54 protein-coding genes and 1 tRNA gene are annotated in these 55,224 nt (G+C 63.2%); 29 read left to right on the top strand and 26 right to left on the bottom strand.

Annotated features, from left to right (window positions below):
- Positions 1-104: 104 nt before the first annotated feature.
- Complete coding sequence (locus NDB2M4_RS06370) at positions 105-1,148, bottom strand: linear amide C-N hydrolase (RefSeq protein ID WP_083555949.1); 1,044 nt, start codon at positions 1,146-1,148, stop codon at positions 105-107.
- Positions 1,149-1,291: 143 nt separating this feature from the next.
- Positions 1,292-2,320 (bottom strand): hypothetical protein, encoded by a 1,029-nt coding sequence (locus NDB2M4_RS06365; RefSeq protein ID WP_139247122.1) that lies wholly within the window; start codon positions 2,318-2,320, stop codon positions 1,292-1,294.
- 178 nt (positions 2,321-2,498) lie between these two features.
- Here NDB2M4_RS06365 and NDB2M4_RS06355 point away from each other — a divergent pair, with 178 nt between their 5' ends.
- Together NDB2M4_RS06355 and NDB2M4_RS06350 are read left to right on the top strand one after the other, a co-directional pair.
- Positions 2,499-4,199 carry an MFS transporter gene (locus NDB2M4_RS06355; protein WP_244536071.1) on the top strand — a complete coding sequence of 567 codons (1,701 nt, stop codon included), beginning with the start codon at positions 2,499-2,501 and terminating at the stop codon, positions 4,197-4,199.
- A 134-nt stretch (positions 4,200-4,333) separates the two neighbouring features.
- Positions 4,334-4,645, top strand: coding sequence for a hypothetical protein (locus tag NDB2M4_RS06350; RefSeq protein WP_072372095.1), 312 nt, complete (start codon positions 4,334-4,336; stop codon positions 4,643-4,645).
- A gap of 24 nt (positions 4,646-4,669) precedes the next feature.
- Here the strand turns inward: NDB2M4_RS06350 and NDB2M4_RS06345 are convergent, their stop codons facing one another.
- The 4 genes from NDB2M4_RS06345 to NDB2M4_RS06330 all read right to left on the bottom strand — a co-directional run bounded on the left by NDB2M4_RS06345 (position 4,670) and on the right by NDB2M4_RS06330 (position 7,611).
- A complete protein-coding gene (locus tag NDB2M4_RS06345) occupies positions 4,670-5,092 on the bottom strand; it encodes an HIT family protein (protein WP_072372092.1) in 423 nt (140 codons plus the stop codon).
- A gap of 69 nt (positions 5,093-5,161) precedes the next feature.
- Complete coding sequence (locus NDB2M4_RS06340) at positions 5,162-6,352, bottom strand: GNAT family N-acetyltransferase (RefSeq protein WP_072372089.1); 1,191 nt, start codon at positions 6,350-6,352, stop codon at positions 5,162-5,164.
- A 33-nt stretch (positions 6,353-6,385) separates the two neighbouring features.
- Complete coding sequence (locus tag NDB2M4_RS06335; protein WP_072372087.1) at positions 6,386-7,135, bottom strand: glycerophosphodiester phosphodiesterase family protein; 750 nt, start codon at positions 7,133-7,135, stop codon at positions 6,386-6,388.
- A gap of 8 nt (positions 7,136-7,143) precedes the next feature.
- Positions 7,144-7,611, bottom strand: coding sequence for a RidA family protein (locus NDB2M4_RS06330; protein WP_072372084.1), 468 nt, complete (start codon positions 7,609-7,611; stop codon positions 7,144-7,146).
- Positions 7,612-7,762: 151 nt separating this feature from the next.
- On the opposite strand from NDB2M4_RS06330, the gene NDB2M4_RS06325 reads away from it, so the two are divergent.
- The gene (locus NDB2M4_RS06325) at positions 7,763-8,665 is read left to right on the top strand and encodes a cell envelope integrity EipB family protein (protein ID WP_072372081.1); all 903 of its coding nucleotides are present in this window, start codon (positions 7,763-7,765) and stop codon (positions 8,663-8,665) included.
- On the opposite strand, the gene NDB2M4_RS06320 is transcribed toward NDB2M4_RS06325, so the two are convergent.
- The gene (locus tag NDB2M4_RS06320; RefSeq protein ID WP_072372078.1) at positions 8,655-8,948 is read right to left on the bottom strand and encodes a DUF3572 domain-containing protein; all 294 of its coding nucleotides are present in this window, start codon (positions 8,946-8,948) and stop codon (positions 8,655-8,657) included. The genes NDB2M4_RS06325 and NDB2M4_RS06320 overlap by 11 nt on opposite strands.
- A gap of 171 nt (positions 8,949-9,119) precedes the next feature.
- On the opposite strand from NDB2M4_RS06320, the gene NDB2M4_RS06315 reads away from it, so the two are divergent.
- Both NDB2M4_RS06315 and NDB2M4_RS06310 read left to right on the top strand, forming a co-directional pair.
- Positions 9,120-9,551: a response regulator gene (locus tag NDB2M4_RS06315; RefSeq protein ID WP_072372075.1), complete on the top strand. Its 432-nt coding sequence runs from the start codon at positions 9,120-9,122 to the stop codon at positions 9,549-9,551.
- Positions 9,552-9,581: 30 nt separating this feature from the next.
- A complete protein-coding gene (locus tag NDB2M4_RS06310) occupies positions 9,582-10,952 on the top strand; it encodes a PleD family two-component system response regulator (RefSeq protein ID WP_072372072.1) in 1,371 nt (456 codons plus the stop codon).
- A gap of 573 nt (positions 10,953-11,525) precedes the next feature.
- Here the strand turns inward: NDB2M4_RS06310 and rpmG are convergent.
- From rpmG to topA, 4 genes are all read right to left on the bottom strand, one after another.
- Positions 11,526-11,693, bottom strand: coding sequence for a 50S ribosomal protein L33 (rpmG, locus tag NDB2M4_RS06305; protein ID WP_072372069.1), 168 nt, complete (start codon positions 11,691-11,693; stop codon positions 11,526-11,528).
- A gap of 115 nt (positions 11,694-11,808) precedes the next feature.
- Complete coding sequence (locus NDB2M4_RS06300; protein WP_072372066.1) at positions 11,809-12,264, bottom strand: DUF983 domain-containing protein; 456 nt, start codon at positions 12,262-12,264, stop codon at positions 11,809-11,811.
- A gap of 99 nt (positions 12,265-12,363) precedes the next feature.
- Complete coding sequence (gene rnr, locus NDB2M4_RS06295) at positions 12,364-14,664, bottom strand: ribonuclease R (RefSeq protein WP_072372063.1); 2,301 nt, start codon at positions 14,662-14,664, stop codon at positions 12,364-12,366.
- A gap of 32 nt (positions 14,665-14,696) precedes the next feature.
- Entirely contained in the window at positions 14,697-17,462 is a 2,766-nt protein-coding gene (gene topA, locus NDB2M4_RS06290; protein WP_072372060.1) for a type I DNA topoisomerase, read from the bottom strand.
- A gap of 281 nt (positions 17,463-17,743) precedes the next feature.
- Between topA and NDB2M4_RS20170 the strand changes: the two genes are divergently transcribed.
- Positions 17,744-17,902, top strand: a complete 159-nt coding sequence (locus NDB2M4_RS20170) for a hypothetical protein (RefSeq protein WP_171988042.1) — start codon at positions 17,744-17,746, stop codon at positions 17,900-17,902.
- Here the strand turns inward: NDB2M4_RS20170 and dprA are convergent.
- The 4 genes from dprA to NDB2M4_RS06265 form a co-directional block, all read right to left on the bottom strand.
- Positions 17,899-19,056 (bottom strand): DNA-processing protein DprA, encoded by a 1,158-nt coding sequence (gene dprA, locus NDB2M4_RS06280; protein WP_072372054.1) that lies wholly within the window; start codon positions 19,054-19,056, stop codon positions 17,899-17,901. The two genes, NDB2M4_RS20170 and dprA, sit on opposite strands and share 4 nt — an antisense overlap.
- Positions 19,043-19,660 (bottom strand): glycerol-3-phosphate 1-O-acyltransferase PlsY, encoded by a 618-nt coding sequence (gene plsY / locus NDB2M4_RS06275; RefSeq protein ID WP_072372049.1) that lies wholly within the window; start codon positions 19,658-19,660, stop codon positions 19,043-19,045. Before plsY ends, dprA begins: the two co-directional genes overlap by 14 nt.
- A gap of 108 nt (positions 19,661-19,768) precedes the next feature.
- The gene (locus tag NDB2M4_RS06270) at positions 19,769-21,109 is read right to left on the bottom strand and encodes a dihydroorotase (RefSeq protein ID WP_072372046.1); all 1,341 of its coding nucleotides are present in this window, start codon (positions 21,107-21,109) and stop codon (positions 19,769-19,771) included.
- Positions 21,106-22,065 (bottom strand): aspartate carbamoyltransferase catalytic subunit, encoded by a 960-nt coding sequence (locus NDB2M4_RS06265; RefSeq protein ID WP_072372043.1) that lies wholly within the window; start codon positions 22,063-22,065, stop codon positions 21,106-21,108. The genes NDB2M4_RS06270 and NDB2M4_RS06265 overlap by 4 nt, the downstream gene beginning before the upstream one ends.
- Positions 22,066-22,193: 128 nt before the next feature.
- Here NDB2M4_RS06265 and NDB2M4_RS06260 point away from each other — a divergent pair, with 128 nt between their 5' ends.
- Positions 22,194-23,867, top strand: a complete 1,674-nt coding sequence (locus tag NDB2M4_RS06260) for an isovaleryl-CoA dehydrogenase (protein WP_072372040.1) — start codon at positions 22,194-22,196, stop codon at positions 23,865-23,867.
- An 18-nt stretch (positions 23,868-23,885) separates the two neighbouring features.
- Here the strand turns inward: NDB2M4_RS06260 and NDB2M4_RS06255 are convergent, their stop codons facing one another.
- The gene (locus NDB2M4_RS06255; protein ID WP_072372037.1) at positions 23,886-25,094 is read right to left on the bottom strand and encodes a PcfJ domain-containing protein; all 1,209 of its coding nucleotides are present in this window, start codon (positions 25,092-25,094) and stop codon (positions 23,886-23,888) included.
- 123 nt (positions 25,095-25,217) lie between these two features.
- Positions 25,218-25,730 carry a Holliday junction resolvase RuvX gene (gene ruvX, locus NDB2M4_RS06250; protein ID WP_072372034.1) on the bottom strand — a complete coding sequence of 171 codons (513 nt, stop codon included), beginning with the start codon at positions 25,728-25,730 and terminating at the stop codon, positions 25,218-25,220.
- A gap of 168 nt (positions 25,731-25,898) precedes the next feature.
- Between ruvX and NDB2M4_RS06245 the strand changes: the two genes are divergently transcribed.
- The 7 genes from NDB2M4_RS06245 to gatB all read left to right on the top strand — a co-directional run bounded on the left by NDB2M4_RS06245 (position 25,899) and on the right by gatB (position 32,831).
- On the top strand, positions 25,899-28,223 hold the full coding sequence (locus NDB2M4_RS06245; RefSeq protein WP_072372032.1) for a fused MFS/spermidine synthase: 2,325 nt from the start codon (positions 25,899-25,901) through the stop codon (positions 28,221-28,223).
- Positions 28,224-28,304: 81 nt separating this feature from the next.
- Positions 28,305-28,592, top strand: a complete 288-nt coding sequence (gene gatC, locus NDB2M4_RS06240; protein WP_072372029.1) for an Asp-tRNA(Asn)/Glu-tRNA(Gln) amidotransferase subunit GatC — start codon at positions 28,305-28,307, stop codon at positions 28,590-28,592.
- A 5-nt stretch (positions 28,593-28,597) separates the two neighbouring features.
- A complete protein-coding gene (gatA, locus tag NDB2M4_RS06235) occupies positions 28,598-30,136 on the top strand; it encodes an Asp-tRNA(Asn)/Glu-tRNA(Gln) amidotransferase subunit GatA (RefSeq protein WP_072372026.1) in 1,539 nt (512 codons plus the stop codon).
- Complete coding sequence (locus tag NDB2M4_RS06230) at positions 30,133-30,462, top strand: chorismate mutase (protein ID WP_072372023.1); 330 nt, start codon at positions 30,133-30,135, stop codon at positions 30,460-30,462. Before gatA ends, NDB2M4_RS06230 begins: the two co-directional genes overlap by 4 nt.
- 2 nt (positions 30,463-30,464) lie before the next feature.
- Positions 30,465-30,755: a hypothetical protein gene (locus NDB2M4_RS06225; protein WP_083555948.1), complete on the top strand. Its 291-nt coding sequence runs from the start codon at positions 30,465-30,467 to the stop codon at positions 30,753-30,755.
- A 123-nt stretch (positions 30,756-30,878) separates the two neighbouring features.
- The gene (locus NDB2M4_RS06220) at positions 30,879-31,283 is read left to right on the top strand and encodes a bactofilin family protein (protein WP_072372021.1); all 405 of its coding nucleotides are present in this window, start codon (positions 30,879-30,881) and stop codon (positions 31,281-31,283) included.
- 72 nt (positions 31,284-31,355) lie between these two features.
- Positions 31,356-32,831: an Asp-tRNA(Asn)/Glu-tRNA(Gln) amidotransferase subunit GatB gene (gene gatB, locus NDB2M4_RS06215; RefSeq protein WP_072372019.1), complete on the top strand. Its 1,476-nt coding sequence runs from the start codon at positions 31,356-31,358 to the stop codon at positions 32,829-32,831.
- A 19-nt stretch (positions 32,832-32,850) separates the two neighbouring features.
- Here the strand turns inward: gatB and NDB2M4_RS06210 are convergent, their stop codons facing one another.
- Complete coding sequence (locus NDB2M4_RS06210) at positions 32,851-34,011, bottom strand: patatin-like phospholipase family protein (protein ID WP_171988041.1); 1,161 nt, start codon at positions 34,009-34,011, stop codon at positions 32,851-32,853.
- 227 nt (positions 34,012-34,238) lie between these two features.
- Between NDB2M4_RS06210 and NDB2M4_RS06205 the strand changes: the two genes are divergently transcribed.
- From NDB2M4_RS06205 to NDB2M4_RS06195, 3 genes are read left to right on the top strand one after another with little or no spacing between them, the layout of a single operon-like run.
- A complete protein-coding gene (locus NDB2M4_RS06205; RefSeq protein ID WP_072372016.1) occupies positions 34,239-34,847 on the top strand; it encodes a DUF938 domain-containing protein in 609 nt (202 codons plus the stop codon).
- Between the two features lie 59 nt (positions 34,848-34,906).
- The gene (locus tag NDB2M4_RS06200; RefSeq protein WP_072372013.1) at positions 34,907-35,275 is read left to right on the top strand and encodes an ArsR/SmtB family transcription factor; all 369 of its coding nucleotides are present in this window, start codon (positions 34,907-34,909) and stop codon (positions 35,273-35,275) included.
- Positions 35,272-35,805 (top strand): SRPBCC family protein, encoded by a 534-nt coding sequence (locus NDB2M4_RS06195; protein WP_072372010.1) that lies wholly within the window; start codon positions 35,272-35,274, stop codon positions 35,803-35,805. The genes NDB2M4_RS06200 and NDB2M4_RS06195 overlap by 4 nt, the downstream gene beginning before the upstream one ends.
- Before the next feature lie 47 nt (positions 35,806-35,852).
- Here the strand turns inward: NDB2M4_RS06195 and NDB2M4_RS06190 are convergent, their stop codons facing one another.
- Together NDB2M4_RS06190 and ilvA are read right to left on the bottom strand one after the other, a co-directional pair.
- Positions 35,853-36,215 carry a hypothetical protein gene (locus tag NDB2M4_RS06190; protein ID WP_072372007.1) on the bottom strand — a complete coding sequence of 121 codons (363 nt, stop codon included), beginning with the start codon at positions 36,213-36,215 and terminating at the stop codon, positions 35,853-35,855.
- Positions 36,212-37,750, bottom strand: coding sequence for a threonine ammonia-lyase, biosynthetic (gene ilvA, locus NDB2M4_RS06185; RefSeq protein ID WP_072372004.1), 1,539 nt, complete (start codon positions 37,748-37,750; stop codon positions 36,212-36,214). The genes NDB2M4_RS06190 and ilvA overlap by 4 nt, the downstream gene beginning before the upstream one ends.
- 216 nt (positions 37,751-37,966) lie before the next feature.
- On the opposite strand from ilvA, the gene NDB2M4_RS06180 reads away from it, so the two are divergent.
- The 5 genes from NDB2M4_RS06180 to NDB2M4_RS06160 all read left to right on the top strand — a co-directional run bounded on the left by NDB2M4_RS06180 (position 37,967) and on the right by NDB2M4_RS06160 (position 44,997).
- Positions 37,967-38,737, top strand: coding sequence for an alpha/beta hydrolase (locus NDB2M4_RS06180; RefSeq protein WP_072373226.1), 771 nt, complete (start codon positions 37,967-37,969; stop codon positions 38,735-38,737).
- A 36-nt stretch (positions 38,738-38,773) separates the two neighbouring features.
- Positions 38,774-40,996: a CHASE2 domain-containing protein gene (locus NDB2M4_RS06175; RefSeq protein WP_072372001.1), complete on the top strand. Its 2,223-nt coding sequence runs from the start codon at positions 38,774-38,776 to the stop codon at positions 40,994-40,996.
- A 143-nt stretch (positions 40,997-41,139) separates the two neighbouring features.
- Entirely contained in the window at positions 41,140-41,691 is a 552-nt protein-coding gene (locus NDB2M4_RS06170; protein WP_072373223.1) for a cytochrome b, read from the top strand.
- Between the two features lie 27 nt (positions 41,692-41,718).
- On the top strand, positions 41,719-42,291 hold the full coding sequence (locus tag NDB2M4_RS06165; RefSeq protein WP_072371998.1) for a YceI family protein: 573 nt from the start codon (positions 41,719-41,721) through the stop codon (positions 42,289-42,291).
- A 210-nt stretch (positions 42,292-42,501) separates the two neighbouring features.
- The gene (locus NDB2M4_RS06160) at positions 42,502-44,997 is read left to right on the top strand and encodes a putative bifunctional diguanylate cyclase/phosphodiesterase (RefSeq protein WP_171988040.1); all 2,496 of its coding nucleotides are present in this window, start codon (positions 42,502-42,504) and stop codon (positions 44,995-44,997) included.
- A gap of 3 nt (positions 44,998-45,000) precedes the next feature.
- Here NDB2M4_RS06160 and NDB2M4_RS06155 read toward each other — a convergent pair whose 3' ends face one another.
- The gene (locus NDB2M4_RS06155) at positions 45,001-45,228 is read right to left on the bottom strand and encodes a hypothetical protein (RefSeq protein WP_072371992.1); all 228 of its coding nucleotides are present in this window, start codon (positions 45,226-45,228) and stop codon (positions 45,001-45,003) included.
- 175 nt (positions 45,229-45,403) lie between these two features.
- Between NDB2M4_RS06155 and NDB2M4_RS06150 the strand changes: the two genes are divergently transcribed.
- Both NDB2M4_RS06150 and NDB2M4_RS06145 read left to right on the top strand, forming a co-directional pair.
- Complete coding sequence (locus NDB2M4_RS06150) at positions 45,404-46,537, top strand: calcium:cation antiporter (protein ID WP_072371989.1); 1,134 nt, start codon at positions 45,404-45,406, stop codon at positions 46,535-46,537.
- Between the two features lie 71 nt (positions 46,538-46,608).
- Positions 46,609-47,343: a class I SAM-dependent methyltransferase gene (locus NDB2M4_RS06145; RefSeq protein ID WP_072371986.1), complete on the top strand. Its 735-nt coding sequence runs from the start codon at positions 46,609-46,611 to the stop codon at positions 47,341-47,343.
- Between the two features lie 7 nt (positions 47,344-47,350).
- Here NDB2M4_RS06145 and NDB2M4_RS06140 read toward each other — a convergent pair whose 3' ends face one another.
- Together NDB2M4_RS06140 and NDB2M4_RS20165 are read right to left on the bottom strand one after the other, a co-directional pair.
- Positions 47,351-48,151 carry a class I SAM-dependent methyltransferase gene (locus NDB2M4_RS06140; RefSeq protein ID WP_072371983.1) on the bottom strand — a complete coding sequence of 267 codons (801 nt, stop codon included), beginning with the start codon at positions 48,149-48,151 and terminating at the stop codon, positions 47,351-47,353.
- A gap of 144 nt (positions 48,152-48,295) precedes the next feature.
- Complete coding sequence (locus tag NDB2M4_RS20165) at positions 48,296-48,463, bottom strand: hypothetical protein (protein WP_171988039.1); 168 nt, start codon at positions 48,461-48,463, stop codon at positions 48,296-48,298.
- A 210-nt stretch (positions 48,464-48,673) separates the two neighbouring features.
- Between NDB2M4_RS20165 and NDB2M4_RS06135 the strand changes: the two genes are divergently transcribed.
- Together NDB2M4_RS06135 and NDB2M4_RS06130 are read left to right on the top strand one after the other, a co-directional pair.
- Positions 48,674-49,936 (top strand): BtaA family protein, encoded by a 1,263-nt coding sequence (locus NDB2M4_RS06135; RefSeq protein WP_072371981.1) that lies wholly within the window; start codon positions 48,674-48,676, stop codon positions 49,934-49,936.
- An 11-nt stretch (positions 49,937-49,947) separates the two neighbouring features.
- Positions 49,948-50,607, top strand: coding sequence for a class I SAM-dependent methyltransferase (locus NDB2M4_RS06130; protein ID WP_348533032.1), 660 nt, complete (start codon positions 49,948-49,950; stop codon positions 50,605-50,607).
- Positions 50,608-50,614: 7 nt separating this feature from the next.
- Here NDB2M4_RS06130 and NDB2M4_RS20160 read toward each other — a convergent pair whose 3' ends face one another.
- Positions 50,615-51,631 (bottom strand): DedA family protein, encoded by a 1,017-nt coding sequence (locus NDB2M4_RS20160; protein WP_072371975.1) that lies wholly within the window; start codon positions 51,629-51,631, stop codon positions 50,615-50,617.
- A gap of 58 nt (positions 51,632-51,689) precedes the next feature.
- On the bottom strand, positions 51,690-52,130 hold the full coding sequence (locus NDB2M4_RS06120) for a hypothetical protein (protein WP_139247120.1): 441 nt from the start codon (positions 52,128-52,130) through the stop codon (positions 51,690-51,692).
- Between the two features lie 95 nt (positions 52,131-52,225).
- On the opposite strand from NDB2M4_RS06120, the gene NDB2M4_RS06115 reads away from it, so the two are divergent.
- Positions 52,226-53,200, top strand: a complete 975-nt coding sequence (locus tag NDB2M4_RS06115; RefSeq protein WP_072371972.1) for a quinone oxidoreductase family protein — start codon at positions 52,226-52,228, stop codon at positions 53,198-53,200.
- A 231-nt stretch (positions 53,201-53,431) separates the two neighbouring features.
- Positions 53,432-53,701 (top strand): SEL1-like repeat protein, encoded by a 270-nt coding sequence (locus NDB2M4_RS06110; protein WP_072371969.1) that lies wholly within the window; start codon positions 53,432-53,434, stop codon positions 53,699-53,701.
- Positions 53,702-53,778: 77 nt separating this feature from the next.
- Here the strand turns inward: NDB2M4_RS06110 and NDB2M4_RS06105 are convergent, their stop codons facing one another.
- Positions 53,779-54,372, bottom strand: a complete 594-nt coding sequence (locus tag NDB2M4_RS06105; RefSeq protein ID WP_072371966.1) for a hypothetical protein — start codon at positions 54,370-54,372, stop codon at positions 53,779-53,781.
- Between the two features lie 156 nt (positions 54,373-54,528).
- Here NDB2M4_RS06105 and NDB2M4_RS06100 point away from each other — a divergent pair.
- A tRNA-Ser gene (locus NDB2M4_RS06100) sits at positions 54,529-54,622 on the top strand.
- The last annotated feature ends 602 nt before the right edge of the window (positions 54,623-55,224 follow it).

Raw genomic sequence — 55,224 nt, 5'->3', positions numbered from 1 at the left:
ACTGGCCAGTGGATCTGGCACCGGCGCATATGTATTTCTTGTGACAATTCAACATGTTATTGGTATGTCGGTGGTCGCTCCGAGCAGCAGATTGACCTGAGCGCCTAGACCGAGGGTTTGCCCTCTTTGAATGCGCCGCTGGCTTCGCCCATCAGCTTTTCGTCGAAGATGGGCATGCGCAGTGCGAGCGCGCCGGGCTTCAGGTCGAGCTTCTTCATGTCGACCCAGAAGGTGTTCGGCGTGATCGTCGTCTGCACGTAGTAGACGAGGGAATCGGGATCGATGATCGAGCGGTACCAAGTCGGGTAGGTGCCGGAGACGCCGGAGTACGGGCTGCCGAAGGGCACCGACACGTTGTTGACGAGGCTCATCATATTGGCGACGGCCTGGGGAACGTCGCTGGTCTTCGGCAAGTATTTCAGCGTGTAGGCGGCGCGCACGAAGCGATCGGTCGCCTGGATGCCGCCGGGCAGTTCGGCGATGGTGCCGCCGAAGGGCTTGTATTTGAGCAAGTTGGCGATCTGCTCGTCGTAGGTGGGCTCGTTTGTCATCACCTGGTAATGCCGGCCCATGTGAACCGTAGGCTCGCCCTTGATGAACTCAATAATCGCCGAGTTCCCGGCAGCGTCGGCAATCGCGACGTGCAGCGGCAGGCCTTCGGGGTATTCCTCGCCGAGGGCAGTGTTGACCACCTGCACCTGGTCGAGGTTGCCGATCACCTCATTCACGGTGGCGTAGTTGTCGAGGTAGTACTGTGGCCACTGGAAGAAGGCGATGCCGGGGCGCTTGGAGTTGCGCGGCTCGTACTTGGTGCCGTCGAGGAAGAGCAGATTTACAGCGAGCCCCTTCTCGTTGACGCCTTCCTCGGTGCAAACGTCGAGGCCGGCAATGATGAGGCTTGCGTAGCGCGAGGTCCATTTGGCCGGATTTTCCGCTACGCGCCCTTCGCGCTCCATTCCGGCGGGGAGGGCCCACAGGACCTCATCGAAATTGCGGCTCCAGTCGAGCGTGCGCCCGATGAGCTTCACAGGATTGTCGTTCCAAAAGATGCGGCTGCAAGCCTGCGCGGCGGCGGTGGGAAGCGCGGCGGCGGCGCCGAGCCCGGTGAGGGCGGCAAGTGCCTGCCGGCGGGAAACGCGATTGCTCATCGGGAAAAATCTCCAAGCGACGGCGGGCAATCTAGCAAAGAGCGATTGGAACGCCGTTTCGAGCAAAGCTAAAATTGCTCGCAATCGGTCGGCGATGTGAGAGCGCAGGAATGTGCCTTCGGGGACTTGGGGTGACCCTCGAGCTACCGGTGCGTGGGGTCTACCAAGGAAGAGCGCCAGTCGCGCCGCATGCGGCCTTGCCTGAAGGCATGCTCGAAGAGCGTGCGCATAAAAGTAGGGTCGCACTCTGACGTCGCCGGCTGGATGTTGAGGCTCGGGCGCAGCGATGCGATCGCGATGCGCGCATGGTGCAATTCAGCGGTCGCAAACAACTCCTGAGCGGGCAGCAGCCACATGGCAGGTTGTGCCGGGGTGTCGTGCTGTGCCTGCTCGGCGGCGAAGGCTTCTCCTTCATCCGCAAACAGCACGCCGTTGTGGATGAGGTAGTTGGCGGCCGGTGACGTTCGGAACGTCGGCGGTGCAAGGAACGGTTCACCGGCGCCGAGGCGGCGAAGAACAGGATTGCGCACGGCAACGAGGCCCGCCTTCACGGGTGCTGTGTCGGGATCGACATAGGCGATCATATCGACGGAGGCGCGCAGGATCGACGCGATCAGGCTCTTTGCGGCACGATGTCCGCTCGCAGCGATAGCGCCGATGTCCCAGATGGTTTCCTTGCGCGCGGCTGAACCAGGAAGCGCGATCAGCAACCTTGCGCCCGCCGCATGGCGACGGGCGATAGCGTCGAGCACCGCCGGTGTCATGCGAGAGGCAGCGCGCTCGGCCATGTCGTGCAGAGTGCCTGCGGCGCAAGCGAAGATGTCGATGACGGCCTCGTCGCCTGTGTGTCCGACAAATACGAATGGCGCGATCAGCGCACTCATGCCGACAGCGGTGACGACGGCGAAATCGGGGCGGGCGCCGGTCTGGCCCCAGCCGACGAGAAGCCCGGCGCCGTATGCGGCTCGCTGCCGCCCGTCGGAGAGGGCCAGCATGGCCATGGACTGATCGGCAGAAGAAGTGCCGGGCTGTGGGGTGTTCTGGGCGACGAGAACCGTCTCTTCGACGGTGCGTGGCTGCGGAGGTGTCCAGCAGGTGCCGGCTGCGGACTGGCAATGGCTGAACGGCAAGAACGCAAGCGCCAAGAGCGCGCTTTTCGCCTTTAGGTTCAACGGCTGTTCCTCCCAAGCTTCCCCGTTGGCCGAGCTAGCGATGCAAAGCGGCGCCTTGATGTCTGGAAGGGCGGCGCGGGCGTGGGTCGCGATCGGTGAATTCGAAACTATCGATTTCCAGATGGCTTAAGTGCTGAGTAGATTGGGGCAGAACAAAAAGCCGATCGGGGGGATGGGCGTGGCATATGCAGGGGTGGAATCCGTCGCGAAGACGGACAGGGGCATAACCTCGGGCGAGCGGCGGGTTATCTTTGCCTCCTCGCTCGGCACCGTCTTCGAGTGGTACGACTTTTACCTCTACGCGACGCTGGCACCGTTTTTTGCGGCGCTGTTCTTCCCGCCCGGCAACGATACCGCCGCATTGCTGTCGGCATTCGCGACGTATGCGGCGGGCTTCATTGTGCGTCCGTTCGGGGCGCTGGTGTTCGGACGCATCGGCGATCTCGTTGGGCGCAAGTATACGTTCCTTGTCACCATCGTGGTGATGGGCATCTCGACGTTCGCGGTCGGCTTGCTGCCGACGTTCTCCGATTCAACCATCCTCGGTTACACGGTGCCGGGCATCGGCTGGGCGGCGCCGGTGCTGCTGGTGACATTGCGGCTGCTGCAGGGGCTGGCGCTGGGCGGCGAATACGGCGGCGCGGCGACGTATGTCGCGGAACATGCGCGGCCGGGCAAGCGCGGCTTTGCAACGTCGTGGATCCAGACCACGGCGACGATTGGGTTCTTCCTGGCGCTGGTGGTGATCGGCGCGTGCCGGTTCTATTTCTTCGACGCGGAGACGTTTGCAGAGTGGGGCTGGCGCGTTGCGTTTCTGGTGTCGCTGCTGCTGTTGCTGTTCTCCGTCTACATCCGGCTGAAGCTGGAGGAGAGCCCGGTGTTCATGCGCATGAAGGAGGAAGGCAAAGGCTCCACTTCGCCGATCACCGACAGCTTCCTGCGCTATCCGAATAACAAATACGTGCTGCTGGCGCTGCTCGGCGCCACGGCAGGACAGGGCGTCGTGTGGTACACGGGGCAGTTCTATGCACTGTTCTTCCTCACCATCACGGCAAAGGTCGATCCGCTTTATGCCTATGCGTTGATCGGGGCTTCGCTCGTCATCGGTACGCCGTTCTTTATTTTCTTCGGATGGCTGAGCGACAGGATCGGGCGCCTGAAAATCATTCTCGCGGGGTGCCTCATCGCGGCGCTCACGTATTTCCCGCTGTTCGCGCTGATGGCCAACGCGGCCAACCCCGATCTCGTAGCGTTCCAGCAGAAGACGCAACTCACCCTCAGCGTCGATGCGGCGCAATGCAACTTCCACATCTTCGTCGGGCCGTGGTCGACATTCACCGAATGCGACAAGGCGAAGGATCACATCAGCAAGCTCGGGCTGTCGTTCAAAACGAAGGATGCGGGCGCGGGGGCGCCGGTGGTTCTCAACATCAACGGGACGGACGTTTCGCCATTCACGCCCGAGGCGTACAACTCCGCGCTGGTGGCGGCAGGCTATCCGAACCTGAAGCGGGTCGAGAAAGATGGGGCGGTGTCGTTCGCGCCTGTGCAGGCCGATCCGGCGAAGATCAACTGGCCGGTGCTGCTCGGTGTCCTCGTCACCTTCCTGATCTACGTGGCGATGGTGTACGGGCCGATCGCGGCGTTTCTGGTCGAGCTGTTTCCGACCAACATTCGATATACGTCGATGTCGCTGCCGTATCACATCGGCAACGGCTGGTTCGGGGGCATGCTTCCGTTGCTGGCGACGGCGATCGTCGCGTGGTCGGGCAACATCTACGCAGGGCTTTGGTATCCGGTCGTCGTGGCGCTGGGCACGTTCGTCATCGGCGCGCTGTTCCTGCGCGAGACCAAGGACCGGGACATCACGGCTGTCTAGGCAACCCACGCGCCGGCGCGCTCTGTTCACGCGGCGGTTGCGGGTTCCTTTACCAAGTCGTTGGATACTCGCGGCTTTTCAGCAGCCGCCACGCTCCCGCTCGGGCAGGTGGCGGCAGCATCGGGAGCCTTTCCATGCGGCACTCACTCGCCATTTGCGGCTTAGCGGCGTTTGCCGCCAGCGTCGCGACCCTTGCTCCAGCAACCGTCACGCCCGCCGAAGCAGGTGGATGGTACCGATGGGACGGATATGCGGCACCGCGCGCTCCGCGCCGGCGCTACTATCGCATCACCCCGCGCGGCAATGGCGACAACCTGCGCTACTACAGCAGCCCGCGTGCCTATCGCTCGGCCTGCTCGTATGGCGACTGCGGGTGCCTGCGCACGATGGCTGTGCGCACCGGCAATCCGCATTGGTGGGACAAGTATCAGGCCTGCAGCGGCTGATCGTAGGATCGCGGCGCTCTGCCCTCAGCTCTTGAACGCTGCGCGGATCTTTTCTGCGTGGGCGGCGAGCACGTCGGGCTTTTCCATCTCACGCGCATGCGGCATCAGCGGAACGCCTTCGTGGCGCGGGATGACGTGGAAGTGCAGGTGGTAGACCGTCTGACCGCTGGCAGGCTCATTGAACTGGACCACCGTCACGCCGTCGGCGGCGAATGCTTCCTTCACCGCGCGCGCGGTGCGCTGCACGATGGGGATCACCTTCGCGAGAACGGCCGGGTCGGCATCCAAAATATTGCGGGACGGGGCCTTAGGCACGATCAGTGTGTGCCCGGGCGCCTGGGGCATGACGTCCATGAATACGAGCGCGTCGGCATCCTCGTAGACTTTGTGCGAGGGGATCTCGCCGCGCAGGATTTTGGCGAACACGTTGCTGTCATCGTAGGACATGCGGGCCTCCCGTTTGCTCGGGGCTGTTAAACGGATCGCCGCGGGCGGCGTCAAGCAATCGTCGCACAGTTATTGCTGCTGGCCTTTGCGATAGGGGGCGAAGGCGGAAAGGTCGGCGATGTTCTCGGCGATGGCAGCACGCTCGCCCTCGAGGTAGCGGGCCACGGCCTGACGAAAACCCGGATCGACGATGTAGTGCGCGGAATACGTCGGCGTCGGCATGTAGCCACGGGCGAGCTTGTGCTCTCCCTGGGCGCCGGCTTCGACGCGCGCCAACTTGTGCGCGATGGCGTAGTCGATCGCCTGATAGTAGCAGAGCTCGAAGTGCAAAAACGGGTGATGCTCGATGGCGCCCCAGTAGCGCCCGTAGAGGCAATCGCCGCCGATGAGGTTGAGCGCGCCGGCGACGTAGCGTTCACCGCGGCGGGCCATGACGAGCAGGCAGCGGTCGGCCATCGTTTCGCCGAGCAGTGAGAAGAAGCGACGATTGAGGTAGGGGTGCCCCCACTTGCGGTTGCCAGTGTCCATATAGAATTCGAAGAACGCATCCCAATGGCGTTCCTTGACGTCGGCGCCGCTCAAGTGCTCGATGACGAGGCCGCCGCTGAGGGCTTCTGCGCGCTCCTTGCGCAGCGCCTTGCGCTTGCGCGATGCGAGTGAGCCGAGGAAATCATCAAAGCTCGCGTAGCCGGCATTGCTCCAATGGAATTGCTGGTCGGTACGCTGCAGATAGCCATCACCGCCGAGCAATTGCCACTCAGGTTCGGTGAGGAAAGTGATGTGCACCGACGAGGCCCCGATGCGCTGAGCGAGTTGGGCGGCCGCCGCGGCGAGCAGGCGGCGGTGATGCTTGGCATCAGGGCCGGGGCGCACCAGCAATCGATTGCCAGGGACGGGCGTGAAGGGCACTGCGATCTGTAGCTTGGGGTAGTAGCTGCCGCCGGCGCGGTCATAGGCGCTGGCCCAGGAATGGTCGAACACGTATTCGCCGGAGCTGTTGAACTTGGCGTAGCAGGGTGCGCAGGCGGCAATCTCTCCGTCAGCGTCTGCAATCGTGATGTGCTGAGGGATCCAGCCGGTGTCTGGACTGCCGACGCAGCCGGATTCTTCCAGGGCCCTCAGAAAGGCATGGGCGATAAACGGATTGTACGTCGCTGCATCGGGATTGGCGCAGGCATCCCAGCTCACAGCAGGAATGTCGGCAATGCTGGCAACGATGCTGGCGATAACGGTCCGCTTCTCACCGTTGTCGATGCTCATTGCGAATGCTTGCCCTCATCGCGGGCCCCAGGGTCAGGGCTCGTATCCTTCGAATATCGGTGCGTCGGCCCAGCGGGCGGCTGTGGCGCGCTGCTCCTCAGTGCGGACTGTCCACGTGAACAGGGGCAATGCCAAGACCTCACGCGTGAAACGCGTGACCGGCGTTGGGAGCGCGTTGACGTCATAGGCGTAAAAGTCGGGCGCGGCCGGTCCCGATTCAAGCAGATGTGTCAGGTCGTAAGCGCGCTCGGGGCCGAGCTTGCCGCGCCACCAGCAGTCGCCGACGTACTGGCCGGACACGATGCCGCGGGGGATGGCGGGGGCAAGCTCCCGCATCGCCGCCATGACGGCAGGGTCGAACGACATCAGGGCAAGGGGGCCACGGTAGGCTTCTGCGGCGGCGGCAATGCCTTTGAGAAAAGTGGGATCGGGCGCGTCCCACTCGCTTTTGATCTCGACGAGCAACGGCTGGCGGCCGGCGACGAGGGCGAGAAGATCGGCAAGGTCGATGATGGCCGTACCGCCGGCCTTGTAGCGGAGGGACTTCAGAGCCTCCGCACGGTGCCTGGCAAGCGGCCCTTCGCCATCGATGAGGCGCTCGAGCGTCAGGTCATGGAACACCATGGGTGTCCCGCATGCGGCCGGGCGCACGTCGCACTCGATGCCATAGCCGCGTGCGATGGCGGCCTCGAAGGCCGGCACGGTGTTCTCGATGATGCCCTTGGCCGCGTCGTGCAGGCCGCGATGCGCAATCGGCTTCAGAAAGGCCGCACGATCGCGCATGAGGGCACCTAGCCGTTGACGAGGATGGTGGCGTCGATTTCGACGGCGCAGCCCAGCGGCAGGCTCGAGACCCCGACAGCCACCCGGGTATGGCGGCCCTTGTCCCCCAGGACCTCGACCATCAAGTCCGAGGCGCCGTTGACGACCTGCGGGTGGTCGGTAAACGAGGGTGCCGCATTGACGAAAGCGGTGAGGCGGATCACCTGCGCGATGCGGTCGAGGCTGCCCAGGGCGGCGCGGGCCTGCGCGAGGATATTGAGGGCGCACAACCTGGCCGCTTCCCGGCCCTCCTCAACGGACACTCCGCCTCCGAGCTGCCCTTTGGCGAGGGTACCGTCGCCTGCCTTGGAGACCTGGCCGGAGATAAAGAGCATGTTGCCAGCGAGGCTATAGGGGACGTAGTTAGCCACGGGGCTGGGGGCGTCGGGTAGCGCGATACCAAGCGTCGCAAGTCGCGCTTCGACATTTTCGGTCATGCTAGGGTCCCCTGTGAAGCGCCGGCTTCATCCGGCTTCAGAACCGCCTTTTTGACCGGGGCGCCGCGTCTTGGCAATGGCGGCCGGGGGTGAATATGCCCGGACTTAACCAGTCCGGGTTACGTTGCCGCCGGAATGAGCGTGAGGAAGAATGCTGCAAGTGACGAAGGTTGTGATCGCTTGGGCCGTGGGCTCGGCGGCGATGGTCGTGCCGATCCACACGTCGAGCGCGCAGGTGGCGGGCGGCGCGGTGCAGTTTCGTCCGCACCGGGCGGTGTACGATATCACCTTCGATCACGCGACGCCGGGGTCCGGGGTCGCCGACATGACCGGGCGCATGGTCTACGAGATGACCGGCACCACGTGCGGTGAGTATGCGCAGAACATGCGTTTCGTTACCCGCCTCACGAATCAGGAGGGCGCATCTCAGCTCAACGATCTGAGGACGACGAGCTTCGAGGAGGTTGCGGCGCATCGGCTGCGCTTTTCTTCGAGCCAGTACGAGAATCAGAAACTCGCCGAGGCGGCCCAAGGGACTGCGGAACCCGGCACGGAGAACGGGAAGTCCTTTACCGAGGTGAAGCTCACGAAGCCGGCCAAGAAGATGATCAAGCTGCCGGCCGATATCTACTTCCCGATCCAGCATTCGATTGCCCTGGTCGAGGCGGCACGGGAGGGGCAGAGCCTCTTTACGGCCAATCTCTACGATGGCTCCGACAAGGGCGAGAAGTTTTACGAAACCAGCGCCGCTATTGGTCCGCGGGCGGCTCCCGGCAGCATAAAGGTTCCCTCTACGCTGGCGCATGGCGATCAGCTCGAACGCTTGTCGTCGTGGCCGGTGGCGATCGGCTATTTCGAGCCGGGACCAAGTCAGCTCGATGCATTGCCCACGTATGAGCTGTCGTTCCGCTTTTATGAAAACGGCGTCTCCTCGCGGCTCTACATCGACTATGGGGATTTTGCCATTCGTGGCGAACTCAAGGAGCTGACGTTCCTCGAAGAGGGCAAGTGCTCGACGGACGCGAAAGCGCCAGCGCCTCGCCCTAAACGCTGATCTCGGGATCGCCGATCTCGCCAGCCATCTCCGCAAGCGCGCGGCGGGCGGGAGCGATGTCCTCGGGTGGAATGCCATCCGAGGAAGCGAATACCAGCAACGTGCTTTCGTCCTGCAAAAGGTAGTCGAGAACAGCAACAAGCATCTGCGGCGAGCGGGCTTCTGCGCGCAGCTGCTGGGGGCTTACTCCCGTCAAAGTGAGGAAGCGAATGAGCCGCTCTTCGTCGCCCGCGAGAAACAAGAGTGCGGAGACTCCGATCGATTCGGCCCTGTCCGTGTGCATTTGGCTCAACTCCCAATTCACCTAAACTTTGAAAGATAGGGTGTTCGCTGGCGGAAGTCCCAGCGTGGGACAAACCATTAACTGTTGGTTACCCCCTTCGCCAGCACACTCGCCGCCAGTCGAGCCCGAAGAATCGGTGCAAAAGAGTGCGGGGAGTTTGGCTGCAGCATCATGATTATCCAGGAGACCAGCACAGTCGGGCCGCGCGGCATCGTCCCGCGGAAAAGCGACCGGACGGTCCTCATCGTGGAGGACAACGAGCTCAATATGAAGCTCTTCCACGATATTCTCGCAGCCCATGGCTATCAGACCATTCAGACCCGCAGCGGTCTTGATGCGTTGGAGCTCGCGCGGCGCCATCACCCGGCATTGATCCTAATGGACATCCAGCTTCCGGAGGTTTCGGGGCTGGAGGTGACGAAGTGGATCAAGGAAGATGACGAGCTGCGCCACATTCCTGTTGTCGCCATCACCGCTTTCGCCATGAAGGGCGATGAAGAGCGCATTCGCTCGGGTGGGTGCGAAGCCTACATTTCCAAGCCCATTTCGGTTGGGCATTTTCTCGAGACCGTGCAGCAGTTCGTGGGCGCCGCCCGCGCGTGAGCGTCAATTTTGTACTGAGTAGAATCACAGATGACTGCGCGCGTTCTCGTCGTTGATGACATCTCCGCAAACGTCAGGCTGCTCGAGGCGCGGCTGTCCGCCGAATATTTCGATGTTTTGACGGCCTGCAACGGATTGGAAGCCATCGAGATCTGCGAGCGTGAACGCATCGACGTCGTGTTGCTCGATGTGATGATGCCGGGGCTCGACGGGTTCGAAGTCTGCCGCCGCATCAAGGCCAATCCAAAAACCCATCATATTCCGGTCGTTCTCGTTACTGCGCTCGATCAGGCGTCGGACAAAGTGCGTGGTCTTGAAGGCGGTGCCGATGACTTTCTGACCAAGCCGGTCGATGAGATTGCGCTAGTCACACGCGTGAGGAATCTCGCGCGGCTGAAAACGCTGACCGATGAAATGCTGATGCGCGCCCTCACCGGGCGGCAGATGGGCCTCAGCGAGGATGCCGCGCTGCTGAAGGCGCTGTCAGAAGAGAGCGGGCGGGTGCTTGTCGTCGACGACGATACGCGGTCGGCTCAACGGATTGCCGGTTGGCTGGGGAGCGTGCACGAGGACGTCGTCATCTCCGATCCGAAATCGGCACTGGCAAAGCTTGCCAGCCAGGAATTCGATCTGATGATCGTTAGCCTGACGATGTCTGGCGCTGACGGCCTGCGTCTGTGTTCGCAAGTGCGTTCAGCCGATCGCGCACGCCATCTGCCGATCATCGTGCTCGTCGAGCCCGGCAACGAGGCCCGGCTCCTGCGTGCGCTGGATATGGGCATCAACGATTACGTCATGCGCCCTGTGGACGAGAATGAGCTGATGGCACGAGCGCGCTCGCAGGTAAGGCGCAAGCGCTATTCGGATCATCTGCGCAATCGCTTAGAGGAGAGAATCGAAGCGGCTGTCATCGATCCGCTGACGGGGCTGCACAATCGCAGATACATGGAGACGCATCTCGCCACGCTGGTGGAAGAGGCGCGGCGCAGCGGCCGGTCTTTATCGGTACTGCTGGCGGATATCGACCACTTCAAGAGTGTGAACGATACCTATGGCCATGACGTAGGCGATGCGGTGCTGCGGGAGTTTTCCGAGCGGTTCAAGCGCAATACGCGCGGAATCGACCTGGCCTGCCGGTACGGCGGGGAAGAGTTCCTGATCATCATGCCCGATACGCCACTGGAGCGCGCCTGTCAGATCGGCGAACGGCTCAGGGTTTCGGTTGCCGCCGACACTTTTGTGATTGGTCCGGGTTCTGGAATCCACATCACGGCCAGCGTCGGACTTGCCACACTCGAGCGCGCAGATGACACACCCCAATCGGTATTTCGTCGCGCGGATACGGCGCTATTCGAGGCCAAAAGGCGCGGGCGCAATCGGGTGGCGGCGAATGCCGCCTAGCAGGCCACTGATATTTCAGACTTAATGATCCGCTCGCGGATTCGGGTGCGGGGTTCGGTTTAGATCGCGATCTGCAACTCAGACGATCTGGGCGAATTTTTGGAATCGGGTCTGAGCGTGCTTCATTGACCACAGTCAAAGCATAACTTGCGTTAACCAAAGTCCTCTGTCAGATTACCAATCCGCGAGGGGGTCGATAAATATCGAGGTGTGGGAGCCGGTCTCCTAGACCCGTCTCATGCGCATCAGTTTTCCGTTCTATCAGGTCCGCCGCATTTCCTGATAGCGCGGAGAAATCGTGGCTCGGTCTCGCGGCTAGAGTGGCCTCCTCGTTGAAGCCGCATCGGACCAGCCACGGCACCAGGCGGGGAGTCAACGCCCTCTTTGACGAACCATCTGGTTACTAGACCAGGGTCCGTGGCTTTCTCGGACTAACTACCCCGCTGCCGGGTTGAGTTGCGGGCCCTGGTCAAGTCCATCGGCCATCACAACATTGCAAGCTCCAGCAAACGGACACCGCAAAGTGCCCGCGCGAGCCGCTTTCACGATAGGCAGGCGCCGGCCGGCGGCTGCTTACTTAATCTTGGTTTCTTTGAATTCGACGTGCTTCCTGGCGACCGGGTCGTACTTCTTGAATACGAGCTTCTCGGTGCTTGTGCGCGGGTTCTTCTTCGTCACGTAAAAGAACCCCGTGCCTGCGGTCGAAAGCAGTTTGATCTTCTGCGTTACGGGCTTGGCCATGATCGGGGAAACCTTCGGGGAACCTGAAACTGTCTGCTCTTTCGCAGCGAGCGCGCACCATAGCCAGAGCCGCTTGGCTGTCAAGCAATGGTCAACGGGTGAGCGACATTTACTCTCACGAGGCCTCGTTCGCGGGCCTGGGCTCGGGCGCCGGTGCAGCCGGATCGAGCGAATCGCGTCCGCCAAAGCCGTGCATTCGTAGCGCCCACTGCAAGCCGACCAGGGCCCCTTTGATGCGCGGGAGCAGCCAAAGGCTCATGCCGATGGTGAGCGGAAACCACATGGCAATGTGAAGCCAGTAGTTGGGGTGGAAATACTCTTCCACCATCATGACGCCCGCGACAATGAAGTGGCAGACGATGATCATCGTGAAGTAAGGCGGAGCGTCATCGGCGCGGTGGTGGTGCATCTCCTCACCGCAGTTGGGGCACGCGTGCGTCACCTTCAGATAGCTGGTGTAGAGCTTGCCCTGGCCGCAGGCCGGACACTTGCTCGCAGCGCCGCGGCGCATCGCCTGCACGATGTCGCGCTTGCTCTCGTCTGCGAACGTGATCGGTTCTGTGGTGGCCATTCGTCCTCCGGTAGATGACGTGGGTCAGCCTCGCGCGGCGGACCCGGGCGGTCAAGTGCGTGCGAATACGGGCGCCCGATGTCACAGGCTCATCGCGGCTCAGCGTCGCCGCCTGAAAGAGCCCTTGCTGCGCTGTTTACCAGCGTAATGGCCGCCTGAGATGCGGCCCTTGCTGCCTTCGCTCAGCATCTCGAAACGCAGTGCACCTGCGGAGGGGACTGCTTCGACGAGCCGCACCTCGACGGTGTCGCCAAGGCGGAAAGTCTCGCCGCTGCGCTTGCCGACGAGGGCATGGTGCTCCTCGACGTGATTGTAGAAATCGTTGGAGAGCGAGGAGACGGGCACGAAGCCGTCGGCGCCGGTGTCCTTGAGACGGACGAACAATCCCGAGCGCGTGACGCCGGCGATGCGGCCGGTGAACTTTGCGCCGATGCGGTCCGCCAGATGCGCTGCGATAAGGCGGTCGACGGTTTCGCGCTCAGCGCTCATCGCACGGCGCTCGGCATCGGAAATCTGCTGAGCAACCTCGCGCAGCCGCCCTATCTCGAAATCCTCCAGCGCCCCCTCTCCAAGGCGCAGCGATTTCACGAGGGCCCGGTGCACGATCAGGTCCGCGTAGCGGCGGATCGGCGAGGTGAAGTGCGCGTAGCGGCGGAGGTTGAGACCGAAGTGGCCGATGTTGTCGACGTTGTATTCGGCCTGGCTCTGGCTGCGCAGCACGACCTCGTTGACGAGATCGGCGACGGGTAGCTCCTTGGCGCGGGCGAGGATGCCATTGAAGTGTCCGGGCTTCAGCGTCGACGCCTGCGGCAGCTTCATGCCGAGCGTGTCGAGGAAATCGCGCAGGCTCGTCAGCTTCTCTTTCGAGGGCTGATCATGGATGCGGTAGACGACAGGTGTGTTCTTCGTTTCGAGTTGCTCGGCGGCGGCGACGTTGGCCTGGATCATGAATTCTTCGATCAGGCGATGGGCGGTGAGGCGCTCGGGCGTGACGACGTCCTTCACGCGGCCCTTGTCGTCGAGAAGGATCTTGCGTTCGGGCAGATCGAGATCGAGCGGGGCGCGTTTGTCACGCGCGGCGGCAAGCACCTCATAGGCGGCCCAGAGCGGACGCAGGACGCGATCGAGCAGCGGGCCTGCCTTGTCGGAAGGGTTGCCGTCGATGGCGGCTTGCGCCTCCTGATAGCTGAGCTTGGCGGCCGAGCGCATCATTGCGCGCATGAAAGTGTGCGTACGCTTGGCGCCGTCCTTGTCGAACACCATCCGCACAGCGAGGCAGGCGCGGTTTTCGCCTTCGCGTAGCGAGCAGAGGTTATTGGAGATGCGCTCGGGCAGCATGGGCACGACGCGGTCGGGGAAATAGACGGAGTTGCCACGCAACTGCGCCTCGCGGTCGAGCTTGGAGCCTGGGCGGACGAAGTGCGAGACATCGGCGATGGCGACGAGCACGATCCATCCGCCGGGGTTCGCGGGATCGGTGTCGGGCTCGGCATAGACGGCGTCGTCGTGATCGCGCGCGTCGGGCGGGTCGATGGTGAGGAGCGGTACGTCGCGCAGGTCGGTGCGGCCCTGCAGCGTCGGCTCCGTCAGCGCTTCGGCTTCGGTGACGACGCTTTCGGGGAAGTCGTCGGGGATGCCGTGCGCGTGAACGGCGATGAGGCTGATCTGCCGTTGGTCGTCGGGATTGCCGAGAGACTCCAGCACGCGCGCCTGCGGCGTGTGCATGCGCCCTTTGCGGGCGAGATCAAAGCGGACGAGGTCGCCGTCCTTGGCGCCGCCTTCATCACCGCTATGGATCGACCACGAACGAAGCTGCTTGCGATCAATGGGCTCGATGGTGCCGCCACCGCGCTTGGATGCGCGGAAGATGCCGATGAGGCGGCGCTTCTCGCGCGGAAGGCGCTTGATGGGTGATGCTTCGAAGCGATAGCCCTCGACGTCCTCACCGCTGAGCTCGGTGATGCGCGCGAGGATGCGGTCTCCGACGGCGATGGAGGCTTCGATATCGACTTCGGGGCCACGTGCGGAGCGGACGGGCAGCAGCACCGAGGGACGCTCGCCATCGTCCTCCCAGACGACCGGTTTAGCGATGAGGTCGCCATCGTCGTCGCGCCCGGTTACTTCGAGCACGGTGACGGAAGGAAGGCTCCCCTTCTTCTGCAAGCGCTTGCGATCGCCGGAGAGAATTCCTTCCTCGCTCATGCTGGCGAGGAGGCGATTGAAGTCCATGCGCTCGGGGCCGCGAATGCCGAACGCGCGTGCTATCTCGCGCTTTCCGACCTTGCCGGGGGAGGTCTTGATAAATTCGAGAATTTCGTCGCGGCCGGGCAAGCCATCGCGCTTTACCGGGCCACTCCACTTGGCCTTTGGCTTTTGGGCCTTTGGCTTGCGCGGCGCCATATCAGCGTGCCCGGCGAGAGATCATTATAGGCTCACGTCTCCGCGTCGGCCGGCTCGGACTTCGACTTCGCTGCCTTTGCTTTCGTCGTCTTTGTCGACTTGGCGGCCGTCTTCGACCCGGCAGCCTTGGTGCTGGCTGTCTTGCTCTTGGCTACCTTGCCACCTTTCGCGGCTGGCTTGGTCTCGGCTGCTGCTTTGCGCACAGGCTTCTTTTTCTTGGACGGGCCTTTGGCGGCGCGGGCGGCGATCAACTCGACAGCCTCGGCAACAGTGAGTGTCGCTGGCTCTTTGCCATTTGGGATCGTGGCGTTGACGTCGCCGTGCTTGACGTAAGGACCGTAGCGCCCGGACAGCACCTCGATCTTGCCGCCGCCGTCGGGGTGCTCGCCGAGATCCTTGAGAACAGTCGGCTTGGCGCGCTGGAAGCGGCTCTTGGCGCCGGCCGCCTTTTCAGCCAACAGCGTGACGGCGCGGTTGAGACCGACCGAGAACACATCCTCGATGCTCTCCACGTTGGCGTACGTGCCATCGTGCAGGATGAAGGGGCCGTAGCGGCCGAGGCCGGCGGTGATCGGCTTGCCGGATTCTGGATGCATGCCGACGTCGCGGGGAAGCGACAAAAGTTTCAACGCAAATTCGAGATCGACCGACCCGGCATCGACGCCCTTGGGAATGCTAGAGCGCTTGGGCTTTTCGCCGTCGGAGCCTTCGCCGAGCTGGAGGTAGGGCCCGAAGCGGCCGGAGCGCAGCGTCACGGCGAGACCGGTGTCAGGGTCGTAGCCCAGCAGTTTGCCGTCGGGGCCGGCCGCTTCCGTGTCACCCTGGCTGTTCACATCGCCGAGCTGGCGCGTGAAACGGCAGTCCGGATAGTTGCCGCAGCCGATGAAGGCGCCGTACTTGCCGGAAATCTTCAAGCTGAGGCGTCCGGTTTTGCACGAGGGACAAGAGCGCGGATCGGAGCCGTCCTCGCGGACGGGGAAGATGTGCGGACCCAAGATCTCGTTGAGGGCTTCGAGCACCTCGCCGACGCGCAAGTCCTTGATGTCGTCGACGGAACCGGTGAACTCGCGCCAGAAGTTGCGCAGCACGTCCTTCCACTCCAGCTTGCCGTCGGAGATCAAGTCGAGCTTGTCTTCGAGGTCGGCGGTGAAGTCGTACTCCACATAACGCTTGAAGAAGCCTTCGAGGAAGGCGGTGACGAGACGGCCCTTGTCCTCGGGGACGAGGCGCTTCTTGTCGACGCGAACGTATTCGCGCTCCTGCAGCACGGCGAGCGTCGAGGCGTAAGTGGACGGGCGGCCGATGCCCAGCTCTTCCAGCTTCTTGACGAGCGTTGCTTCGGAATAGCGCGGCGGCGGCTGCGTGAAGTGCTGCTCAGCCTCGATCAGGCGGTCGGTGACCTTGTCACCCTCCTGCAGCGCGGGCAGACGGCGGCTTGAAGCGTCGTCGTCGGGAGCGATGTCGTCCTTGCCCTTGGCGGCGTGGAGGCGCTCGTCGCGGCCTTCCTCGTAGACCTTGAGGAAGCCCTCGAATTGGATGACAGAGCCTGTCGCGCGGAGTGTGTAGGTTTTGCCGTCGCGCCCTTTGACCTCGATGTCGGCGGTCGTCTGCTCGACTTCGGCGGAAGCCATCTGGCTGGCGACGGCGCGCTTCCAGACGAGTTCGTAAAGGCGCGCCTGATCCTTATCGAGGTACTTGGCGACGTCTGACGGACGGCGATTGACGTCTGTCGGGCGGATGGCTTCGTGCGCTTCCTGTGCGTTCTTGGCCTTGGTCTTGTACTCGCGAATGAACGGGGCGACGTAGCGCTGCGAATATTCGCGCGCGATCATTCCGCGGATGGCATTGATCGCCTCCGGCACGATCGTGACGCCGTCGGTTCGCATGTAGGTAATGAGGCCGACAGTCTCGCCGCCGATGTCGACGCCTTCATAGAGGCGCTGGGCGACCTGCATCGTGTGCTTGGCGGAGAAGCCGAGCTTGCGAGAGGCGTCCATCTGCAACGTCGAGGTGGCGAAGGGCGGCCAAGGGTTGCGCTTCACGGCCTTCTTGTCGGTCGAGACGACACGGAAGTCGCCCTTCTCGATGGCGGCCTTGATGGCGTTGGCTTCGTCGCCGGCCTTGATGTCGAGCTTCTTGAGCGTCGTGCCGTTGATGGCGTTGAGGCGGGCAGGAAATTCCTCGCCCTTGGCCGTCGCCATGGTGGCGTCGATGGTCCAGTATTCGTCGGTCCTGAAGATCTCGATCTCGCGCTCGCGGTCGCAGATCAGGCGCAGTGCGACGGACTGAACGCGGCCGGCCGAGCGTGCGCCGGGCAGCTTGCGCCAGAGGACCGGCGATAGGGTGAAGCCGACGAGATAGTCGAGGGCGCGGCGGGCCAGATAGGCTTCCACCAGCGGGGTGTCAATCTTGCGGGGCTCGGAAAGCGCGGTGAGGATCGCCTGCTTGGTGACAGCGTTAAAGGCGACACGCTCGACCTCCATGTCCTTCTTCAGCGCCTTCTTCTGATGAAGGATCTGGAGGATGTGCCAGGAAATCGCCTCGCCTTCGCGATCAGGGTCGGTGGCGAGGATCAGCTTGTCGGCCTTCTTAACGGCCTCAGTGATTTCCTTGATAATTTTCTGGGACTTAGCGTCGATGTCCCAGTGCATTTCGAAGTCCTTGTCGGGCTCGACCGAGCCATTCTTGGCCGGCAGGTCGCGCACGTGACCGAAGGACGGAATGACCTTATAGCCGCTGCCCAGGTACTTGTTGATGGTCTTGGCCTTGGCAGCCGATTCGACGATTACGACGTTCATCTAGGAGCTTTCAGGCTGGCGACGGGGAAGCCCAGAATATGGGGCTTTAGACCCGAGGGGTGGGTCGTGAGCCCGCGGCCGCCGGGGCAGAAATTCCCGGTTCGGTCGGCCCGGGAACATGGGTGAGGATTGTGGCGGTGTCAAACCGCCCTATCGCATTGCGCGCATTGTTATCTATCTTGCAATCCAAGATTGTGGATGTTATTTGCCGTTCAGTCGGCTGCGGGTGAGCACGAAATTCGATGGCAGGGTCGAGCGATTCAAACGAAGGAGCTGAGCCAATGGGATCGCCAACCAGGGGCGACACGCTGAGCTACCTCTGTGACATTATTAATGAATTGAAGCAGCTTGCGGATCGCGGCGGACAACGGACGCTGTCGGCAATCCTGGCGGCAGCGCTGGTCGAAGCCCGCACGCAAAAGGATGATGGGCATCACTAGGGCCCTGGGTAGAGATCGCCTCCAGGGGTGCTGCTCGATATCAAGCCGCCGTGCCGTTCGAGGCGCCCAGCGAGGGCCAATTCCATCACCGCGATCTGCACGCTGCGAATCGGCAGGCCTGTAGCGCGTGCAACACTGTCGATGTCCACGGGTGCAGGGCCGAGGGCAGACAGAACGCGGCCGCGGTCATCATCGGACGGTGGCGAGGTGTCGTGGGGCGTGGCGAGCGGCTCCTCGCGCAGCTGTGGAGCTGGTACGTTGAGCTGAGGCGAGAGCGCCGAGAGAATGTCCGCCGGCTCGGTGACGAAGGTGGCGCCGGATTTCAGCAGTTTGTTGGTTCCCTCGGCGCGAGGATCGAGCGGGTGCCCTGGCACGGCGAAGACTTCGCGTCCCTGCTCGGCGGCAAGGCGCGCGGTGACGAGCGTGCCGGAGCGCCGCGCGGCCTCAATAATGAGAACACCGAGCGATAGTCCTGAGACGATGCGGTTGCGGCGGGGGAAGTCCTGCCCGCGCGGGATGAAGCCAAACGGCATCTCCGAGAGCAGGCACCCGCGCTCGCCGATTGCCTGCTGCAGTGTGTCGTGCTCAGGCGGGTAGACATGATCGATGCCGCCAGCGAGCACGGCGATGGTGCCAGTGGAAATCGCGGCCTGGTGTGCTGCAGCGTCAATGCCACGGGCAAGGCCAGAGGCGACGACAAATCCAGCGCGGCCGATTTCTGTCGCAAACAGGCGAGCGAGCTTGGCGCCGGCTGCAGAACACTGGCGCGAGCCGACGATGGCAATCGTTGGCTTCTGGAGGAGGCTCGTGTCGCCCTTGGCGTAGAGCAGCGGCGGGGGCGCATCGAGGGCTGCGAGCGGCGTGGGATAGTCCGGATCGCCCACGAGGATCAACTCGGCGCCAAATCGTTCAGCGCGAGAGATTTCCGCTTCGGCCTCGCTCTGGGGGCAAATGCGGATGGGCTGGCGGCGACCGCCGCGCCGCGAGAGTTCAGGCAGTGCCTCGAGCGCCGTTCGGGCTGAGCCGTAGTGGCTCAAAAGATCGCGGAAGGTTACGGGGCCGACGTTTTCGGAACGTATCAGACGGATGGCCGCGATGCGCTCGGCATCGGGCTGCGGGTTGCGGGCAGTGGCTGGCAACTCACGCCTTGGCACCGATCCTTGGCTCCTCTCCGGCCGCGAGGCGGCGAATGTTGGCGCGGTGCTTGTAGATCAGCAGGGCCGACATCAGCCCGGCAAGTAGCGCGGTGGCTCGATCGCCAGTTGCGATCAGGCCCACCGGCGTGAGCAGTGCCGCCACGAGCGCAGACAGCGAGGAGTAACGCGTCAGGAAAGCCACCACGAGCCAGACGATGCAGAAGGCGACGGCGGCGCGCCAGTCGACGCCGAGCAGGACGCCGATATAGGTAGCGACGCCCTTGCCGCCGCGAAAGCCGAGCCAAACCGGGAAGACATGCCCGAGAAAGGCGAACAGCCCCGCCACGAGCGAGGCAAGAATGGCCACGCCTCCTTCGGCGCCGACCCAATGCCCGACGAGAACCGCGGCCGTACCCTTCAGGGCGTCGAGCAGCAGCGTCAGCGCGGCGAGGCCCTTATGGCCGGTGCGGAGCACGTTGGTAGCGCCGATGTTGCCGGAGCCGATCTTGCGCACGTCGCCGAGGCCGGCCGCGTGCGTGAGCAGCAGCCCGAAGGGGATTGCGCCGAGGGCATAGCCGACCGCGGCTGCCAGCAGCGTGTGCAGATTGAAGAGTGTGTCCATACCGAGTGGTGGGTTGAGGCGTTACTGTCGGCTGCAGCGTACTGGCAGTCCGTTTGGCCTGCAACCAGAGTGCTGAGCACCGCCTCGCCCCTTTGAGGGCGGCGATGCCTAGGCGCCGTACTGATATACGGTTTCGCCAGCCACGAGTGTACGCAGCACGCGGCCCTGCATCTTGCTCTCATCGAACGGGGTGTTCTTGGAGCGGGAGCGCAGCAGGTCCTTGTTGACGACCCACGGCTCGCCCGGATCGAACAGGATAATGTCGGCGATGGCGCCTTTGGAGAGCCGGCCGGAGTGCAGGCCGAGCAGCTTCGCGGGGTTAATGGTCATGGCGCGCAGAATGCTCATCAGCGGCAGCTCGCCGGAGTGGTGCAGACGCAGCGCGGCAGGCAGCAGCGTTTCGAGGCCGACGGCACCGTCGGTTGCCTCGGCGAAGGGGCGGCGCTTGTCGTCGGCGTCCTGGGGATCGTGGCTCGACACGATGATGTCGATGTCGCCGGCGGCGAGCCCGCGGACCATTGCCGCGCGATCATCGTCAGAACGCAGCGGCGGGCGCATCTTGAAGAAGGTGCGATAAGGGCCGATGTCGTTTTCGTTCAGCGTCAGGTGATTGATCGACACGCCGCAGGTGACGGGCAGCTTGCGGGCCTTGGCACTGCGGATCACTTCAAGGCTTTCGGCGCAGCTGATGGTGGCGGCGTGATAGCGGCCGCGGGTCATCTCGACGAGGCGCACGTCGCGCTCGAGCAGGATCGTCTCGGAAGCCTTGGGCACGCCGGGCAGTCCGAGCCGCGCAGCAACCTCGCCGGAGTTCATCGCGCCGCTGGAGGCTAGATAGGGGTCCTCGGTGTGATGGACGATGAGGGCGCCGAAGTCGCGGCTGTAGAGCAGCACGTTGCGCATCACGCGGGTGTTGGCCACGGATGTCTTGCCGTTGGAAAAGGCGATGGCGCCGGCTCGCTTGAGCAAGCCGATCTCGGTCATCTCCTCGCCTTTGAGGCCCTTGGTCATCGCCGCCATGGTGTGCACGTGCACGATGGCGTTGTCGCGGGCGCGGCGCTGGATGAAGTCGACGAGCGAGACCTGATCGATGACGGGGTTGGTGTCGGGCATCACGACGATGGTGGTGACGCCGCCGGCAGCAGCCGAGTGGCTGGCCGTCTTCAAGGTCTCGCGGTGCTCGTAACCGGGCTCGCCAGTGAACACCTGTGCATCGATGAGGCCGGGCGCGAGGACGTGGCCCTTGCAATCGATGACGCTGGCGCCTTCCGGCGCGTTGCGGCGCAGATGCGGGCCGACGTCAGCGATGATGCCGTCGCGTATGACAAGGCCGCCGGGTTCATCGCGGTTCGACGCGGGGTCGATGATGCGCGCGTTGATAAAGGCTGTGGCGGCCGCGGATTTCGTCTCGCGGGCTGGGCGTTTTGTTGCGGTGGACTGTGCGTTCATCGTTTCGGCAGGTTTCTGGCCAGCGCTTCGAGCACGGCCATGCGGACGGCGACGCCCATTTCCACCTGTTCGCGGATGACGCTGGAGGAATGGTCGGCGACGGTGGAGGCGATCTCGACGCCGCGGTTCATGGGGCCCGGATGCATGACGATGGCGTCCGGTTTGGCCCGGGCCAGCTTCTCCTGGTCGAGGCCGAAGAAGTGGAAATATTCGCGTGTCGAAGGAACGTAAGAGCCTTCCATGCGCTCGCGCTGCAAGCGCAGCATCATGACGACGTCGGCGCCTTCGACGGCTTTCCACATGTCGGTGAAGACCTCGGCGCCGAGACGGTCTGGAGCGGCGGGAAGCAGCGTCGAGGGGGCGGCGATGCGCACGCGGGCGCCGAGCGTGTTGAGCACGACGATGTTGGAGCGGGCGACACGGCTGTGGAGGATGTCGCCGCAGATGGCGACGGTGAGCCCGGCCACGCGGCCCTTGGCACGACGGATGGTGAGGGCGTCGAGCAAGGCCTGGGTGGGGTGCTGGTGGGCGCCGTCGCCGGCGTTGACGACCGAGCAGTCGATTTTTTGCGCCAGGAGCTCGACGGCGCCAGCGGCGTGGTGGCGGACGACGATGATGTCGGGGCGCATGGCGTTCAGCGTCATCGCGGTGTCGATGAGCGTTTCGCCCTTCTGTACCGACGATGTCGACACGTTCATGTTCATGACGTCGGCCGAGAGGCGCTTGGCGGCCATCTCGAACGAAGACTGGGTGCGGGTCGATGCCTCGAAGAAGAGATTGATCAGCGTTCGACCGCGCAGAACGTCGCGCTTTTTGCCTGCCTGACGATTATCGTCGGCGTTGCGGTCGGCGAGATCGAGAAGGAAATTGATTTCTTGTGCGCTCAACCCCTCGACAGTGAGGAGATGGCGATGGGGGAAGTGCAGCGTTTCGACTTTGGCTACGGCATTGGTCATTAAAGGAGCTTCTATAGGGAGACTCAGGCCCGACGGCAACAGCGCAGGAGGCGGTGTCTTGCATGAGTTGGGGAATACGTTAAGGGCCGGTAGCGCCGCACCGGTGTTAATGGCGATAAACTGCCGAAATGGTCGCACCGTCTGAAACGCACGAGGTCTTCAACCAGTCGCCTCCTTTCGAGGATGTGAATCTCTATGGCTCGGACGCGGCGCTGATCGAGGCCGTAGAGCGAGAGGGTGGCGGGCATGCTGCCAAGTCGCTCGATGCGTTCGGGAAAGTGGCGGGCAGTGCCGAGGCGCTGGAACGAGGGCGGATCGCCAATGTGGAGAGCCCGAAGCTTGCCACGCACGATAGGCAGGGGCGTCGCCGCGATGTCGTGACCTTCCATCCAGCCTATCACACTTTGATGCGAACAAGCTGCAATGCCGGTTTGCATAGCTCCGTCTGGGTGCATTTGGGAAAGCGTGGGGCGCAGCGCGCTCCCGGTGCGCATGTAGCGCGGGCCGGCGCGTTCTATCTCGCGGCGCAGATGGAAGCGGGACACTGCTGCCCGATTACCATGACCAATGCGGCCGTGCCCGTGCTGATGCAGGAGCCGGATGTTGCTGCCGAGTGGGTGCCGCGTGTGCTGCCGTTCGAGTACGATCCGGGTTTCGTCCCTGCTGAGAACAAGGCGGCGGTGACGCTCGGCATGGGCATGACCGAGAAGCAGGGCGGCACGGATGTGCGCGCGGCGACGACCGTGGCCGAGCCGATCGCGGGAGCGGGACCAGGGCGCGAATATCTGCTCACGGGGCACAAGTGGTTTCTTTCCGCGCCGATGTCGGATGCGTTTTTAGTTCTGGCGCAGGCGCACGGTGGGCTGACGTGCTTTCTGGTGCCGCGCTTCTTGCCGGATGGCAGCGTCAACGCTCTGCATCTGCAGCGGCTCAAGGACAAGCTGGGGAATCGCTCCAATGCGTCGTCCGAAGTCGAGTTTCAGGGTGCGTGGGCGCGCGCAATCGGTGAGGAAGGCCGGGGCGTTGCCACCATCATCGAGATGGTGACGTACACCCGCCTCGATTGCGCAATCTCGTCCGCGGGGTTGATGCGTTTTGGGCTGGCCAATGCGGTGCATCACGCAGAGCATCGAACGGTGTTCCAGAAGAAGCTCGTCGATCAGCCGGTGATGCAGCAGGTGCTGGCGGATATGGCGCTGGATGTCGAGGCGGCGACAGCGCTGTCGTTCCGGCTAGCGCGTGCTTTCGACCGGGCGGAGGATCCGCGCGCGTCGGCGTGGCGGCGCCTGATGACACCGGTCACAAAATACTGGGTGTGCAAGATGGCGCCGCCGCTGGTGGCGGAAGCGATGGAGTGCCTGGGCGGCAATGGCTATGTCGAGGAGGCGCCGCTGGCGCGGCTCTATCGCGAAGTGCCGGTCAACTCGATCTGGGAGGGCTCAGGCAACGTGATGGCGCTCGACGTCGCGCGCGTTCTGCAGCGCGAGCCGCTTGCCGTCGCAACCGTAATGGACGAGTTGGCGTCGGCAGCGGGCGATGATCAGCACCTGAGGCGCGCACATGCGCGGCTGGAGGCGATGCTGCAGGAGCCTAAACTGCTCGACGCGCGCGGGCGCACGCTGGTCGAGGCACTCGCGGTGTTGAGCGCAGCGACGATATTGCGGGCGCACGCGCCAGCGGCTGTGGCGGATGCGTTCATCGCAACGCGCATCAGCGGCGATCCGCGTTCGACGTACGGCCAAGGCCTGGAGCACGCAGACGTGCGCGCGATCCTCAATCGCGCTTCGCCGAACGCTGTTTGAGCGCGCGCGCCGTGCAGATCAGGTGAACAGCCACGAAGAGACGCCGCCGCGGCGGGCGAGGTCTGCCATCTCGGCGTTGAGCCCGTCGAATATGCCTTGGGTGGGCACGTCGGGCAGCCAGGGTGCGCCGCTAGTGGCCTTCCGATACGAGGCCATGAGTTTGTCCCATGCCTCGGCGTCGAGCTTGCGTTCGGGCGCAAGGCGCGGCGGCAGGCGGCGCAGCCCGCTTTGTGCGGCCAGCCAGGCGTAAGCGGCCTGCCAGACGTCCAGGGGCGCTGCCATGTTGTGGCGGCCCTTGAGCTGGGTGATGGCGAGCATGCCGGCTTCACGCGCGTGCGGGCCGATCTCCAGCGTTGCAACGTGCTCGCGCTCGCGGCGGATGGAGAACAGCCGGCAGCGGTCGTCGGCGAGGCGCTCGGCATACTGGTCGGCGCAGTTCTGCATGGCGCGTGCTTCGGCGAGGATCTCAGTACGGTCGAGCAGCGGCACGAACGTGTAGCCGCGAACTTGTCCACCCGAAAGCCACGGATCCGTGAGCACGCCGGGGCCGAGTTGAAGCGTTAGCCGCAGGCGGCTGAGCCAGCTCTTGGCGGCGCACAGCGCAGTGTCGAAGGCGATCTCGGGACGCCAAGGCACGACTATGAGGCCGTGCGCCCGGGTCTGCTGTGCGCGTGAATGCCAGGCGTAGGCGGCGAGAATGCCGAACATGCGATCAGGCCGGCCGGATTCGCTGAAGATCGGCTGGTCGGCGAGCCAGAGGGCAAAGTCGTCGTTGCAGGCCAGCGCGCCGAACGCGACGGATTCGAGCCATAGGGCGCTGTGCGTAGGCGATGCGGGCAGCCGCGTTGCGATCCTTCGCGTGAAGTTCTCGCCGACGGGCACTGGGGGTATAGTTTTTTGAAAGGCTTCGGGCGGCAGGCGGCGCAACCAAAGCGGCAACTCCAGCGTGCGCGCAACAACTTTAAGCGGGGCGCCTTCCTCGATCAGCGAGAGTGCGGTGTGGCGTTGTTCGGGCGTGCCTTGCTTGGATGCAAGCGCGTACATGGCGCCCGGAAACACGACGGCGAGATCGGCAAGCCGCGGCGATGATCGCATGAGGCGGCGAACTTCGCGGCGCGTCGAGCTTGCAAAGCGCCCGGCATAATTTTCGCTCTCGTTGGAGAGAGGCGGCGGCGGGCTACGGCGCGGCTCGCTGCGTGGCCGAATGAGTTTCGTGACTTGCGACATTTACGAATCCACTTCGCCATCGGGCTAACGAGCCCATGAGCGACGGCGTTCCAAAACACTCGCAGGCCATTGCGGCACGCTTTGGACGGGGTGGGGTGTCGCCGTGATTTGCGCGCAGAAGAGTTAATATGCGCGCGTGGAGAAGAGGCGCATGCGATCGAGCGCCCCTTGCAAAATGATGGTCGCAGCGAGCTTGTCGATAACCTGAGCGCGGCGACGACGGCTGGCATCCGCCTCTAGCAGCGTGCGTTCCGCTTCGGCTGTGGAGAGGCGCTCATCCCATAGAAGGATCGGCAACTCGCAGAGCGCGTTAACATTGCGTGCGAAGGCGCGGGTCGCCTGGACGCGCGGGCCCGACGTGCCGTCGAGATTTGTCGGAAGGCCGAGGACGAAGCCGCCAACTTTATGTTCTGCGGCGAAGCGTAACAGCTCTGCGACGTCTGCCTTGAATTTTGTCCGTCTGATGACGAACAGCGGCGAGGCGATCGTGCGTGTAATATCGGATAGCGCCAGGCCAAATGTCTTGGTGCCGGCGTCGATGCCAATCAGCGGCGACCGCTCGGGAAGACCGGCGGCGAAACCTTCAATATCTTCCGTGGTCGTGCCGGGCTGCCGCTCTGCCATCGAATTTGCCATATAGGCAGCCTGTCCATTGTTGCTGTCGGGGGCCCTCTTATACTCCGCGCCGGTCGCCGATTGCCAACCCGGTTGTGGGAGGGCTGCGTCGGTGCGGGAGGGCACCGCCGGTTTCCATCGGCGTCAGGGGATTGGCGAGAAGTGCAGGAACAGAGTCCGCCCGCGGAAATGGCCGCCCACGCCGGTGATAGCGTAGCCGCGCCGCTGCGGCATGGGGCCGGTGTGCTAGCGCTGTTCGCCGCTACCACGTTCCTGTCGGCATTTCTGCTGTTTGCCATCCAGCCGATGTTCGCAAAGATGGTGCTGCCAGTGCTCGGCGGGTCGTCGTCGGTGTGGGCGGTGGCGTTGCTGTTCTTCCAGGCGGCGCTGTTGGTCGGCTATGGCTATGCGCATCTGCTGAACGACAAGGTGCCGCTAAAGTCGGCTGGGTTCGTGCACCTGGGATTGGCAGTGATCGCGCTGATCGTGCTGCCGGTTGGGTTGCCGGAGGCGTGGCGCGAGCCGCCGCCAGGCGATCCTTATATGTGGCAGCTTGGATTGTTCAGCGTTGCCGTCGGGCTGCCGTTCGTCGCAGTCGCGGCCAACGCGCCTTTGCTGCAGGCATGGTTTGCACACTCGGGGCATCCGCACGCCAAGGACCCTTATTTTCTCTATGGCGCGTCCAATTTCGGAAGCCTGCTGGCGCTGCTCGGCTATCCGTTTCTGCTGGAGCCAGCATTCGGGCTGACGGTGCTGAGCCGCTACTGGGCGGCGCTGTACGTGGTGCTGATCGCGGCGATTGCGTGCTGCTATGCGGTGGTGCGGCGGCGCGCGGTTTCGGATTCGCGCGCGCTGGTGATCGAAGAGCGGGAAGAGTCTGGTCCGGCACCCAGCTGGGGCGAGCGGGCGGCCTGGGCCGGGCTGGCGCTGGTGCCGGCGGCGCTGCTCACCGCGTTCACGACGCACATCGCGACGGATATCGCCTCGGCGCCGCTGTTGTGGGTCCTGCCGCTGGCGATCTATTTGCTCACCTTCGTGCTGGCGTTCCAGACGCGGTTGCCGCTGCCGATGTGGCTGCTGCTGCCGGCGCAGCTTGCTGCTGTAATTTTCGCGCTGCTGGAACTGTCGCAAGTGAAGCACGACAAGTGGGTGCTGACGAGCAGCGCGGGCGTCGCGGCGTTCTTCCTTGCAGCGCTGGTGGCGCACAGGACGCTGTTTATCAATCGGCCGAAGGCGCGCTACCTCACCGAGTTCTATTTGTGGATGTCGTTCGGCGGCGTGCTGGGCGGACTGTTCGCGGCGTTGATTGCCCCGCGCATCTTCTCGGAGGTGTACGAATATCCGCTGCTGATTGCGCTGTCGCTGGCGTGCCGTCCGGGCGTGCTGAACGGCGGAAAATCAACCGTGCGCGAGTTGATCTGGATCTTCTCGATCTTCGCGGTGGGGATGGCGCTGATCTGGCGCGGGCCAGTGCTGGCCGCGGAGCATGGGTGGACGTTCGGCGAGTGGGGCACGACGCCGGTCATCACGGCGATCTTCGCTGCGATGGTGGTGGTGCTGTGGGGGCATGGCGCGCGCCAACTCACTGCGGCGCTGATGATGTTTGCTGCCGTCGCGATGCTGCCGTCGGCAGTGAAGCGCGGATTTGCGCAACGCAGCTACTATGGGGTGTATCGCGTCAGCCAGTCGGAACTGGGCGACTACAACGTGTTGACGCATGGTACGACGCTGCATGGCGCGCAGCGGTTGCGCGATGATTTCGGCAATATCATCGCCGACGTGACGCCGGGCACCTACTACTATCCGGGATCGCCGATGGCCGCCGCGGTCAAGATCGTGCAGGACCGGGTCGACGGCGATGGCGAGCTTGGCCGCTTCGGCATTGTCGGGCTCGGAGCGGGGTCGCTCGCGTGCTACTCGCGCAAGCACGAGGCGTGGCGCTTCTTCGAGATCGATCCGGTGGTGGTCGACATCGCGTCGAGGTGGAACCACTTCACGTTTATCGCCAACTGCCAGCCCAAGCTCGACGTGGTGATCGGAGACGCGCGTCTCACCCTCGCCAAGGAGCCAGACAACAGCTTCGACCTGATCATCGTCGATGCGTTCACTTCGGACGCTGTGCCGGTGCACCTGCTGACGGCGGAGGCGCTGCAACTCTACGCCCGCAAGTTGACCGACAAGGGCGTTGTGGTGCTGCACATCTCGAACAGGTATCTGGACCTCGACTCCGTGCTGGGGGCGACGCTGCCCTTGGTGCCGGCACTGAAGGGGCTGATCGTCTCGGATGACAGCGCCGATGGGTCATATGCCGAGAACAGCTCGACAATTGCCGTGTTCGCCAAGGATTCGCTGGTGCTGGACCCCTTCCGGGCCCTAGACGGGGCGCAGGACTTCCGCACCGGCGGGGTTTCGGCATGGACCGACGATGCCTCGGACATCCTGGGGCCGTTCTTGTCGCAGTGGCGTGGCAGCGACGGGGAAGCGGTCGAACCGAGGGACCGGGGCACCCCTTGAAGTTGCGCCCATGCCTTACCGGGGCTAAGAGTGCCTCGCGCTTTATCCAAAGCGACGTTCAACTCAAGACGGCGAGGAGCCATGCGGGTCGACGAGACGACTGTGCGGCGCATTGCGCGGCTGGCGCGCATCAAGATTTCCGACGCAGAGGCCAAAGGACTGGAGCAGGAGCTTTCCGGAATCCTCAACTGGGTCGAACAGCTCAATCAAGTCGACACCTCGACGGTGGAGCCGATGACGCGGGTGGTGCCGATCGAGCTGACGAAGCGCGCGGACGTCGTCAATGACGGCGAGATCGCGGACGACGTCGTCAAGAACGCTCCGATGGTCGAAGACCACTTTTTCGTGGTGCCGAAGGTGGTGGAGTAGTCACTGTGACAGAACTTACCAAGCTCACCATCGCGGAAGCGCGCGAGAAGCTACGCGCGAAGGAAGTCTCGGCTACGGAGCTGACGAAAGCCTTCATCGACGCAATCGAGACGGCCAATCCGTCGATCAACGCCTATGTCCTGCAGACGCCGGAACTAGCGCTCAGCCAGGCGAAGGAAAGCGACAAGCGCCTGAAGGCAGGCGACGCGCGTCCGCTGGAAGGACTGCCGCTCGGCAACAAGGATCTGTTCTGCACCAAGGATGTGCGCACGACCGCGTGCTCGAAGATCCTCGACGACTTCAAGCCCACCTATGAATCGACAGTCGGCTCCAATCTGTGGAATGCCGGCGCGGTGATGCTGGGCAAGCTCAATTGCGACGAGTTCGCGATGGGCTCCTCGAACGAGACAAGCGCGTTCGGACCGGTGGTCTCACCTTGGCGCCGCAAGAAGGACGGCAAGACGACGACCGACAAGCTCGTTCCGGGCGGATCGTCGGGCGGCTCATCGGCGGCTGTGTCGGCCAACCTGTGCCTTGCTGCCACGGCGACCGATACGGGCGGCTCGATCCGTCAGCCGGCAGCGCTGACTGGCACCGTCGGAATCAAGCCGACGTACGGGCGTTGCTCGCGCTGGGGCATCGTGGCGTTCGCGTCCTCGCTGGATCAGGCGGGGCCGATCGCCAAGACGGTGCGCGATGCGGCGATCATGCTGCGGGCGATGGCGAGCCACGATCCGAAGGATTCCACCTCGGTCGCAGCTCCGGTGCCGGACTACGAGATGGCGCTGGCTCAGGGCGTCAAAGGCCTGCGCGTCGGCGTGCCTAAGGAATACCGCGTCGAGGGCATGTCGAAGGAGATCGAGAAGCTCTGGCAGGACGGCATCGCCTGGTTGAAGGCCGCCGGGGCCACGATCCACGACATCAGCCTGCCGCACACGAAATACGCGCTGCCGGCTTACTACATCGTCGCCCCTGCCGAGGCCTCGTCGAACCTCGCCCGCTATGATGGCGTGCGTTACGGCCTGCGCGTTCCTGGCAAGGACCTGATCGACACCTACGAGAACACGCGCGCCGCGGGCTTCGGCAAGGAAGTGCGGCGGCGTATTCTGATCGGCACGTACGTGCTGTCGGCGGGCTATTACGATGCCTATTATCTCAAGGCGCAGAAGGTCCGCACCTTGATCAAGCGCGACTTCGATGACGCGTGGAAATCAGTCGACGTGGTGCTGACGCCGACGACGCCGTCGCCCGCGTTCGGATTCGGCGAGAAGACCGGCGATCCGATTGCGATGTACCTGGAAGACATCTTCACCGTGACGGTGAACATGGCCGGGCTGCCGGGCATCTCGGTGCCCGCCGGCCTTTCCAGCGAGGGCACCCCGCTCGGGCTGCAGCTGATCGGCAAGCCGTTCGACGAGGCGACGCTGTTCCGCGCTGCGCAGGCGATCGAAGATGCGGCGGGCCGTTTCGTCGTCGAGGATCGTTGGTGGGCAGGCACGACGGCGAAAACTGGCGCCAAGAAGGCCGGGAGCAAATCGAAATGAGCGATCCAAAACGCCCGTGGGAATGCGCCGACATGGGGCAGGTGCGCGACGAGATCGATCGCATCGACCTCGCCATGGTCGACCTGATCGCCGAGCGCTTCGGCTACGTCGACCGCGCCTGGCAGCTCAAGAAAAACCCAGCCGACGCTGTCGTGCCCTGGCGCATCCAGCAGGTCATCGACAAGGTCAAGGTGCGCGCCACCGAGAAGGGGCTGCCGCCCGAGCTGACCGAGGCGCTGTGGCGCCAGATGATCGGCTGGTTCGTGCAGTACGAGGAAGAGAAGCTGCGTCTGCAGACCGAAGGCAACGGCGACAAGGGAGCCTAGCGGTGGAGATCGTACCCTTCGATCCCTGGACGCTCGTGATGATCGCAGCGCTCAATCCGGCGATCATCATTGTGGCCTTCATGCTCGGGCGCCGCGCCGACCAGTGGCAGAAGCTGATCGTCGCTGCATTCGCCGCCTCGCTCGCCGGTTACATTCTCTATTGGCTCGTTGCCGCAGTCGGGCTGATGCCCGTACACGCCCTGGGCGGCGAAGCGGCCGTGTTTCTGATGGGCTTTCTGCTCGGTCTCGTATGGGCCGGACTGGGTTATTTTCTGGCGCGCCGCCGCGGCTAAGCGCAGGACCGCTAACCCTGATGCGGTTCTTGCCGCGCCCGCGCCTGAAAAGTGCCACTTCTTTCCGGCATTCGCTTTCCCGCGGGGACCGACAGGGTGATGTCGTTCCGGGGGTATTGCGTAATGACACAGGTGAACGGCGCCGAGGCGCGCGCGCTCAAAAGCGCGTTCGTGATCAATCGCGGCGTGACGATTATCGGGGCACTGCAACTCGACGGCCCCGTGTGCATCGAAGGTATTATCGACGGGGAAGTGCGCTGCTCGACGCTGAAGATTTCCGAGCGCGGCGAGGTGGGCGGGCTCATTGTCGCCGACAAGGTGGTGGTGCTGGGCGAGTTCTCGGGCGCGATCTATGCTCGTGAGCTGACGCTGGGCGCCGGCTGCAACGTCGAAGGCCAGATCTACCACAAGAAGCTGGTGCTGGAGGAAGGCTGCTACTTCGAGGGGCAGTCGCGACGGCACGGCGATCCGCTGAAAATTGCCCCCCTGCCGCTGGAGCTGGAAGAGGCGGAAGCCGAGGATCACTAGGTCGCACGGTCCCCCATGGCTTGCCCCGCCGGGCGCCCTGCGATAACGAGGGCGCATCCGAGGAGCATTGCCATGCAAGAGACAGCCAAGGCCAGCAAGTCCAAGAACCTGATCGAAGGTGCCACCGGGAGCTGGGAGGTCATCGTCGGGCTCGAGGTTCACGCGCAGGTGGCCTCGCAGTCGAAGCTGTTCTCGGGCGCATCGACGGCGTTCGGTGCCGATCCGAACAGCCATGTGTCTCTCGTCGATGCAGCGATGCCCGGCATGCTGCCGGTGATCAACTCGGAGTGTATCGCGCAGGCGGTGCGCACGGGGCTGGGTCTCAACGCCAAGATCAATCTCAGAAGCGTGTTCGACCGGAAGAACTATTTCTATCCGGACCTGCCGCAGGGCTACCAGATCAGCCAGTACCAGCAGCCGATCGTCGGTGAGGGCGAAGTCGAGATCGACGTTGACGGCGAGACGATGACCGTCGGTATCGAGCGCCTGCATCTGGAGCAGGACGCCGGCAAGTCGGTGCATGACCAGCACCCCGACTATTCCTACGTCGACCTCAACCGTTCGGGCGTGGCGCTGATGGAGATCGTGTCGAAGCCCGACATGCGCTCGTCCAAGCAGGCGCAGGCCTATGTGTCGAAGTTGCGCACCATCCTGCGCTACCTCGGCACGTCCGACGCCGACATGGAGAAGGGCAACCTGCGCGCGGACGTCAACGTGTCGGTGCGCAAGCCCGGTGACAAGCTCGGCACGCGCTGCGAGATCAAGAACGTCAACTCCATCCGCTTCATCGGTCAGGCGATCGAGGTGGAAGCGCGCCGGCAGATCGATATCATCGAGGCTGGCGGTGCGATCGATCAGGAAACGCGCCTGTTCGATCCGGGCAAGGGCGAGACGCGGTCGATGCGCTCGAAGGAAGAGGCGCACGACTATCGCTACTTCCCCGATCCGGACCTGCTGCCGCTCGAGCTGTCGATGGAATACGTCGGCGAGCTGGAGAAGGACCTGCCGGAGTTGCCGGATGCCAAGAAGCAGCGCTTCATGCAGGAGTTCGGCCTTTCCGACTACGACGCGAACGTGCTCGTGGCCGAGCGCGAATCCGCCGACTACTTCGAGGCGGTTGCGCAGGGGCGCGACGGTAAGCTCGCCGCGAACTGGGTGATCAACGAGCTGTTCGGGCGCCTCAACAAGGAAGGCAAGTCGATCGAGGCGTCGCCGATGTCGGCGCAGCAGCTCGGCGCCATCGTCGATCTCATCGCGTCGAGCACCATCTCGGGCAAGATCGCCAAGGATCTGTTCGAGATCGTCTGGACCGAAGGCGGGGATCCGGCCGAGATCGTCGAAAAGCGCGGCATGAAGCAGGTGACCGACACCGGCGCCATCGAGAAGGCCGTCGACGAGATCATCGCTGCCAACCCCGACAAGGTGGAGCAGGTGAAGGCGAAGCCGAGCATGCTGGGCTGGTTCGTCGGCCAGGTGATGAAGGCATCGGGCGGCAAGGCCAATCCGCAGGCCGTCAACGACATCCTCAAGACCAAGCTCGGGATCTGACCGGGCCAGACGCGCTTTGCTAATTGAAGCCGGGCGGTGATGGCTGCCATGGGTAGCCCATGGCGCCTTTCATGTGTCCGTAGCGATAAAGCTCGCGCATGTAGCGCAGGTCGAACCGCGTCGTATACGGCTCGGTGAAGTCTTCGCCCATGATCGCGAGCTTGAACCCGATGTCATCGCGCTTGGTTGTCGAATAGATGCGGTAGAGATCGCCGACAGCCGTGCTTGAGATCATCGTCTCGATGGCGCGTTGCGCGATCTCGAGTGTCTGGCGCGGCACTTCCGCCGGCGGTGGGCTGACGAGGCCGTTGCGGATGATATAGGCGGTGGTCTTCGATTGCGGACGAACGGCGTCGATGATCTGCCGCATGTCGAGTTGTGGAGGATAGAGGAATACCTGTGAGACGGTGCCTCCGTCGACGTGCATCTCCTGATGCGTGCCATCCTTGAGCTTGGCATCGAGCATGACGGGCGGGAAAAGTCCTGGAACAGCTGCGGAAGCCAGGATGATCTTGCGCGTCAGATCGAGGCGCCGGGGATTGTCGCTGGCGGCGATGGCGCCGACGTTCCAGATCACCAGCTTGCCGCTGTCGAGATTGGTCGTCGAGATCAGCAGCAGTCGCCCGGTGCGATATTCGAAGGCGATGCGATTGAGCACGTCCTCGGTGAGATAGCGCGAGATGGTGCGGTAGAGGGGAGAAGAATCCATCATCGCGTCATCGGTGATTGCGGCGACCAGATAGCGCTTGGAGATGATGTCCTTGATGTTTGTCTTGGTATACATCGCCTCGAGCGCTCCATCATAATCGGTGCCGAGGAAGGCGAAGGGCGCGGTCAATGCGCCGGTGCTGGTGCCGGTGACGATGGTGAATTTCGGCCGGTTGCCGTGTTCGCTCCAGCCGGTGAGCAGGCCTGCACCGAAGGCGCCATCTTCCTGGCCGCCCGAGAGAGCCAGCAGGTCGATGTTGCGCTCAGTGTTGGGTCTCGTTGAAAGCGCCCAGCGGATTTCTTCTGTCAGGGCGGCGGTATCGTCGAGGGAGAAGCGGCTGCGGGCAACGTGCGCGAAATCGAGCGAGCCCGTCAGCGAGGCAGGGACGGCATGCAGCCGGTCCGGCGCGGCGCAGCCGCCGGCGCATAGCAACCCGGCAAAGAGAATGCTCGCCCACAAGTGCTTTCGCACAGCCTGCGCCGCCCCGATAAATTGTGATCCACCCCGCCTCGCTAAAGCTGACGCTCCCGGAGGCCCTACCTTTCTGTGGGTGGAATCGGGCGCCTCAGGGCCGGTTCTGGTGCAAACTCGGGACGAATTGTTTCGCAGTGTTTCCCTTGGCCCGACGCGGAAACATATGGATGCCCGCAGCAATGCAGCGCCTTGGCACGCACTGCCGTGTTCCTTAATGTCGAGAGATGATTGATCCCCGCCTTCATGCGCCTGCGGTGGCGCGCAATCGCGATCCCATCTGGAATGTGCTGAAGCCCAACCTACCCGCGCGCGGGCTGGTTCTGGAGATTGCCAGCGGCTCGGGCGAGCACGCGGTGCACTTTGCCCAGCTGGCGGGTCCCAGTTTGGTTTTCCAGCCGACGGATCAGAACGCCGATGCGCGCGCCAGTATCGATGCTTGGGCGGCGCGGGTGCAGCTCAGCAATATCCGCCCGTCGCTAGCGCTCGATGCGGCGGATGATGTCTGGCCGGTGGATCGCGCGGATGCAGTGCTGTGCATCAACATGATCCATATCTCGCCGTGGGCGGCGACGGTCGGCCTGATGCGTGGCGCCGTCCGGGTGCTGCCGCCGGGCGGGCTGCTGTTTCTTTACGGGCCCTATCGCCGGAACGGCGCTCACACGGCTGACAGCAACGAAGCGTTCGACGCCGATCTCAGGCGTCGCAATCCGGAATGGGGCGTGCGCGATCTCGAGGAGGTCGCGCGGGTTGCCGCTGAAGCTGGGTTCGGGCCGCCGCAAATCCAGGAAATGCCAGCCAACAATCTGTCGGTGCAGTTCCGCCGGACAGTTTGAGGACATATTATTCAACCAAGTGGTTGACTATTGTCGGAGTATGGGCAATATTCAACCTCATGGTTGAATTAAACACATCACGGCTCGACGCCGTCTTCCACGCCCTCGGAGATGCAACCCGGCGGCACATGCTGCGCGAACTCGCCAATGGCGAACGAAGCGTCAGCCAGCTCGCTGATCCGTTCTCCATCTCATTGGCCGCCGCCTCCAAGCACATCAAGGCGCTGGAGAGCGCGGGCCTCATTCATCGCGAAATACGTGGCCGCACGCACATGTGCCGCCTCGCTCCCGGGCCACTCGCTAGTGCGCACGAATGGCTCGGCTTCTACGAGCGCTTCTGGACCGATCGCCTCGATGTGCTCGATCAGCTCCTCCGTAGCGAGGATGCGCGCAAGCCCTCGGCCATCAATCAAGGAGATGACAAATGAACGACGTCGTGACCGCCGGCGACTATGGAGTTTTGACCGAACCCGCCACGCTGACGATCCAGCGCATTCTGCCGGGTCCTATCGAGCGCGTATGGAATTACCTCACCGATAGCGAGTTACGGCGTCGGTGGCTGGCGGCGGGCGATATGGAGCTGATCGTTGGCGCGCCTTTCGAGCTCGTATGGCGCAACGACGAGCTTACCGACCCACCCGGTAAGCGGCCCGAGGGCTTTTCCGACGAACACCGCATGATGAGCCGCATCACCGAGATCGACCCGCCACGCAAGCTATCGTTCACCTGGTACGAGCGGGGCGAGGTGACGTTCGAGCTTGCGCCGAGAGGCGAGCGGGTGCTGCTCACCGTGATCCACCGTCGAATTCCCGACCGATCGGTCCTGCTCAAAGTCGGACCCGGATGGCACAACCACCTCGACGTGCTCGTGGCGCGCATCAGCGGGGAGGAGCCAGAGCCGTTCTGGGACAAGTTCGCTCGCTTACAGAAGGACTACGCGCGCCGGATGCCGGCCTGACGGCGGTGTTGCAGCGGGTAGCGCAGCAAGTCTGCGCTACCTCGCTTTCATTGCGCGGGGCGGCGGCCGGAGGCGTCGATCAACTCGAGCGCCTGCCCGTCGAAGGCGAGCAGCTCGAGAGATGAGCAGATCTTGGCGACGATTGCGGTGTCGTGGTTTTCTTCGGCTGTATTGATCGTCCAGCATTCGTCATCGCCTGCCGGGAGACGAAATTCGTAGGCGTCGCCGTCCTCGCTGAGGCGGCCGAGCCAACCGCGATCACCCTTGTTTTCCCACTCGATCTTGGGAAACAGTCGCGTCAACTTATCCTTGATGGTGTCGGCGTTCTGCAGGCAAAGGTTGCTAGCAGTGATGTCCGCCATCGCGTTGATGGCACCGCGCGGTTCAAACATCATGAAGTCATAGCTCATGCGGCGGATCGCTTTCCGTTGTCGCCCGAGAGGAAGGCGCGATAGGCGGGATTGTCCGTCTCGTCCCAGTAGGGATAGGACAGTTTTTCGAGGCTGCGTTTCAGGTCCTCGCGCTCAGCTGGCGGCACCTCGATGCCGGCAAGCACGCGGCCATAGTCGGCGCCGTGGTTGCGGTAATGGAACAGCGAGATGTTCCAGCGGTCGGAGAGGCTGTCGAGGAATTGCAGCAGCGCACCCGGGCGCTCGGGGAACTCGAAGCGGAGCACCATCTCGTTCTTGAGCCCTGAAGTGCGCCCGCCGACCATGTAACGCACGTGTAGCTTGGCCATTTCGTTGTTGCTCATATCGACGACGGCATAGCCGTGTTTTTTGAGCATGGCGATGATGTCGAGCTTGTCGCGTTCGCCGCCTTTGAGACGGACGCCGACGAAGATGTGCGCTTCGCCCGGGCCTGCATAACGGTAGTTGAACTCGGTGATAGAGCGCTTTCCGAGGAGCTCGATGAAGCGGCGGTAGCTGCCGGGGTGCTCGGGGATCGACACGGCGAGCAGTGCCTCACGATGCTCACCGATTTCGGCGCGCTCGGAGATGTGGCGCAGGCGGTCGAAGTCCATGTTGGCGCCGCTATTGATGGCGATGAGCGATGCGCCCGCTGAGTTGCCTTCCTCGACGTATTTCTTCAGGCCGGCGAGGGAGAGCGCACCGGCGGGCTCGGGGATGGCCCTGGTATCCTCGAAGATATCCTTGATGGCGGAGCACACTTCGTCGGTGCTCACGGTGATGACGCCGTCGAGATGCTCGCGGCAGAGGCGGAAGGTTTCCTCGCCCACCTGCTTGACAGCGGTGCCGTCGGCGAAGAATCCGACATGGTCGAGTGTGACGCGTTTTCCGGCGCGCAGCGCCGCCTGCATGCTGGCGGCGTCCTCCGATTCAACACCGATGACCTTCACCTCGGGTCGAAGGAACTTCGTGTAGACGGCGATGCCGGACGCAAGTCCACCGCCGCCAACGGGCACGAAGATGGCTTCGATGGGGTCGGGGTGACGACGCAGGATTTCCATGCCGATGGTGCCTTGGCCGGCGATGACTTCGGGGTCGTCGTAGGGGTGGATGAAGACGAGGTTGTTTTCTGCTTCGAGCTTGCGTGCGTGCGCGGAAGCTTCATCGAAGTTGTCGCCGAACAGGACGACATTACCGCCGCGACTGCGCACGGCTTCGATTTTGATGTCGGGGGTGGCGCGCGGCATGACGATTGTCGCCGTCGTGTGGAGCAGCTTGGCAGAAAGGGCGACGCCCTGGGCGTGGTTCCCTGCAGAGGCGCAGATGACGCCGCGGTCGAGCGCCGCGCGCGAGAGACCTGCCATCTTGTTATAAGCGCCGCGCAGCTTGAACGAGAACACCGGCTGCAGGTCTTCGCGCTTCAGCAGCACCGTGCTCTGCAGGCGCTTCGACAGGCGCGGCATTGCGTCCAGCGGGGTGTCCAGCGCCACGTCGTAGACGCGCGCGCCGAGTATCTTTCTGATGTAATCTTGCACAGCGAACCTGCAGGGAATGGGCGAGGCGCGCAATCGGACGCCCCGGAAATAGTGTGCTGAGGCGATGACTTCTCAGGCTGCAAGCTCTGCGTCAACTGCCGGCGGCTGGCGAGGCAGAACGACCTTGCCATAGCCGACGGTTAAAGCCCGGTGCATAGGGGCGTGAAATCGTAACCGTCTGCTGGCATGGTGCACTTCGAAACGGGGGAGCAGCAAATGGCCAAGCACATCGTTCTCATCCATGGCGCCTTCTGCGGGGGCTGGTGTTTCGCGGACATCATGCCCGTATTTGCAGAGCGGGGCTGGAGCTGCGAGGCCCCCGATCTGCCGTACCATGTGCCGGGACCGAAGCGTAAGCCAGCGCCACTGCTCGCCAAGCAGAGCGTCGCCGACTACACGCGCGACATGGCCGAATTCGTCAAACGCCTGCCGGAGCCGCCGGTGATCATCGGGCATTCGATGGGTGGGCTCATCGCGCAGCAGCTGGCGGCGCAAGGCCTTGCCAAGGCGCTGGTGCTATTTGCCCCGGCGCCGCCGTGGGGGGTGCTGCCTTCGACCGAAGAGGAAATGAACCTGGCGAAGGGGCTGATGCAGGCCTCGCCGTTCTGGGACAAGGCGCTCAATCCGTCGTTCGACGTGGCGAAAGGGGATTCGCTCGCCAGCCTCGACGCCGATGGGCAGCGCCGGATCTTCGACATGTTCAGCGCCGAGTCGGGCCTGGCACTGTTCGAGCTGTTCTTCTGGATGTTCGACAAGCAGAGAACGATCGCCGTGGACGAAGCCAACGTCACCTGCCCGGTGCTGGTGGTGGCAGGCTCTGAGGACAAGGTTATTTCGGCGGTCACGTGCCGCAAGGTGGCGGCCCTCTATGCTAATGCAACCTTCGAGGAGGCGGCGGGACGCGGTCACTTCCTGATCATGGAGGAAGGGGCGCCGGCCTTGGCCGGGCACTGCGCCGACTGGCTCGCCAAGGTGGTCACCAACTGAGTTCGCCGGAGTGGCTGAGCGGGCGCCAGCGAGGCTATGATCGCTGCGCGGGGCGATCAGCGCCGCGGTTCCAGGGTCTCGACGTTGCGCGCGCTGCCTGCCCACGCCCTGCTTGCTGGATTGCTGCTGTTGGTGGCAGTGGCGCTGCGCATTGCTGATCCCGAACCAGTGGCGCGACTGCGGCTCGCGGTGTTCGACACATATCTGCAGCTTGCGCCGCGCCAGCTCGATGCAGCGCTTCCGGTGCGGATCGTCGACATCGACGATGCTTCCCTTGCCCGTGTGGGACAGTGGCCGTGGCCGCGCGGAAAGCTGGCTGAGATCGTTGAGCGGTTGACGGCGGCGGGTGCGCGAACTGTCACGCTCGACTTGATCTTTGCCGAGCCGGACCGGCTGTCGCCGGCGGAATTTGCGAAGCTGTTTGCGGATCAGCCTGAGCTGCGTCCGCTGGTGGATAAGGCGGGAGAGCTTCCGTCGAGTGATGCGCGCTTTGCGGGGGCGCTGGGTGCTGCTGCGTCTGTGCTGGGCGTGGCGGGTGAAAGCTCGAGCAGCGCGCCGGGGCCGGCGGTGCGCGCGCGGTTTGCCATTGCGGGCGATGATCCTTTGCAGTTCGTGCCGCGCTATGCGGGGGCCGTGCGAAGCCTGCCGGTGCTGAACGACGCGGCGAAGGGGGTCGGAGCTGTCAACTGGCTGCCTGAGCGCGATCAGGTGGTGCGACGCGTGCCGTTGTTGGTTGCCATCGGCGGGGAGCTCTATCCGTCGCTGCCGCTGGAAGCGCTGCGGGTCGGTATGGGCGAAAGCACGGTGTTCGTGCGCTCATCGGGCGGCAGCAGCGTCGGTGCTTTTGGCCAACGCACGGGCATCGAGCAAGTGCGTGTGGGGAAGACAGTTCTGCCGACGGAGGCGGACGGCGAATTGTGGTTGCGGTTTTCGCGCCCGGATCGGCGTCGGTACATATCGGCGCACACGATACTCGATGGCACATACGAGCCCGCCAGCATCAAAGGGCGCGACATTCTCATCGGCACGAGCGCAGTTGGTCTGCTCGACTTGAGGGCGACGCCGCTCGATACGGCGGTTCCAGGCGTCGAAGTGCACGCGCAGGCGCTTGAGCAGATGCTTTCGGGAGAGCACCTGGTGCGGCCGCCGTTCGCACTTGGGCTGGAGCTCGTTTATCTCGTCGGCGTTGGCGCGGCGCTGGCGTGGCTCATCGGACGCCTCGGGGCGACCAGCGCGGCGGTCGTTGGCGGAGCTGCCATCTTGCTGGTGTTCGCGGGATCGTGGATTGCGTACAGGAATACAGGCTATCTCCTCGATCCCGTCTATCCGTCGTTGGCGATTTTACTCGTCTACCTTGCCGTTTCGCTTGCAGGCTATGTCGCCACGGAGCGGGAGCGTTGGCGCGTGCGAGCTGCGTTCGGTCACTACGTGGCAGCGCCTCTCGTGGAGGAGCTGGCGCGCAATCACGACAAGCTGAAGCTGGGCGGAGAGACCCGCGAGGTGACGGTGCTGTTCGCCGATGTGCGCGGCTTCACCAACATTGCGGAGGGCCTGTCGGCCGAGGCGCTGATCGCGTTTCTCAATCGCATGTTCACGCCACTCTCCGAGATCATTCTCGAAGAGCGAGGGACGATAGACAAATTCATGGGCGATGCTGTGATGGCGTTCTGGAATGCACCGCTCGCCGATCCGGCTCATGCTGCCAATGCGTGTCGTGCGGCATTGCGCATGCAGGAGCAGCTCGACAAGTTGAATGACCTATGGGCAGCCGAGGCTGCGGCGCGTGGTGAGGCTGCACACAAGGTCGAGCTTGGCATCGGCCTCAATACCGGGGCGTGCTGCGTCGGGAATGTCGGCTCGCCGCAGCGTTTCGATTATTCCATTCTCGGCGACGTGGTGAATGTCGCGTCCCGTCTGGAAGGCGAGACGAAGACGTACGGCGTGCCGATTGTCGTGGGCGAGAGCACTGCACGCGCTGCCCCGGACATGGCGCTGCTGGAACTCGGATCGGTGGCGGTACGCGGTAAACAGCGCGCCGAGCGAATATTCGCACTGGTCGGGGATGAGGCATTGGCGCGCACGCCAGGCTTCAGGCAGTTGCTCGAAGCGCATCAGTTATTGCTGACATCTATAAATGAAGGCGACGCGGACCAGGTTCGTGCGGCTTACGCAGCCTGTGCGGCGCATGGCAGCTATGCGCGGCTTTACGCGGCTTTTTCGAGGCTGGCTGCGGCGGATCAGCCGAAGTCTGCGACGTAGCGCCTTCTGGCAAATCCCGGCCGCGACGGATTTAAGCCGCTTCGCGCGTTTGCGATCAACGATGGCAAAGTTTCGCGCGATCAGCCTGTTGACGGCGTGGCGTCGCTGACTACATGAGCGCAGGCAAGGGGAAGGGGCTCAGCATGCAGATCCGCGATACGGCCGCCGGCTATGGTCTGCCGACGCGCGCCGTTCATTGGATAATGGCGGTGGCCATCATCGGCATGTATGTGCTCGGCCTCTGGATGGTCGAGTTGAACTATTACAGCCCCTACTACCAGAGCGCTCCAAACCTGCATCGCAGCGTCGGCATTCTACTTCTCATTCTTCTCACCATCAGGCTCGGTTGGCGGTTGGCGAACACGCATCCGGCCGACGATGAGCTGTCGCCGATCGAGCGCTGGGGCTCGAAAATCGTGCACTGGGGTTTCTATCCGTTGCTGTTCGCGCTGATGGTGAGTGGCTATTTGATGTCGACCGCGGACGGACGCCCGGTCGAAGTGTTCGATTGGTTCAGCGTGCCGGCAATCATCGAAGACAAAGGTATGGAGAAGACCGCCGGCGAAATTCACGAGACGCTGGCCGACATCACCATGATCGTCGTGCTGCTGCACGTGATCGCTGCCCTGAAGCACCACTTCTTCGACCGCACTCGCATTCTTACGCGGATGCTGTCGGGGCCTAAGAAGAACTAACTCAATCCACCAACAGGAGCCGTTCTCATGAAGTTATCCGCCGGATCACTCGCGTTGATCGCAGCGCTATTCTCTGTTGCACCGGTGAGCGCCGCCGACTACGTGATCGACACGGATAAGGCGCATGCCTCGATCAACTTCCGCATCAAGCATCTCGGCTTCAGCTGGCTGACGGGTCGCTTCGACAAGTTCAAGGGTACGTTCTCGTTCGACGAGGCGAACCCGGAGGCATCGAAGGTCAAGGTGGAGGTCGACACCGACAGCGTCAACTCCAACCATGCCGAGCGCGACAAGCATCTGCGCGGCAAAGACTTCCTCGATACGTCGAAATTCCCTACGGCAACTTTCGAGAGCACGAGCGTAAAGCTCGACGGCGACAAGGCGACGATCAAGGGGAACCTGACGCTGCACGGCGTAACCAAGGAGATCACGATCGAGGCAACGCGTGTAGGCGGCGGCTCGGATCCTTGGGGTGGTCAGCGCCAAGGTTTTACCGGCACCACGACGCTGCCGCTTAAGGACTTCGACATCAATTTTAATCTTGGTCCTGCATCTCAAACGGTCGAAATGGCTCTCGAAATCGAGGGTGTTCGGCAATAGGACACGTCTGCGCTCCGGACACACTTGGCGTTAACTGAACAATCGTTCTGGGACGCCAAAGCGCGTAAAGCTCTTCTCGCGGAAAAGGACAGGTAACGCGGTCTGTGGCAGCTTTGCCAGCCGCGCGTTCGTGGTTGCTGCGCGGAACTCGCAAGCATCACGGTCGCGCGGCTATGTCGTTATCCCGTCCGGAGTATGAGTTTGTCAGCCGTGCCGACGTCAACAGCATGGGGTGGTGAGCGTGGCGCCGAAGAGGCGCCGCGCGTGCATGTGCCGCCGTCGCTTCGGCTGATACGGAAGCTGCGCGAGCAGGATGCCCGCGGCGAGAAGGCTATCGCGCTGGCGCAGGCCGGGATCGCCTTATTTGTTCTGGTTCTGCACACGACGGGGCTGCGCGGCAGCTTAGGAGCGCTCGATAAGTGGGTCCTGTGGGCGCTTGTCGGACTCGTCTGCAGCTCCGCGGTGCGCTGGTGGCTGGCAGATAGGCGGCCGCTGCCGGAGCACAGCCTCGATCTGCTGAGCGTTGTCGATGTCGGCATCGTTCTGCTGCTGATCTGGAGCTATCAATTCTCCTTCGGTCATCCCGCGTCGGGCGTGCTGAAGGCGCCCGGTTTCGTGCTCCTGTTATTGCTGGTGGGCGTGCGGGCGTTGCGGTTCCATCCGCGTCCTGTTGTCGTCGCTGGCGTCTCGGCCATTATCGGTTGGAGCCTCATCGTCTGCGGCGCGGTCATTTCGGACGGCTGGGAAAACGTCACGAATGATTATGAGCAGTACCTGACGTCGTTCCGGATTTTTCCTGCCGCCGAGGCCGAGCGTCTCGTGACGCTAATAGGTCTCGTGATAGTGCTCGCTGCCGGCGCATATGGTGCGCGACGCGTACTCGGCAGGGCTGCGCATCTCACGGACTATGGCGAGGCGCTGGAAGCAGCGCAAAGGCACCTCGAAGCATCGGCGCGTGCAAGGTCCGAAGCAGAGATGGCTCTGGCAGCGCTCGACCGGCGTGATGCGGAGCTGAGCGAGCAGAACAGGCTGTTCGACGCTGCGCTTTCGAAGATGTCTCAGGGCTTGTGCATGTTCGACCAGGACCAGAGACTGCTCGTCTGCAACACGCGCTACGTTGAGATGTACGGCCTGTCGAGTGATCTGGCGCGGCGTGGGACGCCGTTTCGTAAGATCGTTGAAAGCCGGATTGCGAATGGGCTTTACAATGGACGGGACGGCGAAGCCTATCTGGAAGAGCGCTTCGCATCCGTGCGCGAGGCGGTAAGGCATACCAAAGTGCACGAGCTTAGTGATGGGCGCATCATCGCCATCACCCACGCGCCGCTCGACGGCGGCGGCTGGGTGGCGACGCACGATGATGTCACGTATCTGCGCAGGATCGAGGCGCGGCTGTCATACATGGCGCGCCACGATACGCTGACCGACCTGCCAAACCGGGCACAGCTGCGCGAGCGGCTCGAGGAGTTGCTCGCGGGTGAAGGCGCTGGCGCGCGCGGCAGCGTCGGTGTCGTGCTGTTCGAGATCGATCGCTTCAAAGAAATCAATGACACGTTCGGCCCGTCTGCGGGCGACACCTTGTTGCAGAACGTTGCGCATCGCTTGCGTCGCCGGCTAAACGGCGTGGACATGATCGCGCGCATTGGCGGCGACGAGTTCATTGCGCTGCAGATTTCTGACGACCCGATTGGCGAAGCCGACGCGTTGGCCAAGCGACTGCATGAAGTGCTCGGCACTTCGTTCGACATCGATGATCATCCGATCTCGATCTCGATCAGTGTGGGCGTCGCCATCGCGCCGGTTGATGGCGACCAGCCAGACGAGCTTCTGACGAACGCAGACCTTGCATTGGCGCGGGCCAAGCGCGAGGGACCAGGCAATACGCGCTTCTTCGAGCGGGATATGGACGCACGCATGCGTGCCCGGCACAAGCTGGAGCATGACATGCGCATCGGCCTGAGTGAGGATCAGTTCGAACTGTATTACCAGCCGCAACTCGACCTTGAAACCGACGAGATCGTGTCGTTCGAGGCGCTCCTGCGCTGGAACCATCCCGAGCACGGTGTCATCGCGCCGGGTGAGTTCGTTACGCTGGCGGAGGAAACAGGCTTCATCGTTCAGCTTGGGGACTGGGTGCTGCGGCGTGCGTGCGCGGACGCTGCAACGTGGCCGAAAGGTATTCGTGTCGCGGTGAATCTATCGATTGCGCAGTTCCGTTCGGGCAATGTGCGCCAGTCGGTGATTGCGGCACTCGCTGTCTCGGGGCTGTCACCCAATCGGCTGGAACTCGAAATCACTGAATCGGTACTGATGTACGATGTTGGTGGTGTTGTCTCTGCCTTGGAAGAGCTGCAGGCGATCGGGGTGGGTGTTGCTCTCGACGATTTCGGTACGGGCTTTTCGTCACTTGGCTATCTGACCACCATTCGCTTCGACAAGATAAAGATCGACAAGCACTTCATTCGCGATCTGGAGAGCGAGTCGGGAAGTGCGCTCGCTGTGTTGCGCTCGGTCGTGGCGCTGTCGAAGAGTTTGGGAATTGCGACCCTCGCCGAAGGGATCGAGACTGCCGAGCAGTTGGATCGCGTGTGCGCTGAAGGGTGCTCTGAGGCGCAAGGTTACTACATCGGGCGGCCGGCGGTCGCGGCCGACGTTGCCGGCATTCTTGCGCGCTCGTCCGGTGTTCACCGCCGCGCGTCGTCCTGAGCGCTAGTCCTCGTCCTGCGTATCGGTCCAGGGCCAAGCTTCTTCAGCGCTGCTGCCAAAATCAAACAGGTCGAGACTGATGATCGGTGCGGGGTCGGGATCTCCGACCGATTGCCGGGGTGGTTCTTCAGGCTGCTGGGTCGGCAGGGCGAGCTGCACGATACGCGCGCCATGGGCCTGGGCCGCCGCAAGCGGGATCAAAAGCAGCGCAATCAGAGCTGATCTGTTCATGCCGGGCCCCATCAAACATTGGCCCGATGAGTAGACATCTACCCCTTTAACGAAGGCTCGTGGAGAAGGATCTTAGTTAAAGCAAATGCCGAGCTGTGCGGCATAAGGAGCAGTTCCAAGTCGGGCGCTGAAAAGCCTTAGTGCGAGGGAATTCTCCCAGAAGGAGGGTGGCCGGATGCATGACGGGACGAGCCAAGTGCGCTGGGATGCGCGCTTTCGCAGCGAGGCACCTGTAGTCGCCGGCGGCATCACGCTGGTGCTGTTTCTCGTGTACGGCCGCGTCTGGCTGGCGGATCCCAGTCAGCTTATCGAGCGCGGCGTTCTGTTCGTCTGGTTGCTGGCAGCGATCGCGGTTTGCATCTTTGGTGTCGTGCGCCACGCCGATGCGCTGGCGGAGTTGCTGGGCGAGCCGCTCGGCACGCTGATCCTCACCGTGTCGGTGATCGTCATCGAGGTGTCGCTGATCGTCGCAGTGATGCTCGAGGGCGTGACTGATCCGACGCTGGCGCGTGACACCATGTTTTCGGTCATCATGATCATGATGAATGGCATGGTGGGACTGTGCCTGCTGGCGGGTGGCCTGCGCCACGTGCAACAGGAATACAATCTCGAAGGCGCGCGTGCCTATCTGGCGGTATTGATCCCGCTATCGACGATCGCCCTGATCTTGCCGCGCACGACTGAATCTTCGGCAGCGGGCGGTGGTCTCAATGCTTCCCAGGCGACGTTGTTCTCGCTCGCTTCGCTGGTGCTTTATGCGATCTTCCTGGCGTTGCAGACCATGCGGCATCGCGGGTTCTTCGAGATCAAGTACGACGATGCGTGCGAGCCGCCAGCAAGGCTCGATGGCGAACGTCAGTCAATCGGGAAGCATGCGCTGCTATTGCTGCTGACGCTTTTGCCGGTGGTGGGTCTGGCGGAATATCTGGCGGTTATAGTGGAGCAGGGGATCCATACACTTGACGTGCCTGCGCCGGTCGGCGGTACGTTGATCGCGGCGCTCATCTTGGCACCGGAGAGCATCACCGCGTTTCGGGCGGCCCTCGCCAACCGGCTGCAGCGTTCCATTAACCTGTGCCTTGGCTCGGCGCTGTCAACGCTGGCCCTGACGGTCCCGGTCGTTTTGATGATTGGCCTTGCGACGCAGCAGAGCATCACGCTGGGGCTCAACGATGAGAATATCATTCTGCTGGTTCTCACACTGACCGTGAGTATGCTGACGTTTTCAGGGGCGCGAACCAACGTCCTGCAAGGGGCAGTGCATCTGCTGCTCTTCTTTTGCTACGCGGTTCTGATATTCAACCCGTAGTCTAATCGGGCGCGGAAGGCATTATTTACGCTCCGGTCATAGGGTTCGGCGGTGTTTGCCGGGAGATCGCAATGGCGCAGGCCGTTTTAGATACTGCTCAGACCGTCGTTGACGCCGAGGCGCTGGAAATCTTTCAGAGCCAGTGGGATATCTATCGGAAGTTCCTGAAGCACGACTACCTGTCGAACCGGGAGGCGTGTGCTGTGCTACGCCAATTCCTGGATGTCGACGTTGCTCGGCCGTTCCGCATTCTCGACCTGGCCTGCGGGGATGCCAGCGGGATTATCGGCGCGCTGCACAAGACGGACGTGGCCGAATACCGAGGCGTGGATCTATCGGCGCCGGCCCTCGCCCTGGCGGCGGAGAGCCTCGCCAATTTGGACTGCCCCGTGACGCTGGTTGAAGCGGATTTCACGAAGGCACCGAGCAAAGACAAGGGTGGCGAGGATATCGTCTGGATCTCTCTGTCGCTGCACCACCTCGCCACCGACGATAAACGCAAATTCATGCGTGACGTGCGCGCGAGCCTAGCGCCCGGCGGTGCATTGCTGATCTACGAGCCGACACGGCGGGATGGCGAGGACCGGGACGCGTACCTCGAAAGGTTCGAGGACATCGGGCGAGCCAACTGGACTGAGCTTTCGCCGGCTGAGTTCAGCGAAGCACTGAAACACGTGCGGGCGTGCGATTTGCCGGAGACGGTATCGGATTGGCGGCGCCTAGGCAGTGAATCTGGCTTCGCGGCGATTCAGGAGCTGTATCGGTCGCCGACTGATCTGTTCAGACTGTTTCTCTACCGGCCCTGAAACGACGTCAGCCTGGCCGCCTGGCGATAATGGCGACCGTCTCGACGATTTCCGGAAAGATGCCTTCCCGAGTGATCGAGAGCATGCGGCCGCGCACGGCGTTCTCGTAAGCTCTGCGGCCGTCCTCGCCGAGCGCTGCTGGCGAGTTGGCGGAGAACGACAGTGCACGTGCCACGACCTCGTCGAGTGGCGTCAATCGCTTTTCGAATACGGAGATGGTCTCGACAACGCTAAACGGGCTGCGCAAAAGCACGCTCTGATGCGCCTCCCAGTCCTTGCCCTTGCGCCAGCGATAGAAGTCATCGAAGCGGCCGTGTCCGGTGCGCAGCTCCTCGAAGGCATCGTGCCATTTCAGCTCGGGAGCGGGATGCAGCTCGGTGTTGACGAGCGCAATGCTGCCGGCGGGGGCAATGAGCGTATCGAGACGCTGCAACGTCGCCTCGCGATCCATCCAATGGAAGGCGCGCGCGATGGTGACGAGATCGAGCGGAGCGAGAGCGCTATCGAGATCGAACGATGTGCCGACGCGCCAGTCGATGACGGCGCCGGCATCTTTCGCGGCGGCTTCGGCCGTTGCGATCATCTCGGGATCGATGTCGATGCCGATGGTGGTGCCGGCATATCGCGATAGGGGTATCGTCAGAGATCCGGGGCCGCAGCCGAGGTCGAGCACGCGCGAACTCGGGGTGAGCTTCGTCTCGTCGGCCAGCTTGGCGATGAGCCGATCCGAGTAGCGCGGGCGCCCGCTGACATAGTGCGGGATCGCCGATGTGAAGCGGTCGGGAATGATGGGGGCAATCTGGGCCATGTGGTCCCTGGCTATCGCAATCCTAGCGGTTAGGTAGGCAGTGCCGGGTGCACGCGCAAACCGCTTCGACCGAATTCACAAACGAATATGCCCGCCCGGACGGACCGGGCGGGGCAAAAAGCCACCGATTTGACAGTTGGTCGCTTAGGCCGTGGCGGCCTTGGCGCCGCGGCGCAGGCCAGCTGCCTTCTTCAGGCGCTTGCGGCCAGTGCCGGTGTTGCCCTGGTTACGAGTCTTTGCCGTACGCGGAATGGCGCGACGGGCCTTCTTCTTGCGGGTTTCGACGTTACGAAGGCTGCGAGTGCTGCTCATGGGTCACCTGATCGGGCGTTCATCAAAAGGGGATGGGCGCCGCAGCCAGACGGCCGGCGGAGCGCGAGCGGCTCCTCTAGGTCTTTTTGGCCTGCGGCGCAAGTGCCCGCGGGCCCTGGTGACATAAATCCGTAACAAGACTCCCTTAGCCGGTCCGGTCGGACGGACGATAACGCCGGATGCGGCGATAATAACGACAGACAGGGAAGCATGGCCTCAACCCAGGACGTCATTGCCGCCGAGGATGCCCCTCTGCGGCGCGAGCGCAACCAGCGTCTGCGCCAGGCGGTGCACCGGCACAAGGCTACCTCGCGCCAGGGAATACAGGAGCGGCTGTTTACGCTGGCGTTCAGCGGGCTGGTCTATCCGCAAATCTGGGAAGACCCGGTCGTGGATCTCGAGGCGCTGAGCCTCAAGGAAGGCGAGAGCCTCGTCGCGATCGCTTCGGGCGGCTGCAACGTGCTGAGCTATCTGGCGTCGGCGCCGGTGCGCGTTACCGCGGTCGACCTCAATCCGGCGCACGTTGCCCTCAATAAGCTGAAGGTGGCGGCAATCGCGCATCTGCCGGACTATGAGACGTTCCGCGCGTTCTTCGCCGAGGCGAACCGTGCTGAGAACCTCGAGGCCTATTCGGTGTTCCTGCGGCCGCACCTCGATGGGGTGACGCGGCGTTACTGGGATTCGCGCGACCGCATCGGCCGTCGCCGCATTGGTTACTTCCGTTCGAACTTCTATCGCCATGGCCTGCTCGGCAACTTCATCGCGGCCGGGCACATCCTGGCGCGGCTGCACGGCAAGAACCCGCGCCGGCTTCTCGTTGCGCGCGATCGCGGCGAGCAGCGGCAGATTTTCGAGCGCGAACTGGCGCCTCTGTTCAAGAAGCGGCACATTCGCTGGCTGCTGGACAAGCCGTCGGCGCTGTTTGGCCTGGGCATTCCGCCCTCGCAGTTCGAGGCGTTGAAGGGCAAAGAAGCCAGCATGGCGGACGTGCTGCGCCAGCGTCTGGAGCGGCTCGCCTGCGACTTCGACCTGAAAGACAACTATTTCGCCTGGCAGGCATTCGGCCGGCGGTACGCGACCAACATGCGCGCGCCGCTGCCGCCTTACCTGCAGCCCGACAGCTTCGCCAAGCTGCGCAAGCGCGTCGAAGACATCCAGGTCGTGCATGCCTCGTTCACCGAGCATCTGGCGGCTCAGCCGGCGGGCTCGGTGGATGCCTACGTGCTGCTCGATGCGCAGGATTGGATGACGGATTCGCAGCTCGGGGCGCTGTGGAGTGAGATTGCGCGGACAGCGAAACCGGGCTCGCGCGTCATCTTCCGCACTGCGGGCGAGGAAACGATCCTGCCGGGGCGCGTGCCGGACCGGATCCTGTCGCGCTTCACCTACGATCGCGACCGGTGCCGTGAGATGACCGCCAAGGACCGCTCGTCGATCTACGGTGGCTTCCATCTCTATACGTTTGCCGGCTGACGGAGGCGCTCGTGGCGCACACTGATGCCTCTGCCGCCGAGCACATGGATGCGATCTACCGCTATCAGCGGTACATCTACGATCTGACGCGCAAGTATTACCTGTTGGGGCGCGACCGGCTAGTTGGCGAACTTGCGCCCCCCGATGGTGGCAGCGTTCTGGAGGTCGCGTGCGGTACGGGGCGCAATCTCATTACCGCGGCGCGGCGCTATCGCCAGGCGCAGTTTTACGGGTTCGACATCTCCAGCGCGATGCTGGATACGGCGCGGGGCTCGATCGAACGTGCCGGGCTCGGCGGTCGGATTCAGATTGCACACGGGGATGCCACGGCCTTTGAAGCCAATAAGATGTTCGGCGTGGCGACATTCGACCGCGTTTTCATCTCCTATGCGCTGTCGATGATCCCGCCATGGCGGGGCGCGTTGCAGCAGGCTCTCGCCGCGCTGGCTCCAGGCGGGCAACTCTTTATCGTCGACTTTGGCAATCAGGCGCGGCTGCCGCGCTGGTTCAAGCGGGCTCTGCGCCGATGGCTGGCGCAGTTTTCGGTGACGCCGCGCGATGATCTTTCGACCGAGCTCGAGAAGATCGCGGCGATGCCGGGCTACAAGGTGAAGCGGATGGCGCTTTATCGCGGTTATGCGGTCTATGCGGTGGTGACGCGCACGAGCTGAGCCGGTCTCAGGCGGTCAGCGCGCGCACGATTATGCCTGGCAGAAGCAGCACACCGGACCAGATAATGGCGCCGATCACGCTCGCCGCGGCGAACGTCGCGATCGGCAGCCCTTCAGCTCCTGCAGCAATCGGAATGAGGGCGCGGCGCATTCCGGTGACTTTGCTGGTGACCACTGCGACCAGACCGGAGGCGCGCAGGGTCTCGCGCGCCGGAGGGATGCCCTTGCCGTGGTCATTGACGAACCAGGCGTCGGCGAAACGGCCGTTCGCCTTGGCGCCTTCGCGGTAAAAAAACAGGTCAGCACAGACTGCGCCTATGGCCCCGGCAATAAAGATGGGCCAGAAGCCGCCGTCGGCATACAGGTGCACGCCGCCGACGAAGGCGAAGAGGAGGAGTGTCGGCACGAACAGCATCGGCAGCGCGACGCCGTTGGCAAAGGCGAGGGCGAACATGATGAGCGCGACGATCGCCTCGTTCTCGCGCATGAACGCGAAGATCGCGTCCTGATTGTTGACAAACAGGACGGGCCAGAGGATCACCCAAACCGCCCAGATGAAAGCGCTGGCGAAGTTGGCGATCTGGAAGGGGATTTGCGGCATGGCGAACATGCCGGCGACAACTGGGATGACCGCCCGCACCGGTCCGACGAAGTGGCCGAGGAAGACGCTCCAAAGGCCATGCTCGTTGAAGAATTCCTCGCCTCGGGGGATCAAACCCGGATGGGTGGTAAACGGCCATATGCCTTCGATGCGATCCTTGAAGTGGTAGCCCACCCAATAGGAGATCGCGTAGCCGATGACGCCGCCGAGGCCGGCAGCGATGATGGTCGGGATCAGGATCGGCCAGCCGACGCCGCCCGCCGCTAAGAGGAAGGCGAGACCGGTGAGGATCGCCCAGCCGGGCCAGACGATGGACAGGAAGCAGAGGGATTCCCCAAGGGCCACGATGAAGGCGATGGGGATGGCCCAACCCTCGCTCTGCTTCACCAGAGAGAGGACCGTATCGACGAAGCTGTCGGTCATTGGAATGCTCTCAGGGGAGTTGCGGAGGGTTGGATACTAGGCAGGCGGCGGACATTGGTCAGCCACGCTTGCAACGGCGCTTCATCTCAGTGCTCAGCTCGCGCGAAACTTCACTGGCGAGCATTATGCCGCGCGATACCTGCGCAGGGGTGAGGTTGTTAGCCGCGCGCAACACGCCAGGGGCGCGGTCGGCTTCGTTCTTGCCGTGCGCCAGCTCATCGCAGGAAAGCTCTTTCTTCTTGCTCTTGAGGGCGAACAGGCGGACCCCCGAGGCATAGGCCTCGGCTGGGGCATGGGCTCTGATCCACGAACGGTCGTTGTCGTCGACAAGATAGCGCAGCGTGCGCTGGCGTTTGGCGACGCAATCGCTGGAATCGTCGACGCACGTGAGGCCCGAGCTGGCGCCGGTGGTGACGTTGGGACCGGTACAACCGACAGGTGCGATAGGGACGAACAGCATCAGCAGGACCGGCAGGTTCCGGCGGCGCTCGCGAATCATTCTTGCTCCCTTGTCGGCACGCCACTTAAGCCCGTAGAAGGCCTCCATGGCCGCGTCAAGGCGAAACACGGGCGGCCAGGCGAGGAGGCCCAGAGATGACGCACGCGATCCGTATTCACGGGACTGGCGGTCCCGAGGTGCTGACCTGGGAGGCCGTCGAGGTTGGGGAGCCCGGCCCGGGCGAGGTGCGTATCCGGCAGACTGCCATCGGCCTCAACTACATAGACACTTATCACCGGAGCGGGCTCTATAAACTCGCCGTCCTGCCGGCGGTGATCGGCATGGAAGGCGCGGGGCGGGTCGAGGCGGTGGGGCCAGGCGTCAGCGAGTTCAAAGTGGGCGATCGCGTGGCGTACGGAACGGCCCTCGGTGCCTACGCCGAGGCGCGGGTGATTGCCGCCGACCGGCTGGTGAAGCTTCCTGACAGCATCAGCGATGCCACAGCCGCGTCTATCATGCTGCAGGGGATGACCGTCCGGTATCTGCTGCGCGAGACGTATCCGTGCACCGCCGATACGGTGATGCTGTTCCACGCGGCTGCCGGTGGCGTGGGGCTGATCGCCTGCCAGTGGGCGAAAGCGATCGGTGCGACGATGATCGGCACAGTGGGCAGCGATGAAAAGGCTGCGCTCGCCAAGGCAGCCGGATGCACGCACGTCATCAACTACCGTACGGAAGATTACGTCGCGCGCGTGCGTGAGATCACGGGCGGGGCGATGTGCGACGTCGTCTACGATGGCGTTGGCAAGGATACGTTTCCATCCTCGCTCGACTGTCTGAAGCCGAAGGGATTGTGGGTAAGCTTTGGGAACGCGTCTGGGCCGGTGCCCGCGTTCGACATGGCATTGCTGTCGGCGAAGGGATCGCTATTTGCGACGCGCCCAACCTTGATGACCTATACGGCGCGGCGGGAGGATCTCGTCGCCAACGCGGCCGACCTTTTCTCAATGATCGAGAAAGGTGCGATCAAGGTCGAGCCGAGCCGGAGCTACGCTTTGCGTGACGCTGCACAGGCGCACCGCGATCTCGAAGCGCGGCTAACGACGGGTTCGATCGTTCTCATTCCGTAAATGGTCGACTTGTCTGCGATTATGGTTAGCCGCCGGTTACCATGACGGTGAACGAACGCTTGCGGCTTGCGCAGAAGCGAAGCGTATGCGCCGAATTGAGGCGATACGGGCGCGCGCGTTCATGCATCGGATACTTGGCAGTTTACCAAGTTTCATTGCTCACCTGACATTCTCGTAAGCATAGCTCGAGCGGCATAGCCGCAGTGTATGTGAGTACGGGCGGGACAGGTAATGGCACGGCTACAGATAGCTGCACACGGAATCGAGGAGAGCACCGACTACGGCTCAACGCCGGATGCTCTTTTCCAACTCGGCCTTAGGTATTGCGTAGGCCGGGATGTGGATGTCGACCTCGTAGAGGCGCACAAGTGGTTCAATCTCGCGGCGATGCGCGGCAACGACGATGCCAAGCACTACCGGTCGGATATTTCGCGCGAGATGTCGAGGGTTCAGATCTCACGCGCACAGCGCCTCGCGCGTGAGTGGCTGACACGCCACTGAGGCCTCGTCCGGCTAGGCGATGAGACCAATGATTGCGCTGCGGACGGGTATGGTCCGCCGCAACCATGGTCTCGCGATCAGCAGTCGCCGAAGAACGAGGTTACGCAATCCCAAGACTTCTTGACCGCATGGCCGACGGCCTTGCCGGTGTCGGAGACAGCCTTGCCAGTCTGGTTGGCGAGGTTCTCGACGGCATCTGGCTTGTGTTGGGGCTGAGCGCCGTCGGGTGCAACGGCGGACTGTTGTGGCGGGCCTTGGGCAGGTTGCGGTTCGGGTGGAACTGCAACTGGAGCCAGCGGCTGTGTCGTGCTCGGCACCATGGCCGGCGACGATGGGGGCGCAGCCGGCATCGGTTGCGGCGTGCCCGTCTCCAGGGGTGAAGCACCCGGATCGCCCAACGTGAACATGACAGTGCGCGTCTCGCCGGGGCATGGCGTTGCCTGGCCGCGGGCGGCGCTGCAACTTGCGTGGCCGCCAGCCTTGGCAAGCTCTGTGATGCAAAGGAACTGGCCGCGCGATGAGCGGGCGGCGGGGGATGCCTCGCCACCGATCACGCAGCGATAGGTGGCATCCGGGCCACTGCAGGTGACGCAGTATTCCTGCGCCGAGGCACCTTCTATCGGTGCCAAAGTCAACAAGACCGCCGCGAGGGGGATGAGCCGCCTCAGCATAGGTGATACCCCAAGGTCTGGCCGCTTCCGGCCTTATTATTGATCCCGCCAGGACGATGCGGCGGGCGGCGATGGGCGTCAAGAGCCGGAAGACTGCGGAAGCACTGTTTACCCGCCTTGCAATCGAACGACACCGCCTCTATTAGGGGCTGCTCTGGAGCTGTGGCCGAGAGGCTGAAGGCGGCGGTTTGCTAAACCGTTATACGCTTGTAAAGGCGTATCGAGGGTTCGAATCCCTCCGGCTCCGCCAACCCTATTTTTTGCCTTATAAATCAAGGACTTAGAATCCGTTCATGGAATTGTGAGGAAATTCAATGGTGTGACTGGACCAGCCCTGGATTTTTTTTGGAGCAGATTTGGACATGCGCTTCCGCGCGCATGCGGCACGTGCCGTAGAGTTACGCAGTTAGACCTGCCAGTTCGAAGGAGAGCCACGAAATCGAACGGGCCGGTGATGCACTCCGGCAGCTTTTCTTTGTTCGTGCATCGGCGTCTTTGGTTTACTCGCGAGACCGCAAATGTGGGCGGCTGCGCGCTTCATCGGCGCAGAACGTCGGCTCCGGCGATGCAACCCGAAGCAAGTCTGTTCCGGGAGTGGTCAAAGTTTATAAGGACGTCATCGACGTCAGACGGCGCTCAGCATCGGATGCGAGTACGTCATACAGAAGCTGACTTCGACAAGGACGCTTGGCGCTTACCGCTGTCGAAGAGTTGACGGACGCTCCGTCCCATGTGTGGACATCGGGTAATCGCGGCGGAGCATGATCCTCCATAGTGCCGCGGTCAGAGCGCTATTGCTCGGCTCTTCGCACATCGGAGGCTGCTCGATGACCTGCTATGTCGGATTGGACG

Source organism: Hyphomicrobium sp. NDB2Meth4 (genome assembly GCF_900117445.1).
GTDB lineage: Bacteria > Pseudomonadota > Alphaproteobacteria > Rhizobiales > Hyphomicrobiaceae > Hyphomicrobium_A.
Note: the sequence above shows the minus strand (reverse complement) of the source record. Positions and strands in the feature narration are given on the sequence as shown.

Excerpts from the sequence above, each read along its gene's own strand:
- NDB2M4_RS06370 (WP_083555949.1), bottom strand. The coding sequence starts at position 1,148 with ATGAGCAATCGCGTTTCCCGCCGGCAGGCACTTGCCGCCCTCACCGGG.
- NDB2M4_RS06350 (WP_072372095.1), top strand. The coding sequence starts at position 4,334 with ATGCGGCACTCACTCGCCATTTGCGGCTTAGCGGCGTTTGCCGCCAGC.
- NDB2M4_RS06345 (WP_072372092.1), bottom strand. The coding sequence starts at position 5,092 with ATGTCCTACGATGACAGCAACGTGTTCGCCAAAATCCTGCGCGGCGAG.
- NDB2M4_RS06340 (WP_072372089.1), bottom strand. The coding sequence starts at position 6,352 with ATGAGCATCGACAACGGTGAGAAGCGGACCGTTATCGCCAGCATCGTT.
- NDB2M4_RS06335 (WP_072372087.1), bottom strand. The coding sequence starts at position 7,135 with ATGCGCGATCGTGCGGCCTTTCTGAAGCCGATTGCGCATCGCGGCCTG.
- NDB2M4_RS06330 (WP_072372084.1), bottom strand. The coding sequence starts at position 7,611 with ATGACCGAAAATGTCGAAGCGCGACTTGCGACGCTTGGTATCGCGCTA.
- NDB2M4_RS06325 (WP_072372081.1), top strand. The coding sequence starts at position 7,763 with ATGCTGCAAGTGACGAAGGTTGTGATCGCTTGGGCCGTGGGCTCGGCG.
- NDB2M4_RS06320 (WP_072372078.1), bottom strand. The coding sequence starts at position 8,948 with ATGCACACGGACAGGGCCGAATCGATCGGAGTCTCCGCACTCTTGTTT.
- NDB2M4_RS06315 (WP_072372075.1), top strand. The coding sequence starts at position 9,120 with ATGATTATCCAGGAGACCAGCACAGTCGGGCCGCGCGGCATCGTCCCG.
- NDB2M4_RS06310 (WP_072372072.1), top strand. The coding sequence starts at position 9,582 with ATGACTGCGCGCGTTCTCGTCGTTGATGACATCTCCGCAAACGTCAGG.
- rpmG (WP_072372069.1), bottom strand. The coding sequence starts at position 11,693 with ATGGCCAAGCCCGTAACGCAGAAGATCAAACTGCTTTCGACCGCAGGC.
- NDB2M4_RS06300 (WP_072372066.1), bottom strand. The coding sequence starts at position 12,264 with ATGGCCACCACAGAACCGATCACGTTCGCAGACGAGAGCAAGCGCGAC.
- rnr (WP_072372063.1), bottom strand. The coding sequence starts at position 14,664 with ATGGCGCCGCGCAAGCCAAAGGCCCAAAAGCCAAAGGCCAAGTGGAGT.
- topA (WP_072372060.1), bottom strand. The coding sequence starts at position 17,462 with ATGAACGTCGTAATCGTCGAATCGGCTGCCAAGGCCAAGACCATCAAC.
- NDB2M4_RS20170 (WP_171988042.1), top strand. The coding sequence starts at position 17,744 with ATGGGATCGCCAACCAGGGGCGACACGCTGAGCTACCTCTGTGACATT.
- plsY (WP_072372049.1), bottom strand. The coding sequence starts at position 19,660 with ATGGACACACTCTTCAATCTGCACACGCTGCTGGCAGCCGCGGTCGGC.
- NDB2M4_RS06270 (WP_072372046.1), bottom strand. The coding sequence starts at position 21,109 with ATGAACGCACAGTCCACCGCAACAAAACGCCCAGCCCGCGAGACGAAA.
- NDB2M4_RS06265 (WP_072372043.1), bottom strand. The coding sequence starts at position 22,065 with ATGACCAATGCCGTAGCCAAAGTCGAAACGCTGCACTTCCCCCATCGC.
- NDB2M4_RS06260 (WP_072372040.1), top strand. The coding sequence starts at position 22,194 with ATGGTCGCACCGTCTGAAACGCACGAGGTCTTCAACCAGTCGCCTCCT.
- NDB2M4_RS06255 (WP_072372037.1), bottom strand. The coding sequence starts at position 25,094 with ATGTCGCAAGTCACGAAACTCATTCGGCCACGCAGCGAGCCGCGCCGT.
- ruvX (WP_072372034.1), bottom strand. The coding sequence starts at position 25,730 with ATGGCAAATTCGATGGCAGAGCGGCAGCCCGGCACGACCACGGAAGAT.
- NDB2M4_RS06245 (WP_072372032.1), top strand. The coding sequence starts at position 25,899 with ATGGCCGCCCACGCCGGTGATAGCGTAGCCGCGCCGCTGCGGCATGGG.
- gatC (WP_072372029.1), top strand. The coding sequence starts at position 28,305 with ATGCGGGTCGACGAGACGACTGTGCGGCGCATTGCGCGGCTGGCGCGC.
- NDB2M4_RS06230 (WP_072372023.1), top strand. The coding sequence starts at position 30,133 with ATGAGCGATCCAAAACGCCCGTGGGAATGCGCCGACATGGGGCAGGTG.
- NDB2M4_RS06220 (WP_072372021.1), top strand. The coding sequence starts at position 30,879 with ATGACACAGGTGAACGGCGCCGAGGCGCGCGCGCTCAAAAGCGCGTTC.
- gatB (WP_072372019.1), top strand. The coding sequence starts at position 31,356 with ATGCAAGAGACAGCCAAGGCCAGCAAGTCCAAGAACCTGATCGAAGGT.
- NDB2M4_RS06205 (WP_072372016.1), top strand. The coding sequence starts at position 34,239 with ATGATTGATCCCCGCCTTCATGCGCCTGCGGTGGCGCGCAATCGCGAT.
- NDB2M4_RS06200 (WP_072372013.1), top strand. The coding sequence starts at position 34,907 with ATGGTTGAATTAAACACATCACGGCTCGACGCCGTCTTCCACGCCCTC.
- NDB2M4_RS06195 (WP_072372010.1), top strand. The coding sequence starts at position 35,272 with ATGAACGACGTCGTGACCGCCGGCGACTATGGAGTTTTGACCGAACCC.
- NDB2M4_RS06190 (WP_072372007.1), bottom strand. The coding sequence starts at position 36,215 with ATGAGCTATGACTTCATGATGTTTGAACCGCGCGGTGCCATCAACGCG.
- NDB2M4_RS06180 (WP_072373226.1), top strand. The coding sequence starts at position 37,967 with ATGGCCAAGCACATCGTTCTCATCCATGGCGCCTTCTGCGGGGGCTGG.
- NDB2M4_RS06175 (WP_072372001.1), top strand. The coding sequence starts at position 38,774 with ATGATCGCTGCGCGGGGCGATCAGCGCCGCGGTTCCAGGGTCTCGACG.
- NDB2M4_RS06170 (WP_072373223.1), top strand. The coding sequence starts at position 41,140 with ATGCAGATCCGCGATACGGCCGCCGGCTATGGTCTGCCGACGCGCGCC.
- NDB2M4_RS06165 (WP_072371998.1), top strand. The coding sequence starts at position 41,719 with ATGAAGTTATCCGCCGGATCACTCGCGTTGATCGCAGCGCTATTCTCT.
- NDB2M4_RS06155 (WP_072371992.1), bottom strand. The coding sequence starts at position 45,228 with ATGAACAGATCAGCTCTGATTGCGCTGCTTTTGATCCCGCTTGCGGCG.
- NDB2M4_RS06150 (WP_072371989.1), top strand. The coding sequence starts at position 45,404 with ATGCATGACGGGACGAGCCAAGTGCGCTGGGATGCGCGCTTTCGCAGC.
- NDB2M4_RS06145 (WP_072371986.1), top strand. The coding sequence starts at position 46,609 with ATGGCGCAGGCCGTTTTAGATACTGCTCAGACCGTCGTTGACGCCGAG.
- NDB2M4_RS06140 (WP_072371983.1), bottom strand. The coding sequence starts at position 48,151 with ATGGCCCAGATTGCCCCCATCATTCCCGACCGCTTCACATCGGCGATC.
- NDB2M4_RS20165 (WP_171988039.1), bottom strand. The coding sequence starts at position 48,463 with ATGAGCAGCACTCGCAGCCTTCGTAACGTCGAAACCCGCAAGAAGAAG.
- NDB2M4_RS06135 (WP_072371981.1), top strand. The coding sequence starts at position 48,674 with ATGGCCTCAACCCAGGACGTCATTGCCGCCGAGGATGCCCCTCTGCGG.
- NDB2M4_RS20160 (WP_072371975.1), bottom strand. The coding sequence starts at position 51,631 with ATGACCGACAGCTTCGTCGATACGGTCCTCTCTCTGGTGAAGCAGAGC.
- NDB2M4_RS06120 (WP_139247120.1), bottom strand. The coding sequence starts at position 52,130 with ATGATTCGCGAGCGCCGCCGGAACCTGCCGGTCCTGCTGATGCTGTTC.
- NDB2M4_RS06115 (WP_072371972.1), top strand. The coding sequence starts at position 52,226 with ATGACGCACGCGATCCGTATTCACGGGACTGGCGGTCCCGAGGTGCTG.
- NDB2M4_RS06110 (WP_072371969.1), top strand. The coding sequence starts at position 53,432 with ATGGCACGGCTACAGATAGCTGCACACGGAATCGAGGAGAGCACCGAC.
- NDB2M4_RS06105 (WP_072371966.1), bottom strand. The coding sequence starts at position 54,372 with ATGCTGAGGCGGCTCATCCCCCTCGCGGCGGTCTTGTTGACTTTGGCA.